We start from the raw sequence: 57671 nt of genomic DNA on the forward strand, positions 1-57671 counted from the left end.
TGCACACTATAGACCTCACGTTTATGTACCTTGGGTGCTGATCTCTTATTAATTATTGGCTTCAGCTACTTGGGTGACATGTATGTTGTGTGTCAGCTATCAGTGAACGCGGCCAACAGCAGAGTGAATCCGCCCAGCTCCTTCACGCCCACTGACCTTTTCGCGATTCCCTTGCCATCTGACCGCCCCGCGGTTTCCTCCAAGAAACCTGCGTGAACCTATCCATCCGGGGGTGGCCAGCCTCAAAACCGCGACATTCTACCTCAGGTAGCCCTTGAGACGAAAACGCATCTTTTCGCGTTTTTTGTGACGGCTGAATCGATTGCGAGCGTGATTTGGCGCAGGGTTGCCTGCGCGATTCAGCGCCAATGACTGATCAGTCACGCCCCCGACCTTGGGCGAGATGCTTGGGCGGCATCAAAATGTCTGCCCACTGTTCAACTGCCGCGTCTGCAAAGGCCTTTTTTAACCCCCCGGCAACCGGTAGCATTGCGCCACTAATCTGCTCCCCCTCTTCAAGGAATGAACTGTGCGCCTCAACGGCCCCTTCGCAGTATTACCCCTGCTGTTCGTCGCCACCTGCGCAGTGGCAAGCGCCGAAAAAGACCGAGTGTTCGTAGAGTCGCGCTGGTATGAACTGGACGACATCAAAGCGTACGTGAAGCACCACTCCCCCAAAGAAGTGAACTGGGTGTTTCCCTCTACACGGCGCTACATGCTTGAAGGCCAGGGCGTACATTCAACGCATTTGCCCGAAGTCGAGTTAAGCGAGCAAAACAAACAGGTCGGCAGCCGCAAAGGGTTTACCCAATACCCCGACAAACCGATGAACCTTAGTGCAGAGCTGGACAAAGCCTGTATGGCTGCCTTCAAGGTCACACTGGTCCATATCGGTGGGCGAAGTGCCCCATTTGGCCCGGTCAACAAAAAACTGCCCTATGAAGTCGTGGGCATCCAGAGCCACGTCATGGCACAAGCCCCGCTCGACACTTACCACAGCCGCAAACGCAAAATCATTGCGCAAAAACCGCCCACCTCCAACGCACTGCTGTGCTCTGTGTACAAAATTCCGAAGAAAAATGGCCGTGCGTATTACGAAACCATGGTGGTGCTGACCGCCAGGGCCGCCTACGGCACGGGCAAGTGGTAACGCATTATTTCCCGTGACCGGGCGTGATGTTTGCGTATGATGGCCGGCTTTCAAGCACCGCCAGCCAACAGGAACCTGCATGCCGCCCAACAAACGTAATCAGTCACAGGTTGAACAGCGCCTGATTAAAGCCCTGACCAAAGCCTGTGAAACCGCCAAAAAGCACATCGAAGGGTTTGTATGGCTGACCCACGCGGCCGATTACGAAACCTTCCCTGCCGGCTTCAAAGTGGTGTGGGTTTTCGACACGCAAGACAACAAAGACTTCGCACTGGCTGATGGCGCCGCCAGCTACATGGTCGACCTGACAGAAAAGGCGCTGAAAAACGCCGATGTCAAAGTGCGCAATGTGGCCACTTACGTGTATTACGACTCAGAAGAAGAATGCCAGCGCACCGACTCGGGTAATTGGCCGCAACGCATGGCGCGCAAGGGCGCCAATCGGAAAAAATAAGCCGTGGCCAAGGACATTGAAAACCCGTGTGTGGCCACGTGCCAGTTGAGCGGCGATGTGTGCGTCAGCTGCGGGCGCAACAAAGCAGACATCAGGGCCTGGCGGCGCATGAAGCGGCCTGAAAAAATGGCCGCGGTACAACGCGCCACCGCGCGCCTGAAAAGCCTGCAAAAAAAGAAAGGTTAAACCGTGTCTGGCGCTTCAAGGCGCCAGATGGCGCGTCGTTCAATCGCTCAAATCAGCGCTGATGCAACGCATTAACGTCACCTTTGCCCGACGTTTCGCGCAGGTACTCTTGCATCGAATCATCCAATGCCTGTAACCAGCGCGTGTGATGCGGCACTGCTGCCGTACCCGTCATGACAGAGCGGTAGGATTTATCGCGATAGCCCATGATGTCCCGCTTCTTGTCAGCCTTCCATGTGAGGAATATCTGATTTACGGCGTCGATATCAAAGGCGGGATAGTCCGTGTGCTCAATCAAGTGCCTGATGTACTCACCTTGAAACTCGTACATCGACGCGGTGGATTGCAGCCCCTCTTCAACCTCACGCCAGCGCGCACTGTCAGCCTGCATCTCGGTTTTTTCAGGCAACGTGATGCGGCCCAGGATGCAGTCGCGCACAAACCAGGCCTGCGCGTCGAACAAGTTGAAGCTGTACCACAAGTCCTGCATGCCCAGGTAAATCAACTGCGGGTTGCGCTCCCAAATCACTCCCTTGTACAGCCCGAGCGGCCACAGACGATTACCTGTTTTCAGCGTCAGTTCATCCGCTAAAAAGCTGAAATGGTGCTGATACCCGGTGCACAGGATGATGGCATCCACCCGCTTGCTGGACCCGTCGGCAAAATACGCGATGTCGCCCTCAACCTTGCGCAGTAACGGGCGCTCCTCCCAACCCTTGGGCCATGTGTAGCCCATAGGCTGCGAACGGTAGGTACTGGTGATGGAGCGGGCACCGTATTTGTAACACTGCGAACCAATGTCTTCAGCCGAGTAACTGCTACCCACGATCAGCAAATCCTTGCCCTTGAATTCAGTGGCTTCGCGAAAGTCGTGGGCATGCAGAATGCGCCCCGAAAAACGCTCAAAACCAGAAAATTCGGGCACCTGAGGCGTTGAAAAATGGCCACTGGCGACAATCACGTAATCGAACGTCTCAGTCGTGCTCAGACCTTGGGCATAGTCATGCGCCGTGAGGCTGAACTGGCGCGAAGCCGGTTCAAAGGTGACGCTTTTGACCACCGTTTTGAAACGAATGAAATCACGCACACCCGCCTTTTTGACGCGCCCTTGAATGTAGTCCCATAGCACTTCGCGAGGTGGATATGAAGAAATTGGGCGCCCAAAATGCTCATCAAAACTGTAATCCGCAAACTCTAAACACTCCTTGGGGCCGTTGGACCACAGGTAGCGGTACATGCTGCCGTGCACCGGCTCGCCATGCTCATCCACCCCGGTGCGCCACGTGTAATTCCACATGCCACCCCAATCGGCCTGTTTTTCAAAACACACCACATGCGGCATGGGTGCGCCTTGCTCATGGGCGGATTGAAAGGCACGCAGCTGCGCTAGTCCGGCAGGGCCGGCCCCAATGATTGCGACACGAATAGACATCGAATTCCCTCAACAGATTGAACACTGAACAACGCAAACCCCTGATGCGAGCCCCGTAAAAATGGCGCTGGCAGGGTAAAAATTCAGGCGATCAAACTGAAGGTGGAGGCACCGCACGGCAGCGTTTGCCTGTTACAAGGGCGTCACGCAACGAAGTAGGTGGCAGGTGAAAACGCGTGGCCAGCGAGTGACAAAAAGTGATCACTAACACAGGCAGCGCCGAATGACGGGAGGGCCTTGTTCCATCGCTGCGTTGCGCAGGATGAAGGCCTGGAGAGTCAAAGATACGTGTGGTCTCATGCATCGGGCTTGGTTAGCCTCTTATTGGGTTATGGATTCCTTTTTAGCTATAACGGATGAAGATAGGGATTACAAGTTTGAAGTACTTTTCGTACATCTGGGGCGCCGATAAAAATGGAATCAGCCTTTGAAGGTTATCTTTTCTAAAAGCCGTGAAATTTGTTCGATTGAGTAGGGTTTAGGCAAAAACTCGAAGCCCTCGTAGCCACTCAGCGCCAGCTCTTCGCTGTAACCGGACGCCAAAATGATCGGCAGATCCGGTCGCCGCTTGCGCAGCTCCTTGGCCATCGCCACACCCGTCATGCCGGGCATCACCACATCAGAAAACACTGCATCAAATGTCATCGCATCAGGCCCGACCATGCGCAAAGCCTCTTCGGCATGGGTGGCCCAAGCCGTCTCGTAACCAAGATCCTGCAAGATCTGGCTCGCGAAATGCCCCACTTCCAGGTTGTCTTCAACAATCAACACCCGGGGTTTGTTTTCAGGATGCATCAACAAGGCAGGTGCGCCCGCCTCATGCTCACTTTCGCTGCGATCCTCTGCATCGGCCTGCGGCAGGTACAGCGTAAAGACCGTGCCTTGGTCGATCACGCTCGTGACGTCAACGTTGCCGCCCGATTGCTTGGCAAACCCGAAGACCTGCGACAAACCCAGCCCGGTGCCCTTGCCCACAGCTTTGGTGGTGAAAAACGGCTCGAAGATTTGGCTCAGCATCCGGCTCGACATGCCGCAGCCGGTGTCTGCCAATGAAATGGCCACGAAACGCTCGTTGGAGCCTGCATGGCCACGGATCGTCGGTAATCCTGCGCGCTCGATGAGACGAAGCGCCAACGTGCCCTGCCCCGCCATGGCATCACGCGCGTTGAGCGCCATGTTGATCAGCGCCGTTTCAAACTGACTGCCGTCCGCGCGGATGTAACACGACCCTTGCGGCAGGTCGACCACCACCTTGATCCGCGCGCCGGTAATGGTGTCCAGCATGTCGCCGATGTTCTGGATACGCTGACCGGCATCAAACACCTGCGGGTTAAGCGGCTGGCGACGGGCAAACGCCAATAGCTGACTGGTCAACTTACTGGCGCGCTCAACCGTGTCAGACACCGCATTCACGTAGCGCACACGGCGCTCATCCGAGAGGTGCGGCATGCGTAGAAAATCCACAGAGGAGCGAATGATCGTCAACAGATTATTGAAGTCGTGAGCCACGCCTCCGGTGAGCTGACCGATCGCTTCAAGCTTTTGCGACTGATGCAGGGCCGCTTCGATCTGGAGCAAACGCGCGCTGCGCTCCTGCACCCGCTCCTCCAGCGTGGTATTGAGCTGCGCCAGCTCAAGCAAACCCTCGCGCACCGAAGCGTCAGCCCTGGCGCGCTCGATATGCGCCCACGAACGCTCCGTCACTTCACGCAACAACGCCAACTCATAGGCTGACCACTGACGGGGTGACCGATCATGAATGGCCATTAAAGCGGTTAAGCGCCCACCCTTGATTAAAGGCAAACAGATCGTCGCTTTCACGCCCAGCGCGGTAAAACTGGCAGCATCTTGCGCCGGAAACTCTTTCACCACGTCATTGATGACCAGCGGTTTGCCCGCCTGCAATTGAGAGGCGGCCTGCTGACCAAAATCAGCCAGACTGTACTGGCCGACGATGGTTGTGGCGCCCTCTGACAGCCAGTTGTCGCGAATAAAGAAAGCATCCTGGTCCGCTTCCATTTCGGCATACGCACAGTGCGTGACGTGTAAATGCTGCGCCAGCATCTGCATGGTCGTGGCCAGGATCTCCTGCGCATCTGTGGCGTTGGCCACCGCATGGCCAATGCCGTCCAGTACAGCCAGACGCTGCGTCATATACACCGTGGCAGTGGTTTCGGTCACCGTATCCAGCATGCCGACGACCGCGCCATGCGGGTCGCGGATCGGGCTGTAACAAAAGGTGAAATACGCCCGCTCAGGCTGTTGGCTGCGCTCAATCATCAGCGGGAAGTTTTCGATATACGTCGCTTCACCGGCAAATGCAGCGTCGGCAATTGCGCTGATTTCACTCCAGGCTTCTTTCCAGACCTCATTGAACGGTCGGCCCAGCGCCTCAGGCTTACTCCCAAGAATGGGCACAAAAGCATCGTTGTAGAGGGTGATTAAATCCTCACCCCACACAATTGACTGCGGAAAATGTGAGGCCAACATCAATGCCACGCTGGTTTTCAACACGTCCGGCCACTCAGCCAGCGGGCCAAGCGGCGTGCTGGCCCAATCATACTGTCTGATTCGCCCAGCCATTGCGCCATCGTGTTGAAGCCAGTCAGTCATAACGCCTTTACCCTGATTACTGCCATTAATCGTTGAATCGCCGACGATGATAAGTCAGGCACAAAAAAACTGCCCGACAAAGCCATCAGGCAAGCTCTCACTCTTTGTCACACATTAGAGACAACACGACCGAGTCTCAGGTTCTACTGCGCGGGCTTGCGGGCTAACATGCCGCGCTGCGACTCATGGCCATCGGCCGTTAGCGATCTGAGTCAACATTGATGAACAGAGGGATTGAACGGTGAAAATTGTATTTGTGCTGCTGCTAAGCGCGCTCTCCATGCTGGCCCAGGCAGCTGACATCGGTGAGACGTTGACGCCCTGGACGCTGAACGACCAATACGATCAGCCCTACACCCTGAACGAGCAAACCCGCATTCTGCTGGTGGCGCGCAACATGGATGGCGCCAAGCTGGTCAAAGCGGCGCTCCAAGACCAACCCAAAGGCTATCTGGAAGCGCGCAATGCGGTGTTTCTGGCCGATGTGCATGGGATGCCTTCGTTGATCGGCAAATGGTTTGCCATTCCAGCCATGCAAAAATACACCTACCGCGTAGTGCTTGACCGTGATGGCAGCATTGCCGCTCAGTACCCCGGCGCAGAAGACCAAGTGCTGTGGCTGCAACTGCAAGGCAACACAGTGGTGTCACAACACACCTTCACCAGCGCCGAGCAATTGCAAAAAGCACTGCAAGACACGCCAGCCCAGTAATCGACTGACTGCCCGGCTCAAAAAAAGCCGCCAATCCCTGTGGATTTGGCGGCGTTTAGGTCGGGCCGTGTTTTAACCTTGCTTGAGTTCAAAACCACGCCCATTCCAGCTGTAACTTTCAACGGTTTCAATGCTCGGGCAGCAACGAGGGTCATCCGGCCCACTGCTCAGTGACGTTACCGAGACACGCTGCACACCACCCGGCGTGATATCAGTCGCAGCGCCTGACACTGCCGAATGCCCTTGATACACCCAGCCCGCACCCGAGTGGTAAAAACCGGCCAGGCTCTGGAAAGAGCCATTGCCGCCACCTTGCCCCTCAATCGTAAACAGCACCACTGCATCCGGCTGGCCGTCGCCATTGAGGTCCATGTAAATCACCTGGCGGCCTTCGGTGTACTCAGCGCCACCGTCCTGAGTGGTGAGCGTAGAGGTCAGCTCCTCGATTGCCATTTGCAGCACATGATCGACCTGACCGGCGACAGGTGCGGCAACGGTGGGCGCAGCGATTGCCGGCGCAGTTGCATCAGCCGTTGGCGCGTACTTGGCCGCACCTTTTTCCGTCAGGCTAAGGCCCTGCTTTTTGCCCTTGGCCACGAACTCGGCCATCAGCGCGCCTTGCATCTCTTTAAGGTCCTGCTCCGAGAGCTCCATCATGCCTTTGCCGCTAAACGGTTGGGCGTCACCCAGAAACCAGCGTGAGAAAAACCCGGGGCGCACCGACTCCAGCTTGTCGATCAATTGCTCGGTTCTTTGCTCAACCAGGTCAGTCCAGAGCGGGCCAGCCTCTTTGCCCAACGACTCGACCAAGGCGTCATCTTGAGCCAGCCATCCGGCTTTGACTTGCTCCAGCAGCATGATGTTGTAGTCGATGGTTTTACTCACACAACTATTCGTGAAGTTGCCCATGCACTCCTGGCGCAAAGCATCACGGGCCATCGAAATCTTGACGTCGCTGTAAACACCGCAGCCTGACAACAGAACGGTCAAACCAACCACACAACCTATGCGTTTCAAGGTGCTCTCCTTAACGCCCAGAAAAGCCTGAGCGACACTCCATTTATTCTGGGCACGGGGCCGCCGCCCGGTTTATCGGCAGGCAGCAGCAAGGCTTGAGAACAGACAATCGAAGAGGCGCCCCACCCGCTCGACAAATCGCGGGCAAAAAAAAAGCCGCTATTGCTAGCGGCTTTTTTTGTATCTGGCTCCACGACCTGGACTCGAACCAGGGACCCAATGATTAACAGTCATTTGCTCTACCAACTGAGCTATCGCGGAATGGCGTCTATCTTACTGATATAAAAAGAGAAGTCAACACTTTGGATGACCTCTCTGTGGATTATTCAGATGACCTGAACAATCGCATCGGTAACGGCTTCAATGTTGCGCTGATTCAACGAAGCCACGCAGATTCGGCCGGTGTCGAGCGCGTAAATACCGAACTCTGCACGCAAGCGCGTCACTTGCTCAACGCTCAGGCCCGAGTACGAGAACATGCCGCGCTGACGCGCTACAAAGCTGAAATCATGCTCAGGGGCTTTTTTGGCCAGCAGCTCGACCATTTGCAGGCGCATGCCACGAATACGCAGGCGCATTTCTGCCAGTTCTTGTTCCCACATCGCGCGCAATTGCGGGCTGTTGAGCACAGCGGCCACAATGCTTGCGCCGTGAGTGGGCGGGTTGGAATAGTTGGTGCGGATTACACGCTTGACCTGAGACAGCACGCGCGCGCTCTCGTCTTTCGATTGCGTGATGATCGACAGTGCTCCCACACGTTCGCCGTACAGCGAGAACGACTTGGAGAACGAGCTGGATACAAAGAAGCTCAAGCCCGATTCGGCAAACAGGCGCACGGCCGAGGCGTCTTCTGCGATGCCATCGCCAAAGCCCTGATATGCCATGTCCAGGAACGGGATCAGCCCTTTGGCCTTTACCACGTCCAGTACGTTCTGCCAGTCGGCCGGGGTCAGGTCAACGCCGGTCGGGTTGTGGCAGCAGGCGTGCAGCACAACGATAGAACCGGCTGGCAACGCGTTCAGGTCTTCAAGCATGCCCGCACGATTTACATCGTGGGTCGCGGCATCGTAATAACGATAGTTGCGGACCGGAAAGCCTGCGGTTTCAAACAGGGCGCGATGGTTTTCCCAGCTTGGATCGCTGATCGCGACCACAGCACCGGGTTGCAGTTGCTTGAGGAAGTCTGCGCCGATTTTCAGTGCGCCAGTGCCGCCAACCGCTTGGGTGGTGATGACACGGCCAGCAGCCAGTAAAGGCGAGTCGGCGCCAAACAGCAGCGTTTGAACAGCCTGGTCGTAAGCCGCAATGCCATCAATGGGCAAATAACCGCGCGAGGCATGCTGGGCAACGCGAATCGTCTCGGCTTCAATAACGGCACGCAGGAGCGGAATTCGTCCCTCTTCGTTGCAGTAAACACCGACCCCCAGATTCACTTTGCTGGTACGGGTATCGGCGTTGAATGCTTCGTTGAGGCCCAGGATAGGATCGCGGGGTGCCATTTCGACAGCGGAGAACAGGCTCATTATTACGGCGGCTCTGAATAAGGAATGGAGGGGGTGACAACGCTCCAGCCGATTGCACTAGAGCGGTGCACAAACGGGGAGCAAGTATAAGCGCGATCACGATTCGGGCAACAGCCGATTCCCGGATTTGCTCAAGTATTTCAGTTTATTTACCGGCCACTGGTCTAATTGCAAACTTGATCCAAATAGCCGTGTCAGACGCACGCCTTGAAACAGTCGGCCACCAGCACCATATTTACCCGTATCCTGTTTTTGCCTGCGGCTTGCGTCGTGTGCAGTCTTTCTCGCGACTCTGAGGTCCATGCCTTTATAGACGCGCAACCAGAGGTCAGATATGTCCGATTTTCAGCTCGTTACCCGCTTTGAGCCGGCAGGCGACCAACCCGAAGCCATTCGCCAATTGATCGAAGGCATCGAGGCCGGTTTGTCGCACCAGACCCTGCTCGGGGTAACCGGGTCGGGCAAGACCTTCAGCATTGCCAATGTGATCGCGCACGTAAATCGTCCCACACTGGTGCTCGCGCCAAACAAAACCCTGGCCGCGCAGCTGTATGGCGAGTTCAAGTCGTTTTTCCCCAATAACGCGGTCGAATACTTCGTCTCTTATTACGACTACTACCAGCCCGAAGCCTATGTGCCCTCCTCCGATACGTTCATCGAGAAGGATGCGTCGATCAACGACCATATTGAGCAGATGCGACTTTCGGCGACCAAAGCGCTGCTGGAGCGCAAAGACGCGATCATCGTCACCACGGTGTCGTGCATCTACGGCTTGGGCAGCCCCGAAACGTATTTGAAGATGGTGTTGCACATCGATCGCGGCGACAAACTCGACCAGCGCGAATTGCTGCGCCGTTTGGCTGACCTGCAATACACCCGCAACGACATGGATTTTGCCCGTGCCACCTTCCGTGTACGCGGCGACGTGATCGACATTTACCCGGCCGAGTCCGACCTGGAAGCCGTGCGCATCGAACTGTTCGACGATGAAGTCGAAAGCATCAGTGCGTTCGACCCGCTGACCGGCGAAGTGATTCGCAAAATGCCACGCTTCACCTTCTACCCCAAGAGCCACTACGTCACACCGCGCGAAACCCTGCTCGATGCGGTTGAAGGCATCAAGGTGGAACTCAAGGAGCGCCTCGATTACCTGCGCGCCAACAACAAACTGGTTGAAGCCCAACGACTGGAGCAGCGCACCCGCTTCGATCTGGAAATGATCATGGAGCTGGGCTACTGCAACGGCATCGAAAACTACTCGCGCTACCTCTCGGGCCGCGACTCGGGTGCCGCACCACCGACCCTGTTTGACTACCTGCCGGCCGACGCACTGCTGGTGATTGATGAATCCCACGTCAGCGTGCCGCAAGTCGGCGCGATGTATAAAGGCGACCGCTCACGCAAGGAAACGTTGGTGGAGTACGGCTTCCGCCTGCCTTCGGCGCTGGATAACCGGCCCATGCGCTTCGACGAATGGGAACGTATCAGCCCGCAGACCATTTTCGTCTCCGCCACCCCCGGTAATTACGAGGCCGAGCACGCAGGGCGCGTGGTTGAACAAGTGGTGCGCCCCACCGGTCTGGTGGACCCGCAAATCGAAATCCGTCCGGCGCTGACCCAGGTCGACGACCTGCTGTCAGAGATCGGTAAACGTGTCGCGCTGGGAGAGCGGGTATTGGTCACCACCTTGACCAAACGCATGTCTGAAGACCTGACCGATTACCTGGCCGACCACGGCGTGCGCGTGCGCTATCTGCACTCCGACATCGACACCGTGGAGCGGGTCGAAATCATCCGCGACTTGCGCCTGGGGGTGTTTGACGTGCTGGTGGGCATCAACTTGCTGCGCGAAGGTCTGGACATGCCAGAAGTGTCACTGGTGGCCATTCTTGACGCTGACAAGGAAGGCTTCTTGCGCTCCGAACGCTCACTGATCCAGACCATTGGCCGAGCCGCACGTAACCTCAATGGCCGGGCGATTTTGTACGCGGACCGCATCACCGGGTCGATGGAACGCGCCATCGGCGAAACCGAACGACGCCGGGAAAAACAGATCGCCTTCAACCTGGCCAATGGCATTACGCCAAAAGGCGTGTTCAAGGACGTGGCCGACATCATGGAAGGCGCCACCGTGCCGGGTTCGCGCAGCAAGAAGCGCAAAGGCATGGCCAAGGCCGCCGAAGAAAACGCCAAGTACGAAAACGAACTGCGTTCACCGAGCGAAATCAGCAAACGCATTCGCCAGCTGGAAGAAAAAATGTACGCACTGGCCCGCGATCTGGAGTTCGAAGCGGCGGCACAGATGCGCGACGAAATTGGCAAACTGCGCGAGCGCTTGTTACAGGTTTAACCCTTGATCTGTAGTCGCTGTCGCAGGCTGCGATACTGTCCATCGCAGCCTGCGGCAGCGACTACAGAGAGTCATTCTCTTCGAACATCACCGCGTACAGCACCCTCGAACGACAAGGAAGCCCATGACTGCCGCCAACACCCAAAAGCCCTTTGTGCCGGGCCGGCTCGAACAGGTATCGACCCGCATTGCCTTCTTTATTGCCGGGTTCGGTCTGGCCGCCTGGGCACCGTTGGTGCCTTATGCCAAAGCCCGTGCCGGGCTGGATGAGGCCACGCTTGGGCTGTTGCTGTTGTGCCTGGGCGCAGGCTCGATTCTGGCGATGCCGATCGCGGGCCTGCTGGCCACGCGGTTTGGCTGTCGCAAAGTCACCATTGGCGGCACGCTGCTGATTTGTCTGGCCTTGCCGCTGCTGGCCACCGCCAGCAGTATTCCCTTATTGATTGCCACACTGTTTATTTTTGGTGCCGGGCTGGGGGTGGTCGATTCCACCGTCAACCTGCAAGCCGTGATCGTCGAGCGCGCCAGTGGGCGCAACATGATGTCGGGCTTTCATGGCCTGTTCAGTGTCGGCGGGATTGCCGGTGCTGCGGGGGTCAGTGCTTTGCTCGCGCTGGGTTTGTCGCCACTGTGGGCGATTGCAGTGGTGATTGTGCTCATCCTCGGCGCGCTGGCCAAAGCCGCCCCGCACCTGCTGCCTTATGGCAGTGAAAGCAGCGGCCCGGCCTTTGCCATCCCCCACGGCGTGGTGCTGTTTATCGGTGCACTGTGCTTTATCGTGTTTTTGGCCGAAGGCGCGATGCTCGACTGGAGCGCGGTGTTTTTAACCACTGAAAAAAGCATGGGCGATGCCTATGCCGGGCTTGGCTACGCGGCGTTTGCCTTGACCATGACTGCCGGACGCTTGTTCGGTGACACGGTGGTCAAGCGCCTGGGGCCGACACGCGTGATTGTGATGGGCGGATTATTCGCCGCGCTGGGGATGGGACTGGCCACGCTGGCACCGGGCTGGGAAGTGGCGCTGCTCGGTTATGCACTGGTCGGGGTGGGATGCTCAAACATTGTGCCGGTGCTGTACTCCGCCGTGGGCAAGCAAACCGTGATGCCCGAGCACATTGCCGTGCCGGCCATCACTACCCTGGGTTACGCAGGCATTCTGGCAGGCCCGGCCGCTATCGGCTTTATCGCGCATGCCAGCAGCTTGAGTGCCGCGTTCCTGTTGATCACCGCCCTGCTGGTGGCCGTGGCCATCAGCGGACGCATTTTGCGGGTTTAACTGCACATTCCCCGTAGGCGCTGACGATCGCTGCCGCGCACGGTTCGTCAGCGCCTGCGCTGCCAGGCACTCGGCGGGTTAAAACCCGACGCTGGCCTGCACGAAGAACGTACGCGGTTCACCCAGATACAGCCCTGAGTTGTTGTCGCTGGAACGGGTGAAGTACTCCTGATTGAACAGGTTTTTGATCCCCGCTCCGACTTTCAGGTTTGACGCTTCTGGCCCGAAGTCATAGCCCACGCGCGTGGTCCACGTTGCATAACCATGAATGTCGCCGTACTGGCCATCTGCGGTCGGCTCAGTGATGTACACCCCGCCCGTTCCCGGTGCGCGCTGTTTGGACTGGGCAAACATGTCCACGTTGTAGGTCCAGCGATTGACCGCGTAACGCAGCCCCAGGTTGACCACCTGGCGCGAATACAACGGCAAGTCACGGCCTTTGAAGTTCAAAATGTCGCCTTCAGAAGTGGCCTTGGTGTAGGTAAAACCTGCATTGGCCGTCAAGCCGTCAAGGCGCGGGTCCAGGCTCGCCAAATCATAGTGAATCGAGGTTTCCAGCCCTTGGTGTTTGGTCGCGCCCAGGTTGGTCCAGCCGATGTCGTTGCTGATGTATTGCAGTTCATCGGCAAAGTCGATGTAGAACAACGTGACTTCACCGCCCCACACGCCATTGTCATAGCGCGTGCCCAACTCATAGGTCTTGGCTTTTTCAGGTCGCAAACCGGCGGCGGTCTGATCGCCGGTGCCGCCCTGCCCCAACTGGAAATACTGCAAGCTGCCAAACGAGGTTTCGTAGTTGGCAAAGAGCTTCCAGGCGTCCGAGAGGTGGTACATCACGCTCAACGCCGGTAACGCTTCGTTGCTGTCGATGCTGCGGTTCTTTTCCTGCACCGGCTTGCCTTTGGCGTCCAGCACCGGGCGGTCGTGCCATTGCGTACTGATGCGCTCAAAGCGAATGCCGGGGGTCACGGTCCAGTTGCCTACATCAATTTTGTCGTCGATGTAGAACGAGTTAGCCTCCGTGCCACCGGTACGGTCCTGATACACATGTCCGTCGCCTTTTGGCCCCACCACGGGCACATTGTTGACCAACTGAAGTTGGCTGGCCTGCTCGTGCATGGCTTCTTTGAGGTAGCGATAACCGACTCCGACCTCCTGCGTAACCGGCCCCAGCGTAAACACATGGGACAGCCGCGGTTCGATGCCGTAGGTGTGATAGTTGCGCGGATACGAGGCCAGCGTTTCAAGGTTGCGCGAGGCAATGTTGCTGCCACGAAAACTGTCGGTGTAATAGGTCAGCACTTCAAACTGGGTCTGATCGTCAATCTGTCGCAGGTACTTGAAGGACACGTCCTTGCGCCGTCCGCTGAAACCGTCATAGTCGCGCACTGACTGATACGGGTCGGCATCAAACTGCTTGCGCGTCAGACCGCCGGGCATGTCAGCGGTCGCATCGTAATAGTGAAAATTGAGACTGAAATCGTCTTGATCGGTCGGGGCCCAGTGGGTTTTGAGCAACACGTCGTCAATGTCGTTGTCATTGTTGCGCGCGCGGTAACCATCGCCCTTGACGCCGGAGTACAACAGCGCGGCACCGATGCCGTTGTCTGCCGTGCCGCCCAAAAAGGCCGTTTCCATGTGCTTCCAACCGCCGCGCTCGGAGGTTTCAAGCGTGGTGCCGACTTCACCCTGGAACGTCTCGGGAATGGCGCGAGTCACAAAGTTGATCACACCACCCACGTTCTGCGGCCCGTAACGCACCGAACCGGCGCCGCGCACCACATCAATGCTGTCCAGATTGCCCGCCGAGATCGGTGCCATCGACAACTGCGGCTGACCGTAGGGCGCGAACGCTGCCGGAATGCCGTCAATCAATACCGTGGAGCGCGGCGACAAGCGCGAGGTGAGGCCGCGCACCCCCACGTTCAAGGAAATATCGCTGCCACCGGTGCCGTTGGAATCTTGCACCTGCACGCCGGGAATGCCTTTGAGCACATCGCGCACATTCATTGCGCCCTGCTCGACCATCGCTTCGCGGCGTACCACGGTGCGCGCACCCGGATGGTTTTGCACCACCGATTCGTTAGCATCGCCCAGCCAGTTACCCACCACTTTTACGTCCAGCGGTGCCAGTTCCAGTGTGCCGCTGCCTACTGATGCGCTGCTCACAGGCGCTTCGCGCAGCGTCACCGCATCGCCGCTCAACTCGTAACTCAGGCCACTGCCTTGCAGCAACTCGCTCAGTGCCTGTTCAGGTGACAAGTTGCCGTTGACCGCCGGTGCGTGTTTGCCAGCCACCAGCTGTGGGCTGAAAAACACTTGCAAGGCGGTCTGTTGTGCCAACTGGCTCAAGGCTGCGCCCAACGGTTGGGCCTGAATGTGAATGGCGCTCGACGCAGACTCATTGGCAAACGCGGCAGGCACCGCTGCACTGACCGCCAGGGCCAGCGCCAAGGGCAGCCACCGCGCTCGGGGGGAGGAAAGTGGAGTACTCAGAGCTGAGTGGAACGAAGAAAATCGTCCACGGAAATTATTGTTTTTCACGTCGAGTCTTGCCCTATTGATCGCATCTTGAGTGCGACTGTTAATGCAAACCAGTCTCAGTTGTTCAAGAAGACGAAGAACTCGAAAAAAACCTGAATCTATCGCGCAATTATTTCCTGACTGCCATCGGCGTGGGTCTGGATAACCACCGGCAGAATTTTGGGCAAGGCGCTGAGCAGCGCATCGGTGTCATCCACTTTGAACACACTCGACAGGCGCAATTGCGCCAGCGCCGGGTTGCTCACACGTAACGGCTTCTGGCGATAGCGCGATACCTGGGCCGCCACTTCTTGCAGGGTGGCATCGTCAAACACCAACTGCCCTTTGCGCCAGGCGGTCAGCGCCTGGGCATTCACCGCATACGCCGCTGCCACCTGCCCTTGCGCCGTGACGTAGGTGCCCAGACCCGCCGTCAAATTGACCTGCGTGTTGGCGTCAGCCCCTTGCACCTGCACATGGCCCGACTCGACGACCACTTGGGTTTGATCACCCTCAAGGCGTACATCAAAGCGCGTACCGGTGACCGTTACTTGCCCCGGCCCGGCCTGCACGACAAAAGGTCGATCGCTGTCGTGGGCCACACTGAACATGGCCTCCCCCTGCTCCAGCTCAACATGGCGCTGGCGACGTTCAAAGTTGACGCGCAAGCGGCTGCGGCTATTGAGCTCAAGGTGTGTGCCATCGGGCAACGTCACGCTGCGCCGCTCGCCAAGGGCGGTCGCGAATTGGGCTTGATACCCCGCCGATGTGTGCTGATAGCCCCATACCCCGGCGCCTGCGGCGATGGCAACCAGGCTGGCCGCCAGCCCGTAACGCAACACCGAACGACGTTTGAGCGGCGTTGCGGGCGGCTCACATAACGCCTGCAAGCGCGCCTTGGGCAATACGTCGGTGGCCGACCATAGGGTCAGCAGCCATTGGTATTCCGCTTCATGGCTGGGGTGCTGCGCCCGCCATGCGGCCAATTCCAGCTGCTGCGCGGCACTCATGGCCTGCCCTTGAGCACGCGCAAACCAGGTGGCGGCGGCGTCACGCACGCTTGCGCTGTCACAGCTACGGTCACGGGTATCCATCATGGAATCCTTACGGGTGCTGGCGGTAAACCGTTCAAGCGTGTCTGGCAACCTGACCTCTTCACGGAGCCTCCACGCGTTCACGCAGATGGCGCAGGGTGCGGATCATATACTTTTCCACCATGTTCTTGCTCAACCCCAGGCGCTCGGCAATCTCGGCCTGGGTCAAGCCTTCAATCTTCTGCCAGACGAAAACCTTGCGGCAATTGAGTGGCAGCTCCAGCAATGCCCGTTCAACCGACTCAGCCAACTGGATAGCGCGCATGTACTGCTCCGGGTCGCCCGCTTCGGACGAACTTGGGGGAACGGCTGCCTGCTCCTTGGCGTCGCGTAGCTCTTCACGGCGAAAACCATCGACCGCGATATTGCGGGCGGTCTGGTGTAAATAGGCACGCGGCTGCTCGACTGCATCCGAGTCGGATTCGAGCACGCGCACGAAGGTGTCATGGGCCAGGTCCTGCGCCTGCTGGCGATTGCGCAGGCGGCGGGTCCAGGTGCCAATCAACTCTTCGTAATGGTCAAAAAAGCCCGTTCGACGGGGCGGTTTATGCGTCATTGCTCTGGGCTATGAAGGCGGGGCGCGAATAGTAATGCTTCCTATTAAAGCCAGCAATCACTGTGACGCCCCGCTAACATCAGTTGTTCAAATCAATGGGTTTTAACGCCTCCCACGACTCGACAGGACCTGGGGCTTGCGCATAACTCCCGCCGCCCAGACATACCGCGATTTTGTTAACCGCGTTGATGGCACTGCTCACCGCTCCCTCGGCCCAGCCACCCGTCCATGAAACATCATCGCCAGCCAACACAAACCCATCAGGATTGCCCTGCGCAACGCCCGTCATAAACTGGGAAAAAATGCGCCGCTGGTATTCATAGTGACCCGGCAGGTTCATCTTGAAAGCACCCAAATGGAAAGGCTGGTCTTCCCAGTTGTATTCGATAAAGGCATTGCTCGTGCTGAAATGCTCACCCAGCTTGATGTCAGGGTAAATATTCTCAAGCAACGTGGTACACAATTGAGCGTGCGACAACGATGCCCTGTCGCCGAGAAACTTCAACGCGTCATCATTCCACGTGTAGGACAAATAGATGCCACTGCCCCTATGCTTGCCGCGGCTATCGCCGTAATCCACAAGGTAAGTGCCACGTGTCAAACGGTCTGACAGCGTGACACTCATCTTGCGCGGGCTTCCCTCGGGGGGTGTTTCGTTCCAGAACGCTGAGGTCGTGGCTGCAAAAATTTTTGCGGATTGCATGTAATGGGTGTTCATGATCGCTTCCCAGGTTTCAGCAGGAAGCAAGGCCAGCTCAGGATTCAAACTCTGCGGGGTATTGGCGTAGCGCATCTTGTCCAGTATCCGCACATGAGGTGTATAGACGACAAAATCAAAGGGGTGCCAGTCCGCTTGCCCGTCAGTTGAGTTGTCTTGAATCAATACCGAAAAACCGCCATCAGCCTCACGCTTTATATCCCGAACCTCTTGGTTGAAGGGGGTTGCCAACACGGCTTTGCTTAGCGATTCAACGCTTTTGTCGTTCGCCCATTCAACGCACGCATCCCCAAGGTCACGCGCGGTGCTTGACCACAGTTTTTGCGGCAGGGTTGAAGAGCCGTCATACATTAACGCGTGATCAGCATCCAGCCCGGTGTAAAGCACGCGCAACAATTCAAGAATGCTATTGGGATAATTGGTATTCCAGCCGCCTGTACCGAAACCGATTTGTCCAAACAAATCAATATCCTGTTTGCTCCACCCAGACTCTTGTAACAAAGCAGCATAAAAACTTACATCATCCCAACTTCTGCCATCCGCTAATTTAAGCAGGCCATTCCACAACTGTTTTATAAGGGCCTGATCAATTGTCCCTTCCGTCATGGCGGCTTCAATTTTTTCGAAGTTAAAAGGTTCTCCTCCCACAAAATTTTCAAAAAACTCAGTTTCAAGCTGCACGTATTCAGCGGGTTTGGGAAAGGCCTCACTCTGATTTTCGTAGTAGTTGGTTGTGCCCTTGAAATCAACCACAGTACTGACGGCTGCATCAGAACCGGGATTTGGAAAAGGCGCCGAATTGAGGTTCATTCCAACTTTGTTGAAATAATGAAACAGGGCCTTTCCGGATGCAGGAAAGCGCATGGCCCCCAGTTCACAGATCACCTGCTTGTCCGGATTTGCAGGATCACCTTGCAGCACTGAATACAAACGCCCGCCAATTCTGTCAGTGGCCTCGACAACAACCGGATGCAGGCCCATTTTCATTAATTCATAGGCTGCGACCATCCCACACACGCCAGCCCCTACAACCAGGACCGTTTTTGTGCCGTGCAACAGCGGATCAATCTGGCATAAAGGCCTGGCTTGAGCCTGCGCATCATCGAGATATTGACCGTAGTGAAATGGGAAATCCGGAATCAAAGCCGTGACATTTTTATTGGCCAGATGCGGGGATTTAAGCGAACGCGAAGGGATCGACGACATGACTGCACTCCATACATTCCATGACATTCCTTTGGCATAAACACTATGCGAGCAGCCAAAACAGCCACCTGAAACAAGTCCAGTCCAAATTAACCCACGCGACAAGTAGAAAACCCCTATATATCGACCAGCGGCAATCCGTCACCATAGACAGGCAAACGTCAAAGTTTAGAAATCCATAAAGTAATTATTTGTCATGTCTTATTCTCATATTTAGACCCATGAATAACACTGCCCCGACATCACGCAACGTCGACGACAGCGGCTGTGTGCGAGCCGCAAAAAGACCTATAACAAAAGATGAGGATGCCCAATGAGCCTTGACAACCCGACTGCCCCTGCGCGCCCAAAAATTGAAGTTCGCTCCATTGATTATGTGCCGCGCAGCGAGCGCCACGGCAAGGTGTGGCATCAAGCGCCATTCTGGTTCACAGGCAATTTCGTGTTGACCACTATGGTCACCGGCTTCACCGGACCTGCGTTGGGCATGGGCGCACTTTATTCAATACTGGCCATTGTATTGGGTGTCGGTTTCGGGACCTTTTTCATGGCCTTGCATGCCAATCAGGGGCCACGCATGGGCCTGCCACAAATGATCCAGTCGCGAGCGCAATTCGGTCTGCGTGGCGCTATCGTCCCCTTCGCAGCGGTTGTGTTTGTTTACATTGGCTTCAATGTGTTCAACGTTATCCTTGCCACCGATGCCATCAATACCGTACTGCCCGGCGTGCGCGCCCCTTGGTATCTGTTACTGATTCTGGTCGCCGTGCTGCTGGCGATCATCGGGCATGATCTTTTGCACACCGTGCAACGCTGGCTGACATACGTGATGATTTCAGTGTTCGGGGTGCTGACTGTCAGTGCATTGATGACATTGCAAATGGATGCAGCCTTGGCAAACGCCCATTTTTCATGGAGCGCATTTCTGATCCAGCTCTCTGCCGCAGCCGGTTACCAAATCAGTTATGCCGTGTATGTGTCCGATTACTCGCGCTATCTGCCCCATGACACCCCGACGGGCAAGGTGGTGTTCTGGACCTATCTGGGTGCCGCAGGCTCTGCACTATGGCTGATGTCGCTGGGTGCATTTCTCGCCTCTGCCCTGCCGGTCCCGGATGCCATTGGCAGCGTGCGCGAAGTCGGCAACCACTTCTACCCCGGCCTTGGCACCTTTACGATCCTGATAGCAGTACCGTCACTGATCGGCATTATGGCCATCAACTGTTATGGCGCCATGCTCACCAGCCTCAGTGCCATCGACGGATTTCGCAAGGTCAGGCCGAGCCTCAAAGTGCGCGTCGCGGGCATTCTGATCATTTCTACTGCCGTGTTTCTGATAACCCTGTCGATTCCGTCGAGTTACCTCAGTAGCTTCAACACCTTCGTATTGCTGATGCTGTATTTGCTCGTACCCTGGACAGCCGTTAACTTGGTCGATTTTTATGGTGTGCGCAAAGGCCGATACGCCATCAGTGAAATATTCAATCCGTCGGGTATCTACGGCCTGTGGAATAAAGCCGGCCTGGTGGCCTACTGCACGGCACTGATCGCAATGGTTCCCTTCATGTCACTCGACTTTTACCAAGGGCCTGCTGTTCAGGCGCTGGGTGGGGCTGACGTGGCTTTTTTCATCGGCTTACTGGTCGCCAGCACGGTCTACTGGAGCATGACCCGCACGCTGGACTCAACACTGGAAACACCCTTTATCGACCACAGCGACTGCCTGCTTGAGGAGCAAATGAAATGACCCCACACACCGTGGTCGCATGCTGTCAATTGGCACCTAGAGTGGGTGATGTTGCACATAATCGTGAAATTTCCTTGCAGGCCATACACAACGCAGCCCGCCAAGGGGCACAGGTCATCGTCTTGCCAGAGTTGATGCAAAGCGGCTATGTATTCACCGATCACGCACACGCGCTGAACCTTGCAAAAACAGCCACCGGCGCGACGGTATCGGCCTGGTGCGAGGCTGCCAGGGCGCTGGACATTGTCATCGTGGCCGGTTTTTGCGAGCGATTGGATAGCACCCGGGTGAGTAACAGCGCGGCACTCATTGACGTAAGCGGCGTACAGGCGATCTATCGCAAAGCGCACCTGTGGGACCAGGAAAAACACATCTTCACGCCAGGTAATGAGCCGCCTCCCGTGGTACAGACCCGTTTTGGGCTGATTGGCATGATGATCTGTTTTGATCTGGAGTTTCCGGAGTGGGTTCGCTTGCCAGCGTTGGCGGGAGCCGAACTGCTTTGTGCGCCCGTCAACTGGCCAGCCAGCCCGCGCCCCGTCTCAGAGCGGCCTTGCGAAGTGGTCAGGGTTCAGGCCAACGCAGCTGTCAACCGGATGTTTATCGCGGCCTGCGACCGTACGGGCACAGAACGTAATGTGGACTGGGTGGGCGGATCGGTGATCGTGGATGCCGACGGTTATCCATTGGCCGGACCACTGGAAACACCGTCAAACGGACCAGCAATGATTCTGGCCACCCTTGACTTGAAGCAAGCCCGCCATAAACGCATCAGTGCGTTGAACCATGTTCATGCGGATCGCCGCACTGATCTGTATGACAGCGCTCGGCGGGCCTGAGCGCTAAGGTTTTCTCTAAGCGTAAACCTGCACTACAGGTCCACCTTGGCCACCAGGCGCCGCTCGACATGATTGCCCCGCGCAAAGCCGAACCGGCGGGCGGTGAGCAGCCCGACCATGCCCATCAACGCACAAAACACCACGCACACCCACGGGCTCCACGGCATCAGCGCGATCAGCAGCAGCGGTGTGGTGCTGGCCCACAGCGCATAAGCGATGTTGTAGGTAAACGAAATCCCCGAAACCCGGATCGGTGCCGGGAACAGCCCCACCATCACCGACGGCACCACGCCGACAATGCCGCAGGTTAAGCCGGCAAAAGCGTACGCCAGCCCCGGCAGCGCCCACTGCCCGACCAGGCTGGCGTAAAGCAGGCCAATGCCCAGCGGCAGCAACAGGCTGTACAGCACAATACTGCGCCACACGCCTATGCGGTCGACGATCAGCCCGGCCAACACGCAGCCCAGGTTCAAGAACACAATACCCAGGCTGCTCAGGGCGAACGTGTGGCTGGCGTCCATCCCGAACCGCTGCTGCATCACGGTGGGAGTAATCACCACAAACACCACCACGGCACTGGTCAACACACAGGTCAGCAACGCGGCCGGCAGCAAAGCACTGCGATGATCGCGCAGCACGGTACGCAACGGGAACTCGGCCCGGCCCTCTGTGCGCTCGCGCAACGCCAAAAACACAGGGGTTTCGCTCAGCCAGCGGCGCAGCCACACACCTATCACACCAAACACGCCGCCCAGCAAAAACGGATAACGCCATGCGTAATCGAGGATTTGCTCCGGGGTAAACAACTGCGCCAACACCGTGGCAGTCAACGCACCCAGCAAGTAACCAAAGGTTAATCCGGCCTGCAAAAAGCCCAGTGCATACCCGCGACGCCCCGCCGGTGCGTGCTCGGCCACAAACACCCAGGCGCTGGGCACCTCGCCACCGACTGCTGCACCTTGCAGGATGCGCAGGGCCAACAGAATCAAGGGCGCGAAGTAGCCGATGTCTTCGTAGGTGGGCATGATCCCGATCAGCAAACACGGGAGCGCCATCATTAAAATACTCAGGCTGAAGACTCGCTTGCGGCCCAAATGGTCAGCAAAGTGCGCCATCAAAATCCCGCCCAGCGGCCGCGCCAGATAACCGGTGACGAAGATGCCAAAGCTTTGCAACAAGCGCAGCCACTCAGGCATGTCCGGCGGGAAAAACAACTGACTGAGGGTCAGGGCGAAAAACACGAAAATGATGAAATCGTAGATTTCCAACGCCCCGCCCAAAGCCGCCAATCCCAAGGTTCGGTAGTCAGAACGGGAAAAGCGCACCCCGCAGGGTTGAGTATCAGCAGGCATAAATACGCTCAATATTAAAAGGACACGCCTCAGCAGACGCAGCGATCAGGGGCGCGAGCATAGCAAATCTGCGCCCCCGCGCTTCAGTCCCTCAACCTGTGATGCAGTTGCTTGCTGCATCAGCGCCGTGCATTGACCGATCCAGCCTCCCAGCCGCCACCCAGCGCGGCATACACGTCAACCAGCGACAACGACACTGCAACCGTGCTGTCCACCCACGCAGCTTCGTTGGCCAGCAGTGCGTTTTGCACCGTCATGACGTTCAGGAAATCCACGGTGCCCTGCGCGTATTGCTGGTGCACGCTGTCGAGCGCGCGCTGGCTGTGGCGCACCGCTTGCGCAAGGCTGTCACGACGCCGCTGGCTGGCCTGATACGCCACCAGCGCATCGTCCACTTCGTGCCAGGCCCGCAGCACGGTTTGCTGATAGCCGATGCCCGCTTCCTGTTGTCGCCCTTCTTGCAACTGCAAAGCGCCTTTTAAGCGTCCGCCTTCAAAGAGCGGCACGCTCAGGCCAGGCCCAAACGCAAAGCTGCGCGCCCCCCAACTGCCCAGGTCCGACAGCTGCATGGCCTGCAATCCGAGGCTGCCAGACAACGTGATGCGCGGATAAAAGTCCGCCTTGGCCACGCCGATGGCAGCGGTCGCTGCGTGCAATTGTGCCTCGGCACGGCGTATGTCCGGGCGCCGCTGCGCCAGTTCGCTGGGTAACCCGATGGGCACTGGCGCTTGATAAGACGGCACCTGCGCCGGTGTCGCCAATTGCGCCTGCAAGGCACGCGGCTCCCTGCCCAGCAACAGGCTCAGGGCGTTGATCAATTGCGCGCTGCTTTGCTGCAAGGGCGCCAGCCGTGCCTGCATTTCAGCGACTTGCGCGGCCGCTTCAGACACTTGCAGGTCGGTGGCCACGCCTTCCTGCACTTGCAACTGCGTCAACGCCAGCGTGCGCCGGGCAATGTTCAGGTTCTGCTCCACCACCGCTAGCGCCTGCTGGGTGCCGCGCAACTGGATGTAATGCTGTGCCGTCTGTTGAATGACCAACAGCTGCACGCCGTGTCGATCTTCCTCGGCCATGCGTACCGACGCATCGGCGGCCTCCACCGAACGTTTGACCCGGCCCCACAGGTCAGCTTCCCAACTGAAACCCAGCCCGCCCTTCCACAGGTTGAAGGCCTGCTTGCCGCTGCGTCCCGAGGGGTCATTCAAACCGTGCCGGCTGTTGCGGCTGCGACTGTAGTCCAGCCCTGCGTCGACAGCGGGCAACGTGTCGGCGGTGATCTGACGCCGCAGTGCCAGGCTTTGCTCCAGTCGGCTGGCCGCCCGTTGCAGGTCGAAGTTGTTACGTTGCGCCTCGCCGACCAGGGCCGAGAGCTGCGCATCACCAAAGCGCTGCCACCACTGTGTATCGACCGGTGTTTCCACCGCTGCGCTGTGGCCGGGTTCACTCGGGGTGGCTGCCCAGTGCGGGGCAAGCGGTGGATTCGGGGTTTTAAAGTCCGGCCCCAGCACGCATCCACTCAGGTTTAACGCGCAGTAACCGACCACTGCGCAGGCCCATGCAGTGTGTTTCATCGCGCGCTCACCTGTTGCGGCTGGTCCGACGCCGTATCGATAGCCGCGTCCACCGACATGCCCAAGCGCAGTTGATAAGCCAGGGGCTGGTCGTGATCCAGACTGATCTTGACCGGCACCCGCTGCGCCACTTTGGTGAAGTTACCGGTGGCGTTGTCCGGCGCGATGGCGGCGAACGTCACGCCCGTGGCAGGCGCAATGCTGTCCACGGTGCCGTACAGGGTTTCGCCGGGGAAGGTGTCGACGTGGATCGTGACCCGCTGACCAGGGCGCATATGGGTCAATTGATGTTCAAGGAAATTGGCCACTACATAAGCCTGCGCCAACGGCACCACCGCCATCACTGTGTCGCCGGGTTTGACATAGGCCCCCAGCCGCAAGCTACGGCGCCCGACGATGCCGTCAAACGGCGCCAACAACCGGGTGTGCGACAAATCCAGCTCGGCGCGGGCCAACAAGGCTTGGGCGTGCTGCACCGACGCTTGAGCGGCCGTGTGTTGCGCCACCAGCACACGGGTTTGCTGACGCGCAGCTTCCAGCGCGGCCTTGTGCTGAGCCAGCAAGGCGCGAGCGGTTTGCGAGCGGTTTTTGGCCTGCTGCGAGTTTTGCAACGTACCCGCGCCCTGCCCGGCCAGGTGCTCATAGCGCTGTAACTCATGGGCGGCGAACTCCACCTGCGCAAGGTCGGCGTCCACCGTGGCACTGGCCTGCTCGATCAGGGAACGCTGGCGTTCCATCATGGCCAATGCATTGGCCTGCTGCGCCTGCGCCGTGGCCACGCCGGCAGTGGCTGCTTGCACTTGCGTTTCATAGTCTTGGGGGTCGATACGGGCCAGTAACTGGCCCGCCTTGACCGCCTGGTTGTCCTGCACCAGCACCTCGTCAATGAAACCTGCCACTTTGGGCGCGACCAAGGTGAAGTCAGCGCTGACAAAGGCGTCATTGGTGCTTTGCACCGGCGAGGCCGCGAACACCAGACGCCACAGTCCATACAGCACCAGGACGCTCAACAGGCCCAGTGCGGCTATCAGCCAGGGCTTGCGCCCGTGCGTTGTACTCATGTCATTGCTCCACTACAGATTCAGCTCGGCGCCCGTGGCGGGTAAATCCGCGTCGGGCCAAAAGGGATTAATACGATCAACAACACAGCCAAACCGGCCATGCACAGGTACAAGTCCGAGGAGCTCAGCACCATCGCCTGTTGATGGATGCGGTGCGCCAAATCCGCATCGCCACTCACCAGCGGTGAGTTGCCCGCACGGTCCACCAGCATCGTCGAATGGAAATGCTCGCGATTTAGCGTCACCACTTGCAGCACGCTGCCCGCCGCCATTGCCGAAAAGCCTTTGACTGTGTTGAACCAGGCCGAGGCAAAGGGTCCCTCAGCGGGGTGCAAGCTGCCCGTGGCCAGCATCAGCAACGGAATCACGGCCATTGGTTGAGCGATGATTTGAATCGCTTGCAGCACATAAAAGTTTTCCCGGCTCCAGACCGAGGTCACCTGCGACCCCAAGCCACACGCCAGCGCCAGCAAGGCCAGCCCAACCGCCAACACCCAGCGGCAATCGACTCGCCGCAGGTTGCACAAGGCGACGACCAAAGGCAGCGCAATCAACTGCGGCAAAGCCACCAACAGCATCATCGGAGCGGTTTGCAGTGGCCGATAACCCTGAATTTGCGCCAGGTAAGCCGAGGGGATCTTGATCAACGCCAGCAACACAAACAGCACCCCACCCAACGTGATCAGGGCATGTGTCAGGTTGCGATTCTTGAGCAATTGCAATTTGAAGAACGGCAGCGGATGCGACCACTCGTTGATAAAAAACAGCACCAGCAGCGCCAGGCCTGCGACGATAAAAATGCGGATCATCGACGACTCAAACCAGTTCAGGCGCTGACCCAGTTCCAGCCCCAGAACCAACATGATCAGCCCCGGCAACCCCAGCAACAGCCCGCGCCAGTCAAACTGCTTGAAACGTTCCAGACGCAACGGGTCTTGCGGCAGGCCCCAGGCCACGCACCCCATCGCTAAAAGACTCAGCGGAATAATTTGCCAGAACGCCCACTGCCATCCGGCATATTCCACCCACCACGCCGACAGCGGCGTGCCGAAGCTGGGGCCAAAGGTGGCGGTCAGTGCGTAACTGCCCAGCCCATAAAGCCGAATTCCCGGGGGCAAAAAACGCAACGCCACGGACATCAACATGGGCGGCAGTGCGCCCCCGGCAAAGCCTTGCAAGGTGCGCAGCAGCATCAATACATCGACATTGGGGGCGAACGGGCACAACAGACCCAGCAATAAAAATGCACCGATGGCGCAGAGGGTGAAACGGCGCAGTGAAAATGTCGCCGCGCACCACGGGGCAAAGGCCATCGCACTGATCGAGGTGGCTGAATACACCGCCAGCAGCCACGTACTTTCGTCATAGCCGATGCCCATCGCACCACGAATGTCCGGCATCGCGACCTTGGTCACATTCTCGTTAAAGCCTGCGACCAGCACCGCCAGCAACACGCCTACCAGCCCGGTAAAAATCCGCAACCCAAAGGCTGCACTGCCAGCGGGCGCTGGTGCGGGCGTGGTGATCGCCTGCGCACCGACCGTCAACGCAGTCACTGCCCCACTCTCGGCGCGAGATCACGCCCACAGCTATAACGCCCACACATCGCTGACTCCGTCGCCTTACAAGATGACGAAAAGTTTAATCAGCGCTGATAGCTATAAAAATTGATATATCGACAACTGTGGATTGCACCAAACGCAATCGACTGGCGGCGCTTAAACCGACGCGTTGTCGCAGAGGGTTTTTAAGGTGCGTCGCAACCAGCGATGCGCATGGTCGTTATCGAGGCGCGGGTGCCAGGCCTGGCAGATTTCAACCGGTTGCAACGCAATTGGCAGTTCAAATGCCTTGAGCTTCAAACCCAACGGTTCAAGGGTCCTGAGCAACAGTTGCGGCATCAACGGCAAAATCAGGTCCGAGTCGGCCAACGCAAAAATCGCCGAGTAGAACGTGGGCGTGGTAAAGAGCACCCGGCGCTCCAGGTCCAGTTCAGCCAGCACTGCATCAATCGGCCCACGGGCACGACCCCGGCGCGACACGCTGATATGGTCGAAGCCCGCGAACCGTTGCGGGGTCATGGCCTGCTGAAAAATCGGATGTCCTTCACGGGCAAGCCCTACAAAGGGGCAACTAAACAGCTGCTGCACCTTGATATCGGCACTGAAGTGATGGGTGGCACTGATCGCCAGATCAATACGTCCCTCGTTCAGCGCCTCATCATCCGTAAAGCCTTCGGGCACCACGCGCAGTGCAGCATTGGGCATCTCCAGCGCCATTTGCTGACGCAAGGCCCCGCCGTAAATGCCGAAAAACACATCATTGGCGCGAATGCTGAACGTGCGGTCCAGTTGGCTCAGATCACTGTCCTGACTTTGGGTAAAAACGCCGTGCGCCAGCTCCACCACCCCGCGCACTTGCTCACGCAACTCTAGGGCGCGCGGCGTGGGCACCAGCCCACGACCGGAGCGCACCAGAATCGGGTCATTGAGCGCTTCGCGGATACGCGTCAACGTACGGCTCATGGCCGGAGCGCTGAGGTTCATGCGCCGGGCAGCGCCCACCACCGAGCCTTCTTCAAGCAGGACGTTGAGGGCAACCAATAGATTCATGTCAGGTATATGCATGGGGCCGAAGGGTAGCGTTTAACCCTTCAGGTGAACAGTTCAAAGGTCTTGAACCGACCTGAGTCTTTCGATACCCGGCTCAGCGAAGCAGGCGCTTTCAAAACAGAGAATCAAAAACGCACCATTGTTGCGCGCAGGGTAAAACTGTTTCACACCTGCTTAGCTAGCTAACTAAGTGGCTGATTGATACATTCGCCTCCGTCAGGTCAGTCCTGACGCTCTCTTTGGTTGAGATTTTTGGCCATTACCGGATCCCCATGAAGGTAATGGCCTTTTTTATTGCGCCATCGCATCCCCCCTCTTTGAATTCAACGCCTGCATCCGCCTGTTCCTGACGCCATCAGGGACACCTCGATTTCGTCCGGCAAATCGTGGCGGGATGTGGAGGACAGTGCGCCCTTGAACTACGCTGCCACACCTGTTTACAGCAGCGATGGGGGCCACCATGCAACTGGGCAAGAAGATCTCGACCCTGGAACAGTTGGCCTATCGCTATTACCGCTGGATTCATGCGACACGCATCAGCCTGTCCTTTCTGATTACCTTTGCCGCCATCCGCTATTTCAAGCTCGATGATGCTTCGTGGGCTCTGATTACCATGCTGATCGTGATGGGCCCGCTGCCGTATTGGGGCAACGTGTTCGCGCGCGCAGTGCAGCGTACCGGTGGCACGGTGATTGGCGCGCTCTCGGGCCTGGTGGCGTTGTACCTGGAAATGCATTCATTTCCCGCCATGTTGCTGTGGTGTGGGGCCGTAATGTTTGCGTGCGGCTACCTGACACTGGGCAAGCATCCGTACATGGCATTGCTGATTGGCGCGACACTTGCCGTGGTCAGTTGTTCAGCCCCCAACGACATGCAGGCCGCTGTTTTGCGCAGCGCCTACGTGCTGGCAGGCTCCCTGCTAGCGCTTGCGTACACCCGTATTTATCCGCAAAGGGCCTATACCGATTGGCGCATCAAGTTCAGTCAAAGCATGGGCACGCTCAATAGCCTGTACGAGGCCTACTTTTCACCGCGTGTGCCAGAGCGCCCCGACCTCGATGAGCAACTTAAAGAAGAGCTGGACACGGTGGTCAAACTACGCAGTTATACCGGCGCGGCCAGTAACGAGAGCCACTTGAAGCCTGAGGTATTCAACGCACTGCAAAACCTTCACCGCACCGTATTAGCCACGCTGAGTCTGATGATTGAGGCGTACTGGTCCTCTCGCGACCATCATTTATTAATCAAGAATGAACCCGTCTTAAGTGATCTCAATCGGTTGATTCCACTGGCCCTTCAATCCTTGCAAAACAAGTTAGTCATGGGCATTCCTAACAATGAGATCAGCCATGAACTGCGTAAAAGCAGCCATGCCTTACGTGAACTTGCACTTAAGAGTATTGAGGGCAAAGAGATTGAAACGCCCTTTTATGCTTATGTCTGGTTAAGCCTTGAAATGCTCAGACAGTTGACGGCATTGAATGATCAACTGCACACCGCGCTGTTCCACCCGAGCCATAAACACGTGTTCAAAAAAAACCCACAACAGCCAGACAGCTAGTAATCCAACAGGCCCTGCAACAACGATTCCTGTACACCCAAAGAATCGAAATCCGATATGAATCAGGTCTTTTTCTTAGGATTGTTCCTACTATAAAAGACGATTTAGAGCACTGAAGATGAATAATTGGGCGGCTCATACGGTTCGAAATCGTTCAACAAGACCGCCCACCCCCACCAAGCCGGATTAAATAATTCACATAACATATTGTTTTTATTTATTTTCAGGTGAGAGATCAGTTTCACGCCTTTCGTCAAGCCTTGCCCGGCACACTTCACCCACACTGATCGCGACACTCGCCGCCTGGAATTTATCGTCTACGCTCTGATCGCGCCCGTTTAACATGGCATAAACCAAAAGAGTCACAGGGCACATCAATGCCCGTCTATCGCTAAACATGCACAGCGCCGCGTGAGTGTAAGGCCGTAAGTTTCAAACTCACACGGGCGATGAAACGTAAACTTTAAGTGCACTGTTACCAGGAGGGCCTATGCAGCTCACCCCGAGAGAAATCGATAAGTTAATGATTTACACCTTGTCGGACGTGGCACTTCGACGCAAGGCGCGCGGCTTGAAGTTGAACTTCCCTGAAGCAGTTTCAATTATTACCGTTACCGCCCTGGAAGGTGCCCGCGATGGCAAGTCGGTTGAAGATGTCATGACCGAAGCCAGCAAAGTATTAACTAAAGATGACGTCATGGAAGGCGTGAGTGACCTCATTCCAAACGTTCAGGTAGAAGCGATTTTTACCGATGGCAGTCGCCTGGTCACGGTGCACGACCCGATCAAATAACGGCGCGCAGTCCAGCCGGTTAACGCCAAACACACCCGTTTGAGGACTCCGTCATGAGCAGTAAAAAAACCGCCTCACCGCATCAGGACACGCACCCCGACCACAAAATCCCCCACGCCAAAAACCCCGGTGGCGTCTCCAAAGGCAGCGAAGACAACGTGCCGTTGGGCGGCTGCATTTACGCCAGCGCGCCCATTACGTTTAACGAGGACCGCCCGGTCACCCAAGTCAAAGTGCGTAATACCGGTGATCGCCCGATTCAAGTGGGTTCGCATTTTCACTTTTTCGAAGTCAATCGCGCCCTTGAATTCGACCGCGCGGCAGCGTTCGGCAAGCGTTTGAACATCACCGCCACCACGGCCATCCGGTTTGAGCCGGGCGACGAAATTGAAGTGCCGCTGATCCCTTACGGCGGTAAACAAACCCTGTACGGCTTCAACAACCTGGTGGATGGCTGGGCGCCCGACAGCACGGTCAGCGGTCATGAGCGCCCGGAAAAATTGCAGGCGATTCAGCGCGCAGCCGATCGCGGCTTCAAGTTTTCCAAGCCTGCCAATTAAGCGCGCATTTCATATTCTGCCTCGCACCGTTGCACCCTCGACGCGCGCGACGCATGAGAAAGGAGCCCCTGATGCCAACTATTTCACGCAAAGAATACGCCGGGCTGTTTGGCCCGACCACGGGCGACAAAATCCGCCTGGGTGATACCAACCTGTTCGTTGAAATCGAAAAAGACTTGCGCGGCTACGGCGAAGAGTCCGTGTACGGGGGCGGCAAGTCCCTGCGTGACGGAATGGGCGCCAATAACCATTTGACCCGCGACAACGGGGTGCTCGACCTGGTGATTACCAACGTCACCATCATCGACGCGATTCAGGGCGTGATCAAAGCCGACGTCGGGATCCGCGACGGCAAGATCTGCGGGATTGGGAAAAGCGGCAACCCGGGGATCATGAACGGTGTCACCGATAACATGGTGGTGGGTGTGAGCACCGATGCCATCTCGGGTGAACACCTGATCCTGACGGCGGCCGGGATCGACACCCACATTCACTTGATCTCACCACAGCAGGCCTATCACGGCCTGTCCAACGGCATCACCACCTTCTTTGGCGGGGGCATTGGCCCAACCGATGGCACCAACGGCACCACGGTGACCGCAGGCCCCTGGAACATTCGCCAGATGCTGCGCTCGCTCGAAGGCTTACCCATCAACGTTGGCATGCTGGGCAAGGGCAACTCGTTCTCGCGTGACCCGCTGGCCGAACAAATCATCGCCGGTGTGGCCGGGCTTAAGGTTCACGAGGACTGGGGCGCCACCTCCAACGCCCTGCGCCACGCCCTGCGCACCGCTGATGAGATGGACATTCAAGTGTCGGTGCACACCGACAGCCTCAACGAATGCGGGTACGTCGAAGACACCATCGATGCCTTCGAGGGGCGCACCATTCACACCTTCCACACCGAAGGCGCAGGCGGTGGTCACGCCCCCGACATCATCAAGGTGGCCAGCCAACTCAACGTGCTGCCCAGCTCCACCAACCCGACCCTGCCCTACGGCGTCAACAGTCAGGCCGAGTTGTTCGACATGATCATGGTCTGTCACAACCTCAACCCGAACGTGCCCGCTGACGTGTCGTTCGCTGAAAGCCGGGTACGCCCGGAAACCATTGCGGCCGAGAACGTGCTGCAAGACATGGGCGTGATTTCGATGTTTTCCAGCGACTCCCAGGCGATGGGCCGGGTCGGTGAAAACTGGCTACGGGTGATGCAAACCGCACACGCCATGAAAGTGTCACGCGGCAAGTTGCCGGAAGACAGCGCCAACAACGACAACTTCCGCGTGCTGCGCTACGTGGCCAAAATAACCATCAACCCGGCGATTACCCAAGGCGTCAGCCATGTGCTCGGCTCGGTCGAGGTGGGTAAGATGGCCGACCTGGTGCTGTGGGACCCGCGCTTCTTCGGTGCCAAACCAAAAATGGTCATCAAGGGCGGGATGATCAACTGGGCCGCGATGGGGGATCCAAACGCCTCCCTGCCGACGCCGCAACCGGTGTACTACCGACCGATGTTCGGCGCGTTCGGCAAATCCCTGCAAGACACTTGCGTGACCTTCGTTTCGCAAGCGGCATTGGAAGACGGGGTCAAAGAAAAAGCCGGGCTGGAGCGCCAGGTCATGGCTGTGCGCAACTGCCGCACCATTTCCAAGAAGGATCTGGTGCGCAACGACCAGACGCCAAAAATCGAGGTCAACCCGGAGACCTTCGAGGTCAAGGTCGATGGCGTTCATGCCACGTGCAAACCGATTGATGTGGCCACCATGAACCAGCGTTATTTCTTCGGTTAAAGCAGACGTCCCGGTCCCGTGCATGCGTGCGCCACGGCCGGGGATCAAGGAAGGAGTTTGCAACATGATTTTAATTGAACACATTCTGGGCAACCCCAAGAAAGACCCCGCCTGGCAACACACCCTCGAAGGCGCCCATATCGACTTGTTGGTACTGGACCCGCGTGAAGCGCAAAAAAGCCGCTGCCGCCGCACCAGTCTAGGTGGGCGTGATTTGGGCATTTCATTGGAGCGCAACGTGGTCTTGGCCGACGGCGACGTGCTGTTGTGGGATGAAGCCAGCCGCACCGCGGTGGTCGTGCAACTGAACCTGCGCGATGTGATGGTGATTGACCTCAAGGAACTGAAAAAACAGCCCATGGATGTGCTGATCAAAACCAGCTTCGAACTCGGTCACGCCTTGGGCAACCAGCACTGGAAAGCCGTGACCAAAAACAATGAGGTCTACATCCCGCTCACCGTCGAAACCAAAATGATGGACTCGGTGATGCGCACCCATGGTTTTGAGCACCTGCCCTACGCGTTTGTCGGCGGGGCCGAGATTCTGCCCAACCTCACCCCATCCGAAGCACGCTTGCTGTTCGGCGGCGCCGAAGAAACCGACACCCACGTCCATGTCGCCAGCCCCCAGGACAAACTGGACGCAGCCGCGGTGAAGATTCAAGGCCTGCACAGCCATGGCGACGGCATCCGCCATCGTCACAGCCACGAGCACGGCCACGCGCACCACGACCATAAGCATTAAGCACCGCAAAAGGCGTGACCATGAAGGCAGCAGATCTGATCCGCATCATGCAGTTTGGCGACTCGGTATTACCGGTCGGTGCGTTCACCTTCTCCAATGGGGTGGAGTCCGCCGTGCACACGGGCATCGTGCACGATGTAGCGACGCTTAAAGGTTTCGTGCACACAGCGTTGAAACAGGCTGCCAGTTGCGATGGCATAGGGGTGGTGGCCGCGCATCGCGCCGCTGTGGCGGACGATCGCGAAGGTATTTTGCGTGCGGATTGGGCGGTGCATAACCGCAAATTGAATGAAGAAAGCCGCCTGATGGCAACGCGCATGGGCAAAAAACTCGCCGAAATGTCGATCCATGTGGTCGAGACACCGCTGGTGCGCTGGTGGCTGGAGCAAATCAAGGCCGGCAACGCCGCAGGCACCTACCCCGTGACCCAGGCCGTGGTGATGTCGACCCAAGGCATCGGCGCGCGCGAGGTGGTGGTGATGCATCAATACGGGGTGGCGATGACCATTCTCAGCGCCGCAATGCGGTTGATGCGGGTCACCCACCTGGACACCCAACACATCCTGTTTGAACTCAACCACGACATCGAAGCCTTCTGCGACATCGCGCAAACAGGCGATATCGAGCAAATGTCGTCGTATGTACCGATTGTCGACGTGCTCGCTGCCGTTCACGTCAAAGCCCACGTGCGGCTGTTTATGAACTGAACCCGATGCGCCCCGTCTGGCACCTGCCTGCGCGGTATCGGTTTGCATCTTGGTTTTTAGGAGCAAGTGCTGTGAAAAAGATTACCCGTATTGGTATTGGCGGCCCGGTCGGCTCAGGTAAAACCGCCATCATTGAAGTCATCACCCCAATCCTGATCAACCGCGGTTACAAGCCGCTGATCATCACCAACGACATCGTGACCACCGAAGACGCCAAACAGGTCAAACGCACACTCAAGGGCATCCTGGACGAAGACAAAATCCTCGGCGTTGAAACCGGGGCCTGCCCCCACACTGCCGTGCGTGAAGACCCGAGCATGAACATCGCGGCTGTCGAAGAGATGGAAGAGAAATTCCCCGACAGCGACCTGATCATGATTGAAAGCGGTGGCGACAACCTGACGCTCACGTTCAGCCCGGCACTGGCCGACTTCTACATCTATGTGATCGATGTGGCCGAAGGTGAAAAAATCCCGCGCAAAAACGGCCCTGGACTGGTGCAAGCCGACATTTTGATCATCAACAAAATCGACCTCGCGCCATACGTAGGCGCCAGCCTCGATGTGATGGAAAGCGACACCAAAGTGGTACGCGGCAACCGCCCCTATATCCTGACGAACTGCAAGACCGGCCAGGGCATTGAAGAGTTGGTGGACATGATCGAACACATGTTTCTGTTCGCCCAAAAACCTTCCACCCAAGAGGTCAATGCATGAGTTCACAGAGCCTGAACATCGTGAACACCCCTTCACGGCTTCGCGCTCACGCATTAGGCAATGACGCGCCGGAGCTGGCGGAGTATCAGAACGAACCGCCACAGATGAACAGCGGCGCCGTCGGTAAAAGCGGGTACTTGCGCCTGGGGTTTGAGCGGCGTGGGGATCGCAGCATTTTGGCCGACGTTGAACGACGTGTACCGTCGCTGGTGCAGCGGGCCTTGTACTGGGACGAAGAAATGCCCGGCCTGCCCTGCGTCACCATGATCTCGACCTCGGGCTGCGTGCTGCAAGGCGACCGTCTGGCCACCGACATCAATGTGGGGGTGGGCGCATGCGCACATGTCACCACCCAGTCGGCGACCAAAGTGCATTCGATGAATGCCAACTATGCCTCGCAAATCCAGCACTTTCAGATCGAGGAAGACGGCTATCTGGAGTTCATGCCGGACCCGCTGATTCCGCACCGCAACGCGCGATTTATCACCGACACGCGGATCAACATTCACCCCACGGCCACCGCGATTTATTGCGAAATCCTGATGTCGGGGCGCAAGTACCACCATGTCGATGAGCGCTTCGGCTTTGATGTGTACTCTTCGCGGGTCAGTGCCCAAACCCTCGAAGGCCGGGAGCTGTTTGTCGAGAAGTACATCCTGGAGCCGAAGAAGGAAAGCCTGGACGCCATTGGTGTGATGCAGACCTTCGATGTGTTCGCCAACGTGGTGCTGCTGACGCCCAAAGAACACCACGAGCGGATTGTCGCGCGGGTGCCTGCGCTGTTCGACATCAAGGCCGGGCTGGCCAGCGGCGTGACGCGCTTGCCGAATAACTGCGGGCTGATTTTCAAAGTGCTGGGCAATGACAGCGGCGAGGTCAAAGCGCAGATCCGTGAGTTCTGGAAAATCGCCCGCGAAGAAATTCTGGGCGTCACGTTGCCAGCGCAATTCCTTTGGCGTTAAACAGCCGGTTTGGCGGATTCAGCTTTCAATAGCCCGCAGCCTGTTGCCAGCGTCTGCCAGGAGTCTTTAATGGGGAGGAAGTTCGATGGATGTTGCCAATGCACCCGCACCCAAATGGACACAATGGGCAAACAGCAATCGTCTGATTGAAATCATCGATGTCAGCCTGCGCGGCTGTGCTCAGGTCATGTTCCAGAACAACCCGCTGACCGGCGTACTGTTTTTCACCGCGATCTTCGTCGGCGCTTACAGCGAGGGCATTCCGGCCGTGGCCTGGGGCTGTGTGCTGGGTACGGTTGTCGCCACCTTGGCCGGCGCTCACCTCAAGGACCGGGCTTCATGGAAAGCCGGGCTGTACGGCTACAACGGTTGCCTGGTGGGCGCGGCCCTGCCGACGTTTCTGCACGCAAGCCCGATCCTGTGGCTGTGCATCCTCTTGGGCAGCGTGGTGTCGGTGATTGTCATGATTTGCATCGCCGACATCCTTAAAACCTGGAAAGTGGCCGCCCTGACTGCACCCTTTGTGCTGGTGACCTGGACCCTCCTGCTGGCCAGCTATGCCTTTGGCGGCCTGCACAATAGCGCGCTGCCCTCGCCCAACCTGCCCCATAACCTGATCGCCTACAACAATGACCTGTTCGATGGCATTCACCTGTTCGACGGCCTGTTGAACGGCATCTCTGAAGTGTTTTTGATCAGCTCGCTGATCGCCAGCGCGTTGTTTATCGCCGGGCTGGCGGTGTCATCGTTGTGGGCCGCGGTGTTTGCCGTGTGCGGCTCGCTGCTGGCGGTGCTCACCGCCACGGTGCTGCAGGCCGAACACGCCAATATCAACAATGGCATGTATGCCTTTAGTGCCGTGCTGACGGCCATTGCGCTGGGTTCGACGTTTAATAAACCCAGCTGGCGTGTGCTGATCTACACCCTGATCGGCGTAATTTTCACTGTATTTGTACAGGGTGCTTTGAATACGCTACTGACGCCGGTGGGCATACCGACCTTGACCATGCCGTTTGTCTTGGCGTCGTGGCTGTTTCTGGTGCCCAACAAGGACGTCATGCCTGCCCACCGCCAATAGCGATCTACCCCTTAGCGGAGCCTTTACATGACAGCGATAGCCCAACCCCTGGTCCAAACGCCACCTTCGAAGACCACGCGCAACGCGATCTATTTGCTGATCGGCCTGATTGCTGCCAACGCGCTGGCCTGGCTCTGGGCCTTCAGTGAGTTTGGTACCAACCCGGTATTGATGGGCACGGCTTTGCTGGCCTACAGCTTTGGTTTACGCCATGCGGTGGACGCGGACCACATCGCCGCCATCGACAACGTCACCCGTAAACTCATGCAGCAAGGTAAAACCCCGATAGCCGTGGGCACCTACTTTTCCCTTGGCCATTCCACCATTGTCGTGCTGGCCTCGTTTGCCATTGCGGCCACCGCCATGGCGTTCAAGGACGATATGGCCTGGTTCCATGAAACCGGCGGGCTGATCGGTACCCTGGTGTCGTCGTTATTCCTGCTGTTGTTTGGCGTGCTCAACCTGGTGATTTTGCGCTCGGTGTACAAAAAATTTAAACAGGTCAAAGCCGGTAAAACCTTTGCCCCTGAAGAGCTGGACGGGATAGTCAGCAACAGCGGCGGTTTGATGGCGCGCCTGTTTCGCCGAGTGTTCAACCTGGTCAACAAAAGCTGGCACATGTACCCGGTGGGGTTTCTGTTCGGGCTGGGATTCGATACCGCGACCGAAATCGGGCTGCTGGGCATCAGCGCCACCAGCGCCTCCCACGGCATCAGCCTGTGGTCAATCATGGTGTTCCCGGTGCTGTTCGCCGTGGGCATGGCCTTGATCGACTCACTGGATAACTTCGTGATGATTGGCGCCTACGGCTGGGCGTTTTCAAAGCCGGTGCGCAAGCTGTACTACAACATCACCATCACGGCGGCGTCGGTGGTGGTCGCGTTATTTATCGGCGGTGTTGAAGCGCTCGGGCTGATTGCCGACAAACTTGAATTGAGCGGCGGCATCTGGACCCCGATCAATGCAATCAGCGATCACTTCGGTGAAATTGGTTACTGGATCATCGGCATGTTCGTGTTGTGCTGGCTGATCTCAGCCTTGAATTACTACCTGCGCGGTTATGACCACTTAGGAGCCAATGCCTGATGAACAGGTTCAGCAAAGGGATGTGCCCGTTATTGCCTGATCGACACTCCACCCACTCTTTCACTGAGGCGTCGTAGGAACCATGACTTTAAAAGAGGACATAAAAGCCAGACTTTCCTTTGCCCATGTGGTCGCCTTGCTGGTGGCCATCAATGGCTTTCTTTTATTTTTGCCGGTGTTGCAACGCGGGGTCGCGCACTCCAACGCGGCCCTGGGCACCTTCGACACCTGGAAGGAGGCCTTGAGCTTTTTGGCCTTACTGGAAATACCCGGTTTCGTGGTCGGGCTGGTGTTGTTGTTGATGTCCATCGGTTTGGTGATCAAGTCACGCATCAGTTGGTTTTTTGCCCTGTTGTTGCTGGTGTCCACCGTCTGCGTCGACGTGTTCATCGTAAAAAAACCCACCTGGATAACCGTCTACTCGCTCTTCACCATTGCGGTGCAGGTGTATTACTGGCGCCGCTTTGACCATTACAGCCTGGCCACCGGCAGCTTCTTTGCCGTGGTCAGTGTGGCGTCATTGATCGTCTACAGCATGCTCGGCACGCTCTACATGGGCGACCAGTTTGCACCCCAGGTGAGCGATCTGCCGACCGCGTTCTATTTCGCCATTGTGGTGATGTCGACCGTGGGCTTTGGCGACATCGTGCCGCACACCACCGATGCACGCATGTTCACCCTGACCGTGATCATTCTGGGCATCACCATCTTCGCGATCTCAGTGGCCTCGATTGCCGGCCCGCTGATCAGCAACAACATCCAACGCATCGTTAAAGGCAGGATTACCCACATGGCACGTAAAAATCACTACATCCTGGTGGGCGCCAACTCGCTGGCGCAAAACGTCTACAAGAGCCTGACTGATCGTGGAGAGCATGTGACAGTGGTGTGCGCACCTGGCACCCAGCACGACTTGCCGGATAAAGCAGACATTATCGAGGGCGATACCTCGGCGGCTTCCACCTTGAGATTGGCCGGCGCGGGTGAAGCCAAATACATCGTCACGTTGTGCGACAGTGACGCAGAAAACGTATTCGTGGTGCTGGCGGCCAAAGAAGTGGCAGGCGATAACACGCAAACCATCGCGCTGGTCAACGAAAGCCAAAACATGAACAAGGTCAAGCGCGTCAACCCGACCATGGTGCTTTCACTGCCGCAACTGGCCAGCGAACTGCTGGTGCGCACCCTGCAAGGCGACACGATCAATAACGACCTGATCACCGAGATGTTCTTCGGTAAACGCACCTCGCTGGGCTAAGCCTTGCGCGTTCAACTCGCACGCAAGCGCTTGCGTGCGGGTATGACGTGTCACTGCGGGGGTCGGTTGCACGCGGCGCTGGCCGCTTGGCACCGGCGATCAAACCCAGCTCTACCGCAACAAACCCTGTCACCAGGCTGGCCACCAGATAACACACAGACACAAACACCCCCGCCGGGTCGTTCATCATTTGCACCGCGCCAAACACAAAGCTTGAGAACGTCGACAACCCGCCCATGATCCCGGTGCCAACCATGACATGGACGTACTGATTGATACGGTTGCTCTTGAACAACGACGTGGCCACCGCCCAGGCCGACCCAAAAAACGTCCAGTGCCGTCATGGAAATTCCTCTGGCGGGTGTGGGTAAACGTCAGGAACTTTAGTTCATGCAGCGCAGGCGGGCAGCTGCTGGGCGTCGGTTAGCGCGGGATTTGCCAGGCTGGCCCCGGCAAAAAGGAGTACCCTGCCGCCCTGCTCAGAATCCACCGCACACGGAACCCCCATGTACCCCAACGCTGACCGCTACAACCCTGACACCGAGTACGCTAACAAACTGGTCGATCGCATCGGCCAAACCCCCGCCTGGATTGCCTCGCGCATCGGAGTGACGGAAAAGCGCATGCGCTACATCCTCGCCGGTTCACGCACGATCAAAAACGACACCACCGAGATTTTCATGACCTATGCAGAGCAGTTCTGCATGGAGTGCCTGGCCGTTGAAGCCAAGGCCGCCAAAGACCGCGCCAAGTCCAAAGCCCTGGCTGATGCAGCCGACAAGGCTTAAAACAGTCCCAGTTGCCCGCCGACCAGCGCACTGAAGTCGTCATCGACGAACACCAGAATCGCATCCGCCACGGGCTGTAGCTGACGCGTCAGGTAGTGGTCGTAATCCACCGCAGCGGTCAGGTTTTCCAGTGGCTGTGGCCCGGCCACGGTAATCAGGTAGCGGATGCTGCCACCACGCTGATATTGGCGTGGCCGCCCGTGCCGGTCGTTGTAGTCATCGGCCAGGCGCGCCGCCCGCACGTGGGGCGGCACGTTGCGCTCGTAATCACTGAGCGGGCGGCGCAGGCGTTTGCGGTAGATCAGTAATTCGTCATGTTCGCCCGCCAGCGTGCTGCGCACAAAATCGCGCACGTAGTCCTGATACGGCTGACGCTTGAAGATGCGCTCGTACAGCGCCTGCTGAAACTGCTGCGCCAACGGCGACCAGTCGCTGCGCACGGTTTCAAGGCCCTTGTAGACCATCTCCAGTTGACCGTCAGGGCGTTCAACCATCCCGGCGTAGCGCTTTTTACTGCCCTCTTCGGCCCCGCGAATGGTCGGCATCAGGAAGCGTCGGTAGTGGGTTTCAAATTGCAGTTCCAGCGCGCTGCTCAGGCCATATTGCGCCTGAACATGGGCCTGCCACCATTGATTGACGTCGCTGACCAATTCACGGCCGATACGGCTGGCGTCGGCTTCGCTGTGTTCACTGCGCAGCCAGACGAAGGTGGAGTCGGTGTCGCCGTAAATCACGCTGTAACCCTTGGCTTCGATCAACGCACGGGTCTTGAGCATGATCTCGTGACCGCGCAAGGTGATCGACGAAGCCAGCCGGGTGTCGAAGAAACGACAGCCACTGGACCCCAACACGCCGTAAAACGCGTTCATGATGATTTTTAGCGCTTGGGACAGTGGCGCATTCTTTTCACGCTTGGCCACTTCGCGGCCGTTGGCCACGCGCTCGATGATCGCGGGCAGACAATGCCGGGTGCGGGAGAACCGTGCGCCGCGAAAGCCCGGCACCGACGCTTCATCGCGCGGGTCGCGCAGGCCCTCGACCAAACCCAGCGGGTCAATCAGAAATGTGCGGATGATTGACGGATACAGGCTCTTGTAATCGAGCACCAGCACCGACTCGTATAAACCCGGTTGGGACTCCATCACAAAACCGCCGGGGCTGGCCTTGGGCGGGTTGTCGCCCAAATTGGGCGCGACAAAGCCCTGGCGGTGCATCAATGGCATGTACAAATGGTAAAACGCGGCCACCGAACCGCCACTGCGGTCCGCTTCCAGCCCCGTCACTGAGGCGCGCTCCAGCAGAAACGTGAGCAGTTCGGTGTGTTCGAAAATACGCGTGACCAGTTCACAGTCTTTAAGGTTGTAACGCGCCAGCGCAGGTTTGTCCTCGAGGAACATGCGATTGATCTCGTCCATGCGCTGATACGGCGTACTGATGTCCTTGCCTTCACCGAGCAGGGTTTGAGCGACGTTTTCCAGGCTGAACGAGGGAAATGACCACGTTGCCGAACGCAACGACTCAATGCCGTCGATGATCAGACGGCCCGCCGCACTGGCGAAGAAATGGTTGTTGCGCGAGCCGTGCTCACGCCATTGCATTTCGCTGGCGCCACGCCCCAGCAACAGCGGGATGCCCAGACGTCGCGCGTGCTCATGCAACACCCGCATATCAAACTGGATGACGTTCCAGCCGATGATTGCGTCCGGGTCGTGCAGGGCCATCCACTGGTTCAAACGCTGCAACAGCTCACCACGACTGGCGCAGAACTCAAGGTCGAAATCGACAGCGCTGTCGGTCTCGGTGGCCTTGCCCAGCATGTACACCTGTCGTTGGCCGCAGCCTTCAAGGGCAATCGAGTACAGGTCGCCTTGCTCGCTGGTCTCAATGTCCAGCGACACCAGTTTCAAACGCGGCCGGTAGTCGGGGTGGGGTTTGATTTGCGCATTGAGCAGCAGGCCATCAGCCTGCACCTGGCCGCTGAAACTCACCGGGGCTGTGATAAAGCGCTCCATCAGGTAGCGTTCCGGGGGGCGAATGTCAGCCTCATACACATCCAGCCCGGCACGCCGCAGCCGCTGGGCGATGTCGATCAATTGCCCGTGCTGCTGGCAATAAAGCCCCACCACCGGGCGCGATTGAAAGTCGCACAAGGCCAACCCGCGAAACTCAACGTTGCGTTCATCCTGCAACAACGCCTCAGCCTGCTCGCGCTGCTGGGCCGGGATGAACGCAGTCGAGGTCTGATACGCCAGGCGCACCTGTTGCGGCCCCTCATCGGTGGCCAACCAAAATTCGACTTCGATGCCCGACGGCGTATCGCGCCAATGGCGGGTCAGCACAAAACCCTGACGCAGGCTCACGGGGTCAACCTCAGCGCCAACGTTGCGCCGTTAAAGGCATGTAGCCAACGCGGCCAAACGGCGCAAAGCCACGCTGTCATCGGGTTTGGCGGCGTAGTAGCTGGCGTTGGTGCCCGTGCCTTGGGGTTGCAGGTCAGCAAACGACTCGGCGCCACGGGTATACACCGTCATACGGCCGTTGTTGGCGTTGTCCATGTAGCCACTGGCATCCACGCCGTAAACCGCTTCGTCTTGCCACGCAAATTGAACACACTGAGCCACCAGCGGTGTCGGTTTGTCGGACATCAGCAGGCGAACCGGCTTTTGGTTGCGGGCCTCGTTCATCGCAGATGAAACACAACCGGCCAGCAGGGCCAGGCTCACAGCGCCAATCAGCATTCGCATCACGTATCCCCTCAAAATGGCAAGCACGATAGCACGCTGATAGCGCGGTTTCATTTTCCCTGCGCACGCGCACCGCCCGTCGTTAAACAGTGATGCAGCGCACGACAGGCTGTCGCCCAATGCCTTGGACCGGGCAGTGGCGATGCAGGGTTGTGGCCAAGTGGGCAAAGCCTGCGAGCAATTGGAAGAACAGCTCAAGCGCCAACCTTTCAACCGTGAGGCGCGGCTGTCGCTGATCCAGTTCTATCCAGAGAACGGTGAGGAGCCCAAAGCGCAGGCGGTGCTGCAAGCGTGGAAGGCTATCAATCCTGAAGATGTGGCGCTCAAGCACTGAGCTGGTGCCGGGTAAGCCTGTGTTTGACGGCACAACGGCCCTCACGCGATGACCGGATCCACGACTGCGCAATTTTGGATCCAATAAAAATCGCACGCAAAAAAAAGCCCAAGTAGCTGATGGAAACTTGGGCCTTAAAAATGCATAAACCGTGGTAGGTGAACGCGGGGCGATCTTACCTCAGCGTTACAACTCGTAACAAGATATTTTGCATGAATATTTTCAATTTATTACTGATCTAAGTCATTAAATAACCACATATTTTTCATTAGATTAGGCTCATAAGCCCATTCCACTTGGCCATAAGCTGAATCTTTTCAGCAGGTTATGCAGTCGGATCCAATTTGCAGGCTTATTTCACCTTTGGCCTTGACTCATCGAGGCTGCGCTTGAAGCGGCGATTTATCCCGAATGTGCATCGCAGATGGCCTAACCGCCCACGGATTAGATAAGCTCTGACCCCACGTTCAGCCCCTGTTGTGTGAGCCGTGCAATGAGAACCGATATGACAAGCCATTTTGAGCAACACAATGCCTCTGAAACCCAATGCAGGCCTGATGAGCGCAGTCACCTGTCCACCTCCCGATCAACGGCGGTGAAGGCATGATCGAAGTGACTGAAGTATCGATAGCCCAACTGCGCGCCGCGCTTGAGTCGGGACAAACTACTGCCGTAGCGCTGGTCGAGGCGTACCTGGCGCGCATCGAAGCCTATGACGGCCCACACACCGCCACCGCACTGAATGCGGTCGTGGTACGCAACCCGCAAGCGCTCGAAGAAGCGCAGGCAGCGGATGCCCGTCGCGCCGAAGGTAAAACCCTGGGGCCGCTGGACGGTATCCCCTACACCGCCAAAGACAGCTATCTGGTCAAAGGGCTGACCGCAGCGTCTGGCAGCCCGGCCTTCAAGGACCTGATTGCTTATCGCGACGCCTTCACCATCGAGCGCCTGCGTGCTGCCGGTGCCATCTGCCTGGGCAAAACCAATATGCCGCCCATGGCCAATGGCGGTATGCAGCGCGGTGTTTATGGCCGCGCCGAAAGCCCCTACAACGCACATTATTTGACCGCACCGTTTGCCAGTGGCTCCTCCAACGGCGCAGGCACAGCCACCGCCGCCAGCTTCGCAGCCTTTGGCTTGGCTGAAGAAACCTGGTCCAGCGGTCGCGGCCCGGCATCGAACAATGGTTTGTGTGCCTACACCCCCTCGCGCGGTGTGATTTCAGTGCGTGGCAACTGGCCTTTAACCCCGACAATGGACGTGGTGGTGCCCTTCGCCAGAACCATGGCTGACCTGCTTGAAGTGCTCGACATTGTGGTCGCCGATGACCCGGATACCCGTGGCGACCTGTGGCGTCTGCAACCCTGGGTGCCAATCCCGCGTGCATCTTCTGTGCGCCCTGCTTCGTATGCGCAACTGGCAGCAAGCCCGCAATCGCTTGCCGGCAAGCGCTTCGGCGTGCCCCGCATGTACATCAACGCAGACCCTGAGGCAGGCACCGCAGAGAAGCCAGGCATTGGCGGCCCCACCGGGCAAAAAATCATCACCCGCGATTCTGTGATTGCTCTATGGGAGCAGGCACGCAAGGCGCTCGAATCGGCCGGGGCACAAGTGATTGAAGTGGACTTCCCGCTGGTGTCCAACTGTGAGGGCGACCGCCCCGGCGCACCGACGGTTTTCAATCGCGGGCTGGTATCAAAAGCCTTTATGCATGACGAATTGTGGGAGCTGTCGGCCTGGGCTTTCGATGACTTCTTGCGTGCCAATGGCGACCCAAAACTGAATCGGCTGGCCGATGTCGACGGGCCGAAGATTTTCCCGCACGACCCAGGCACCCTGCCCAACCGCGAAGACGATCTGGCCGCCGGCATGGACGAATACGTGAAAATGGCCCAGCGCGGGATCACGCCGTGGGACCAGATCACGACGCTGCCCGATGGTTTACGCGGACTGGAACAGACACGCAAAATCGACCTCGAAGACTGGATGGATCACCTGCAACTTGATGCGGTGATCTTCCCCACCGTGGCCGACGTCGGGCCGGCCGATGCGGACGTCAACCCGCAATCTGCCGACATTGCCTGGAGCAATGGGGTATGGGTGGCTAACGGCAACCTGGCCATCCGCCACTTGGGCGTTCCGACGGTGACCGTCCCCATGGGCGTGATGCAGGATATCGGGATGCCGGTCGGGCTGACATTTGCCGGGCGCGCCTACGATGATTCGTCATTGCTGGGCTTGGCCAGCGCGTTTGAGGCCACGGGCTCAAAGCGCATGATCCCGCCTCGCACCCCGCCACTGAGCAGCACCCAGGCATAACCACCACGGGATTGGCGTGCGTGCACGCCAATCTTTACGGATTAAGGCTTCAAGCGCGCGATAAAACTTGGCCATGACAGCGCTAACAGAGCGTGCTGAACAAGAACATAGATAGAGGAGGAGATAAAACAGACAACGAAATCACCCGACGCAGAGGCGCTGGTGGCTCGAAGAAATAAGCTTGGAGAAAATGGCAGGGGCGGCTGGATTTGAACCAACGCATGGCAGGATCAAAACCTGCTGCCTTACCGCTTGGCGACGCCCCTGTATCTGTTGCGACGAGTGCTTGGCACTCTATTCCTGGTTGTTCTGCGCAGGTGGCATATATGCCCTCTGCAGCAGGCCATGTGATGACCTGTCCCGGAATGCGCGCAAATTTACCAACATTTGTTACATCTGGGAACCCCCCAACGCACAAATTTATTAAAAAACAGCTACTTAGTGCAAAAAACCTGGCATATCCGCGTTTAGAGGACTTGTAAAGACGTGTACGCGCACTGCAAGAGAGGCGATCACGATACGGCGTTGCCTTGAGCCATCACGCCCAGGCAACGCCTGAACACGCTAGTTCTGGGGTACAACCCGGGCATCACTGCCCGCCCCCTCGATGTAAACGCTCATACCGGGCTTAAGTACGGGGTTGATCGGCTGAGTCACCGACACCAATACGCCGCTTTTCATGCGCACAATAATTTGCTGCGCCTGCTGAGGTTGGTCGTAGCGCGTTCTCTGTGTGTAATTACCCCCCGCCGCTCCCGCCAGCGCACCGGCGACCATCGCAACATCGCGCCCTGTGCCATGACCGATCAGGCTGCCGATACCCGCGCCCGCAAGCCCGCCCAGAATCGCGCCTACGCCACTGTCATGGTTGGTCTGCACTTGCGTGAGCTCAATTTGTTCTATCACCCCGGTACGTATTTCGAACTCACCCGGCCCGGCGTTATTAGCGCCTACCGCTACGCAGGCACTCAGTACCAAGGCGGCCACTACCATCGTCAACGTTGAAAATGCGCTATTCATCACCGAACTCCGTGTTTAGGGCATGAGTTTATTCAAGGTGAAAAAGAGCGTAGCACAGGGTTTTTCAAGCGTTAGCCACTCACTCCAGCCACACAGCTGCAGTCACAACGCAGAGACTCAAACCACGACTTAAGGGATGAGGTGAGGTACGGCTAAACAAGTGAAATACGGGCTACAAGGTGCACATGAGCCTATAGATGCCGTAATGAGTTTCTAGTCCTTCTGCCCCTCCAGCACTTTAATGCGTGCCCACAGCCGCTCTATCTCTAATGCTTGGGCTTCTAGCATTTCTATCGCGATGGCTTGTGCTTCCACCAAATGCGGAACGTACTGCTCATACCCCATTGACCAGACATCAAGCCCGCCGGTATCTGCGTGATGGCTTACACCCGTGAACGTGATGCCTATCTTTTTGGCAAGCGCGCTAACCTTCTGCGCGGGAAAACCAGCATGTAGGGATTTTCCGGCTTTAGACCCATCGGGTTTACCGCTCGTATACTGCGCCCGCAGGTCGTATCTGTATTGAATCGCCATGCCTTTGTGAGCACGAATAAACTCATATGATTTTTTTAGCGGCTTCACATCCGTCGCATCACGCTCATCCGCGCGAATTTGAAGAGCCGCGAACGCGTACGGGACCGTACCGAACGCGCCCAACTGAACCTGGTTGTCCCCGGTCGCAGCAGTGCTCGACCCCAGCAGGGTGCAACCGTTGAAAGCGTTTGGAGAAAACCCTGCCAGGGCACCTAAAAAAGTGTTGTTGATCCCGGTACTGCCTGCACCCGCTTGAGTGCCGACAGACGTAACGTATTGGGCACTGGCCTCAGAAAGAGCGCCAATGGCCACTGATTTAGGGCCTGATGCAACCGCGGACTCGCCAATGGCCACCGTTCTGTCACCACTTGCCGCGCTAGAAGCGCCAACAGCCACGCAAGGCGTGGCACCTGCCGCACTAGAAGATGAACCAATGGCCACCGAAAATGGCGACGAAAGACTCAAGGAGCCACTTCGCGCCTGGAAACCAATGGCGATGGCGTTGTCACCTGCGGCCAAGGACTCTCGCCCCACGGCCGTTGTATTGGCATAGGTGGCATAGGCAGCCCCATTGCCGTAACCGGCATATGCCCCCACATAAGTGTTACCCGACCCGGACAAGGCCATCATTCCAGCGTTGGAGCCATGGGCGGTGTTGAAGTTACCCAGCAGCAGGTTTCGCAATGAGTACCAGCCAAACGCACAGTTATCTGTACCGGTTGTATTTAGACCTAGCGACCAAAATCCCGTCGCTGTGTTGGCCGAGCCTGTGGTGTTATTGGTTAGGGATTTATAGCCGATAGCTGTCAGCTCTCGGCCTTTAGTATTGAGTTTTGCAGCCGAGTACCCTAACGCAATGTTGTTTGATGTTTCGTTGAATTCAAGTGCGTAGGTCCCTATCGCGGTGTTCTGGTCACCGAACTGATTGGTTGCCAGAGCTTTGGCACCAATCGCAAGGTTATGCGCAGGGGTTTGAGGTAATCCATCGTATTTAAGACTGGCAAGTGTGTATCTATCCCCAAATGCAATGTCGTTTCGACCATAAGCGCAGGCCTTGAAACCAATCGGATTTTTTGGCCCGTTCTCTGTACCCGCTCCCGCCAGGGCAAACATCGTCTCCGCCACAGGCACAAGGGATAACGAATACACCTGACCGCCCCAGGAGGTATCACTCTCTATAGACACCGTTGTAAACGCGGTCCCACTCGTCGCATAGATGAAACTGTAAGTATTGGGGTCGATGTCGCGGTTATTTTCAACCCCTGCTGTTTTGATGGGCGCTGTTGAAAACAAGTAGCCCGACGGCTGATCAGACATTATCGGCGCGCCATCGAACTTGATATTCAAGCAACCTGCAACTTCGGTCTGAAGTACAACTGTCACCATGTAAAGCGAGAAGTCCGAGCCGGCTGGGGACGCGGTCGTTGTCATGTTTCCCAGTGATCCAGAAGCGTGATAGCCCGAGGCATCAAAATTCACTTTGCTGAACACAGCAAGTTCGGGCAGCACGTTGTCACCGTTAAGCGAATAGTCACGCGTGTTTTGAACAACCCCACCGAGGGCAAAGCAATTGTTTTCACCCACACGCTTTAGTACATCCGCCACCGTCTCAGCGTTATGCCCCAACAATAGCGAACCCTGGGAGCCCGACAGATGCTGGACTTTCGCAACCTCGTCATTTGGGCCTACATAAATAATGTTGTCTGCTGTATCCGTGAGATCTTCAGCGCTAACGCCACGTTCAGCTATAAGCCTATCAACAAAGTGCTTTGTGGCTGCGTCCTGCGGATCAACAGGATCTTTGACCGAGGCAATACGCCGATTTTGCGCATCGAAACAGTCACGCCCAAACGGTCGAGTCAGGACCTGACTGAAGAGTGCATAGGCTTTACGCACCAACAGGATCAATCTGTCGAACACGCCTGCGTTCGCCTTGGACAATGACGCTCCCCGCTTGCCTGACATGGCCTGCTGATAAACCTGCCTGTCCCGAAATACAATCAATTGCCCAGGGCCAGCCAGAATCTCTCGGGTCTGTATGCTCGCCCCGTCATTATTGCCAGCGCCGATGAGCGTGTAGTGCATTCCCATTAACAGTTTTGAGCTGACACCCTCAGGACTGATATAGATAACCACCAGATCCTTGCCATCCAGAAACTTGAAATAAAACGGGAAGCTATTAACTGTCCCGTTGGTCACAAACTCTGCACTGCAATCTATCGTGCCGACACTCACCGTCGTAACTCCTTTTAATACAGGCGAGATCAAGCCTGCCAATTGTTTATGTCTTTAGCGTAGCGCCTAGTTATCGAGCAAGGGGGCAGTATCCGGCAAACGGTCTGGCGCTATCTCCCCTGGTTCCCGCCAGTAGCCTTAACCTGGCTCGCGCTGGACACGGCACTGCATCAGGCTGAGATAGCCGGGCGAGAAGTATTCCTGTGCTTGGTGAAAAACAGGAGGCCCATAACAACTCTGGCGTATCTACTATTCGCGCCGGGGATGCGAGCTTTACTCAAGCGGATCAAACTCGCGCCAACGCGCGAGGCGTCTTCTTTCTCAACAGTAAGCTGAACAACGCTTCAACATCACCCAGCAGTGGCTGAGCCTCCACCTTACGTGGCTGTGGAGAATAGAAAGTCACGACATAGGGACAGGCCGCAGCCTTTGAGCTTTGCTGCCACACCAAAGTGTAAGCCAGGCACACCGCCCAGCTCGCCATCAAACATATTTGGGGGCGCGCCCGACTGCTGACAATCTCGTTGAGTTGAGTTTTTACACCCTGAGGCGTGGTGCTAGCGAACAACGAAGCCCTGCATCCGGCTTACCCTAATCGTTTTCCTGAGCCAAGACGGGTCAAAAGTGCTTGAAGGGCATAGAAACCGGGAAGGATTTGAACTGCCAGAAACTGCGCATACTCTCGCTGCTCCTGCGTGCTGTTGCTGTGCGTGAAAAGCGTATACACGACCATCTGCAAGCATCACCAGTCAATCGCCCCAAGGGCTGGGTAACTAATCGAAGCGGCAAACACAGCATCGTAGGCTGTCACGCGGGAGGGGGGGAAACAGACAAATTTGAGGCGTAAATCGCGGAGATGTCCCGCAAAAGTCACGCACATGAAAAAGCCCAACTCGCAAAAGTTGGGCTAAGTCATTGAATAATATGGTCGGGACGGAGTGATTCGAACACTCGACCCCTAGCACCCCATGCTAGTGCGCTACCGGACTGCGCTACGCCCCGACTAGGCGTTAGAACGACTTGCTATAACAAACGCGGTTGAATATACCTCATGCTTTCAGAATGCGAAAGCATTTGATCACGCATTATTTACGGAGAATCAGCAAAACATCCTCCAGCTCGGAGATTGTTTGACGTATCAATTGCTTGTACTGCGTTGTGTCATCTTTGGCCTCATCACCCGAAAGACGCAAACGCGCCCCGCCAATAGTGAAGCCTTGGTCATAAAGCAAGGCGCGTATCTGCCGGATCATCAGCACATCCTGTCGCTGATAATACCGGCGGTTACCGCGGCGCTTTACGGGGTTGAGCTGAGGAAACTCTTGCTCCCAATACCTCAGAACATGCGGCTTAACCGCACATAGCTCACTTACTTCGCCTATGGCGAAGTAGCGTTTGCCTGGTATTGGCGGGAGCTCGTCGTTATGACTTGGTTCCAGCATAAGCCTCTACTCGGGCCTTCAACTTCTGCCCTGGACGAAAGGTGACCACACGGCGTGCCGTGATCGGGATTTCCTCTCCCGTTTTCGGATTGCGGCCAGGCCGCTGTCGCTTGTCACGCAGATCAAAGTTGCCAAAACCTGACAGTTTGACCTGTTCATTGTCTTCAAGAGCGTGCCTGATTTCTTCGAAAAACAACTCAACCAACTCTTTGGCTTCGCGTTTATTCAGGCCTAGCTCTTCATAAAGACGTTCCGCCATCTCAGCTTTCGTCAGAGCCCCCATACGTCACTTCCTTAACGTGGCGTTCAACCTTTGTTCGAGCGAGGTGAGGATATTTTGCGTAGTAGTATTCACCTCATCGTCATTAAGAGTGCGCGATGGATGCTGCCAGGTCAAGCCAACTGCAAGGCTTTTTCTATTTGGATCAATACCTTTACCTTGATAAACGTCAAAAAGCCTTAGGTCCGTCAGCCACTCTCCTGCATTTTCACGAATGACTTTCAGGACATCGCTGGCCGCTACGTTGCAATCAGCAATCAACGCCAAGTCCCGACGCACTTCGGGAAAGCGCGAGAGTTCTTGGAATTTAGGCATTTTACCCAAGGCAACTTCCGCCAATACCATCTCAAAGACGAATACCGGTCGATCTAGGCCCAGCTTTTTTGACAGCTCAGGGTGGATTGCGCCTACATACCCCACCTCTCGACCATCGCGCTCGATACGAGCGGTTTGACCCGGGTGCAGCGCCGGATGCTTGCCTGACACAAAAGTGAAAGCGTCCAGAGCACCTGCGAATCCAAGAACAGCCTCGACGTCTGCCTTAACATCGAAAAAATCCACAGCATCACGACCCTGCGCCCAGCCTTCTGGCAAGCGCGAGCCACAGACTACGCCTGCCAACATTGGCTCTTGCTTCAGGCCTTCCAACTGCCCCACGAAACGCAGTCCACTTTCGAACAAACGAACACGATCTTGTTGACGGTTGAGGTTGTGCTGCAGCGATTTGATCAAGCCTGGCCACAAGGACGCACGCATCGCCGCCATGTCGTTAGAAATCGGGTTAGCCAGCAGCAAGGGTTCAACACCCGGACTGAATAGCTCGAACTGCTTAGGATCGATGAAGCTATAGGTGATGGCTTCTTGATAACCGCGTGCGACTAACAGGCGACGAAGCTCTGGCAGGTCGCTGCGTGCTTCAGCTTTGGCTTGTGGCGCCAAGCGAGCTTGCGGGTAGCGAACCGGCAGGCGGTTGTAGCCGTACAATCGCGCGAGTTCTTCAATCAAGTCGACTTCAAGGCTGATGTCAAAGCGGTGACTAGGCACTTCTACGCGCCACTGCCCTGCGGTTTCTGCTGTGACGGTCAGGCCCAGTGCGCGCAGCAAGCGCTCAACCTCAATCGGGTCCATCTCCATGCCCAGCATCTGACTGATACGCGCGGCCCGCAGAGTTATAGGGGCAATCGACGGCAAATACTGTTCGTTGACGGCTTCGATGATCGGACCCGCTTCACCGCCCGTGATGTCTAGCAGCAAGCCAGTGGCTCGCTCCATAGCCTCACGCGCAAGCTTCCAGTCCACCCCGCGCTCATAACGGTGCGAAGCATCCGTGTGCAGACCATATGAACGGGCTTTACCTGCTACTACGATCTGATCGAAGAAAGCACTTTCAAGGAAGATGTTTCGTGTTGTTGAGGTTACACCGCTGTGCTCGCCACCCATGACACCTGCTATGGCTAACGCACGCTGATGGTCAGCAATTACAAGCGTGTCGCTACGCAAGGTAACTTCCTGACCATCAAGGAGTACCAGTTTCTCTCCTTCCTCAGCCATACGCACTCGGATACCGCCATGGATCTGAGCGAGATCAAACGCATGAAGCGGCTGCCCCAGCTCAAGCATCACATAGTTGGTAATATCCACGGCCGCGTCGATACTACGTACGTCGGCGCGACGCAAACGCTCAACCATCCACAAGGGTGTAGGTCGTGATAAATCCACGTTACGAATGATACGGCCCAGGTAGCGCGGACATGCTGACGGGGCAAGCACGTCTACCGGGAGGACTTCGTCGTGTACGGCAGCAACAGGTGCTACAACTGGACGCGTCACTTGGGCAGCATATAAGGCGCCCACTTCACGGGCCAGACCTGCCAACGAGAGGCAGTCACCACGGTTCGGGGTCAGATCGACTTCAATGCTGGCATCTTCAAGCTGCAGGTAGGCACGAATATCCTCACCCACCGGCGCATCGGCTGGAAGCTCCATCAGCCCGTCATTGCCTTCACCGACTTGCAGCTCAGCTTGCGAGCACAGCATGCCGTTTGACTCAACGCCGCGTAGCTTGGCCTTCTTTATTTTGAAGTCGCCCGGCAGTTCGGCACCCAACATGGCAAACGGTATTTTCAGACCCGGACGCACATTCGGCGCTCCGCAAACGACCTGAAAAGTTTCGGCGCCATTACTGACCTGACAAATGCGCAGCTTGTCGGCATCGGGGTGCTGCTCAGTACTCAGCACCTCACCCACCACAACACCACTGAAAACACCGGCAGCCGGGGTAACGCTATCAACCTCAAGACCCGCCATCGACAGACGAGCAACCAGCTCATCGCGACCTACCTGCGGATTAACCCAACCACGCAGCCATTGTTCACTGAATTTCATTCTGCTCTCCTAAGAATCCGTTACGACTAGCGAAATTGCGCAAGAAACCGCAAGTCGTTATCGAAGAACAGACGCAAGTCGTTCACGCCGTAACGCAGCATGGCCAAACGCTCTACCCCCATACCAAAGGCAAAGCCCGAGAACTCTTCCGGGTCAATCCCGGACATACGCAGCACGTTCGGGTGAACCATGCCGCAGCCCATAACCTCAAGCCAGCCGGTCTGCTTGCAAACGCGGCAACCTTTACCGCTGCACATCACGCATTCCATATCAACTTCGGCCGATGGCTCTGTGAACGGGAAGTACGAAGGACGGAAACGGACAGCCAGTTCTTTTTCGAAAAATACCCGCAAGAACTCTTCGATAGTGCCTTTGAGGTCAGCAAAATTAATGTCGCGATCGACCAACAAGCCCTCAACCTGGTGGAACATTGGCGAGTGAGTGATATCGGAGTCGCTGCGATAAACACGGCCTGGGCAGACGATGCGAATCGGGGGCTGCTTGGATTCCATGGTGCGGACCTGTACCGGTGAGGTATGGGTGCGCAACAGCATGTTCGCATTGAAATAAAAGGTGTCATGCATCGACCGGGCCGGGTGATGGCCAGGGATGTTGAGCGCCTCAAAATTATGGTAATCGTCCTCAACTTCCGGGCCTTCGGCGATGCCGTAGCCAATATGAGTGAAAAACTGCTCAATGCGCTCCAGAGTCCGGGTGACCGGATGGAGACCGCCTGAGGTCTGGCCGCGGCCAGGCAGGGTCACATCAATGGATTCGGCAGACAGTTTGGCGGCCAGTTCAGCCTCTTCAAACAGTGCCTTACGCGCATTGAGAACCTCTGTTACACGCTCCTTGGCAACGTTGATCAGGGCGCCGACTTGCGGACGCTCCTCTGCAGGCAAATTCCCCAGGGTCTTCATCACCTGAGTCAACTCACCTTTCTTGCCAAGGTACAGAACCCGGATTTGCTCCAGGGCATTGATGTCTTCCGCGCTTTGCACAGCCTCTAGTGCTTGGGCGACCAGCGCATCCAGGTTTTCCATGTACAGACTCCAGATACAAAATAGGGGAAGAGCTTAAAGGCTCTTCCCCTATTTATGACGTTTAGTATCCGAGCTCACACAGGTAGGCCCGGATGACTGTCGGGGGTACTTAAGCCAGAGTGGCTTTAGCTTTCTCGACAATCGCAGCAAACGCCGCTTTTTCGTTCACTGCCAGATCAGCCAGAACCTTACGGTCGATCTCGATGGACGCTTTTTTCAGGCCGGCGATGAAACGGCTGTAAGACAGACCGTTGATACGTGCACCAGCGTTGATACGAGCGATCCACAGAGCGCGGAACTGACGTTTTTTCTGACGACGGTCACGGTAGGCGTATTGGCCTGCCTTGATTACCGCTTGCTTGGCAACACGGAATACGCGTGAGCGTGCGCCGTAGTAGCCTTTAGCCAGTTTCAGAATTTTTTTGTGACGTTTACGGGCGACAACGCCACGCTTTACACGAGCCATGAGTTACTTCCTCTATTCTTGACCGAAATTAGCAAAGGCGCAGCATGCGCTTCACTTTTGCCACGTCAGACGGATGCAGCAAGCTGCTACCGCGCAGTTGACGCTTACGCTTAGTCGACATTTTGGTCAGGATGTGGCTCTTGAAAGCGTGCTTGTGCTTGATGCCGTTAGCAGTTTTCAGAAACCGCTTAGCAGCACCACTTTTAGTTTTCATCTTTGGCATGTTCGGTACTCCGCATTCAGTTGATAAACATAATCAGAAGGCCTGCCGTGCCCAATTGATTACTTCTTCTTTTTCGGGGCGATGACCATGATCAGCTGGCGTCCTTCCATCTTAGGATGCTGTTCGACGGTACCGTATTCCGCGAGGTCAGCTTCAACCCGCTTCAACAGTTCCATACCCAGCTCCTGGTGGGCCATCTCACGGCCGCGGAATCGTAACGATACCTTGGCCCTGTCCCCATCACTCAGGAAACGTACCAGGTTGCGCAGTTTTACCTGGTAATCCCCTTCCTCCGTCCCTGGACGAAACTTGATTTCTTTAACCTGGATCTGTTTCTGGTTTTTCTTTGCAGCGGCAACCTGCTTCTTCTTTTCGAAGATCGATTTGCCGTAGTCCATCAGTTTACAAACTGGGGGTACTGCATCAGCGGAAATTTCCACCAAATCCAGTTTGGCCTCTTCAGCTTTAAGAAGCGCGTCTTCAATTGACACAATCCCAAGCTGCTCGCCTTCAGCCCCAATTAACCGAACCTCGCGTGCCGAGATATTCTCGTTGATCGGGGCTTTCGGTGCAGCTCGTTTATCTTGTCTCATTTCACGCTTAATAATAATTACTCCGAATCATGGCGACCACGCCGGGAAACCGCTTGTGCGAGGAATTCAGCGAATTGCGCGACGGGCATAGAGCCCAGGTCAGCACCTTCACGTGTACGCACAGCGACAGTCTGCATCTCGACTTCCCGATCTCCGATAACCAAGAGATAAGGAACCTTGAGCAAAGTATGCTCGCGGATTTTAAAGCCGATCTTTTCATTTCTCAAGTCAGACTTGGCACGAAATCCGCTCTGATTGAGAGTTTTTTCAACTTCAGCAGCAAATTCTGCCTGTTTATCAGTGATATTCATGATCACTGCCTGAGTTGGCGCTAGCCACGCAGGGAACGCACCTTCGTAATGCTCGATCAGAATACCGACGAAACGCTCGAACGAACCGAGGATCGCGCGATGCAGCATGACAGGGTGCTTGCGGCTATTGTCTTCAGACACATATTCTGCGCCAAGACGGATAGGCAGGTTGAAATCGAGCTGTAAGGTACCACACTGCCAGACACGACCCAGACAATCTTTCAAAGAAAATTCAATCTTGGGTCCGTAGAAAGCACCCTCACCCGGCTGCAAATCATACGCCAGGCCAGCACTATCAAGGGCTGAAGCCAATGCGCTCTCAGCGCGATCCCACAACTCATCTGAACCCACGCGCTTTTCCGGGCGAGTCGAAAGTTTCAGCTCGATGTCTTTGAAGCCGAAATCTGCGTAAACATCCAGCGTTAGCTTGATGAACGCTGCGGACTCCGCCTGCATTTGCTCTTCCGTGCAGAAAATATGCGCATCGTCTTGCGTAAAAGCCCGAACCCGCATGATGCCGTGCAAGGCGCCCGACGGCTCGTTACGGTGGCAAGCACCAAATTCAGCCAAACGCAGCGGCAACTCACGGTAGCTTTTCAGGCCCTGATTGAAAACTTGCACATGGCACGGACAGTTCATCGGTTTGATCGCGTAATCGCGGTTTTCCGACTCAGTGGTGAACATGTTTTCAGCATAGTTAGCCCAGTGACCGGACTTTTCCCACAAGCTGCGATCCACAACCTGAGGCGTCTTGATCTCCAGGTAGCCGTTATCACGCTGCACTTTGCGCATGTATTGCTCAAGCACTTGATACAGCGTCCAGCCATTCGGGTGCCAGAACACCATGCCCGGCGCTTCTTCTTGTGTATGGAACAGACCCAGGCGCTTGCCGATTTTACGGTGATCGCGCTTCTCAGCCTCTTCGATACGCTGGATGTAGGCTGCCAGCTGCTTTTTATCCGCCCATGCGGTGCCGTAAATACGCTGCAACTGCTCATTCTTGGCATCGCCGCGCCAGTAAGCGCCTGACAATTTAGTCAGCTTGAAGGATTTGAGGAAGCGCGTATTAGGCACGTGAGGCCCACGACACATATCGACGTATTCTTCGTGAAAGTACAGACCCATCGCCTGCTCATCGGGCATGTCCTCGATCAGGCGAAGTTTGTAGTCTTCACCGCGCTCAGAGAACAGCTCGATAACTTCTGCGCGAGGCGTGACCTTTTTGATCACGTCGTAGTCTTTCTCGATCAGCTGCTGCATACGCTGCTCGATAGCAGCCATGTCATCCGGGGTGAAGGGACGATCATAGAAAATATCGTAGTAAAAGCCTTCCTGAATGACAGGACCAATGACCATTTTGGCCGTTGGGTACAGCTGCTTCACTGCATGGCCTACCAAGTGGGCGCAAGAGTGACGAATGATCTCCAGCCCCTCTTCATCTTTAGGCGTGATGATTTGCAGAGTGGCGTCATTTTCAATCAGATCGCACGCATCAACCAGTTTGCCGTTGACCTTGCCGGCCACGGTGGCTTTTGCCAGACCTGCGCCAATCGATGCTGCAACATCGGCAACAGAGACTGCATGATCGAACGAACGTTGACTGCCGTCGGGAAGAGTAATAGTTGGCATGGCGCCTCCTCTCCTAGTGGTGACCCCTACCAAAGGTCACGTGGGTTGGGATGAGCCAGTACGCGATTCGGCGGTGT

At 56.9% G+C, this 57671-nt stretch carries 47 protein-coding genes, 3 tRNA genes and 1 pseudogene; 22 read left to right on the plus strand and 29 right to left on the minus strand.

Features of this window, described 5'->3' with window-relative positions:
• Positions 1-529: 529 nt before the first annotated feature.
• The 3 genes from AP059_RS08560 to AP059_RS08570 all read left to right on the plus strand — a co-directional run bounded on the left by AP059_RS08560 (position 530) and on the right by AP059_RS08570 (position 1790).
• Positions 530-1150, plus strand: coding sequence for a hypothetical protein (locus AP059_RS08560; RefSeq protein WP_059762842.1), 621 nt, complete (start codon positions 530-532; stop codon positions 1148-1150).
• Between the two features lie 79 nt (positions 1151-1229).
• Positions 1230-1604: a hypothetical protein gene (locus AP059_RS08565; RefSeq protein ID WP_048399365.1), complete on the plus strand. Its 375-nt coding sequence runs from the start codon at positions 1230-1232 to the stop codon at positions 1602-1604.
• 3 nt (positions 1605-1607) lie between these two features.
• Complete coding sequence (locus AP059_RS08570; RefSeq protein WP_048365358.1) at positions 1608-1790, plus strand: DUF1289 domain-containing protein; 183 nt, start codon at positions 1608-1610, stop codon at positions 1788-1790.
• Between the two features lie 52 nt (positions 1791-1842).
• Here AP059_RS08570 and AP059_RS08575 read toward each other — a convergent pair whose 3' ends face one another.
• Positions 1843-3222, minus strand: a complete 1380-nt coding sequence (locus AP059_RS08575; protein WP_059762843.1) for an NAD(P)-binding domain-containing protein — start codon at positions 3220-3222, stop codon at positions 1843-1845.
• Positions 3223-3642: 420 nt separating this feature from the next.
• A complete protein-coding gene (locus AP059_RS08580) occupies positions 3643-5835 on the minus strand; it encodes a response regulator (RefSeq protein ID WP_059762844.1) in 2193 nt (730 codons plus the stop codon).
• A gap of 241 nt (positions 5836-6076) precedes the next feature.
• On the opposite strand from AP059_RS08580, the gene AP059_RS08585 reads away from it, so the two are divergent.
• A complete protein-coding gene (locus AP059_RS08585) occupies positions 6077-6547 on the plus strand; it encodes a hypothetical protein (protein ID WP_059762845.1) in 471 nt (156 codons plus the stop codon).
• Between the two features lie 72 nt (positions 6548-6619).
• Here AP059_RS08585 and AP059_RS08590 read toward each other — a convergent pair whose 3' ends face one another.
• The 3 genes from AP059_RS08590 to AP059_RS08600 form a co-directional block, all read right to left on the minus strand.
• Positions 6620-7564, minus strand: coding sequence for a hypothetical protein (locus AP059_RS08590; protein WP_059762846.1), 945 nt, complete (start codon positions 7562-7564; stop codon positions 6620-6622).
• Positions 7565-7749: 185 nt separating this feature from the next.
• Positions 7750-7825 (minus strand) — tRNA-Asn (locus AP059_RS08595).
• Positions 7826-7890: 65 nt separating this feature from the next.
• The gene (locus tag AP059_RS08600) at positions 7891-9087 is read right to left on the minus strand and encodes an amino acid aminotransferase (protein ID WP_059762847.1); all 1197 of its coding nucleotides are present in this window, start codon (positions 9085-9087) and stop codon (positions 7891-7893) included.
• Positions 9088-9421: 334 nt separating this feature from the next.
• Here AP059_RS08600 and uvrB point away from each other — a divergent pair, with 334 nt between their 5' ends.
• Positions 9422-11437, plus strand: coding sequence for an excinuclease ABC subunit UvrB (gene uvrB / locus AP059_RS08605; RefSeq protein WP_059762848.1), 2016 nt, complete (start codon positions 9422-9424; stop codon positions 11435-11437).
• A gap of 124 nt (positions 11438-11561) precedes the next feature.
• On the plus strand, positions 11562-12713 hold the full coding sequence (locus tag AP059_RS08610; RefSeq protein WP_059762849.1) for an MFS transporter: 1152 nt from the start codon (positions 11562-11564) through the stop codon (positions 12711-12713).
• Positions 12714-12791: 78 nt separating this feature from the next.
• Here the strand turns inward: AP059_RS08610 and AP059_RS08615 are convergent, their stop codons facing one another.
• The 4 genes from AP059_RS08615 to AP059_RS08630 form a co-directional block, all read right to left on the minus strand.
• Complete coding sequence (locus AP059_RS08615) at positions 12792-15209, minus strand: TonB-dependent siderophore receptor (RefSeq protein ID WP_059762908.1); 2418 nt, start codon at positions 15207-15209, stop codon at positions 12792-12794.
• Between the two features lie 146 nt (positions 15210-15355).
• A complete protein-coding gene (locus tag AP059_RS08620) occupies positions 15356-16333 on the minus strand; it encodes a FecR family protein (RefSeq protein ID WP_059762850.1) in 978 nt (325 codons plus the stop codon).
• A gap of 58 nt (positions 16334-16391) precedes the next feature.
• Positions 16392-16886: a sigma-70 family RNA polymerase sigma factor gene (locus tag AP059_RS08625; RefSeq protein ID WP_059762851.1), complete on the minus strand. Its 495-nt coding sequence runs from the start codon at positions 16884-16886 to the stop codon at positions 16392-16394.
• 79 nt (positions 16887-16965) lie between these two features.
• Complete coding sequence (locus tag AP059_RS08630; RefSeq protein WP_059762852.1) at positions 16966-18810, minus strand: flavin monoamine oxidase family protein; 1845 nt, start codon at positions 18808-18810, stop codon at positions 16966-16968.
• Between the two features lie 313 nt (positions 18811-19123).
• Between AP059_RS08630 and AP059_RS08635 the strand changes: the two genes are divergently transcribed.
• Both AP059_RS08635 and AP059_RS08640 read left to right on the plus strand, forming a co-directional pair.
• Positions 19124-20557: a purine-cytosine permease family protein gene (locus AP059_RS08635; protein WP_059762853.1), complete on the plus strand. Its 1434-nt coding sequence runs from the start codon at positions 19124-19126 to the stop codon at positions 20555-20557.
• Positions 20554-21396, plus strand: coding sequence for a nitrilase family protein (locus AP059_RS08640; protein ID WP_059762854.1), 843 nt, complete (start codon positions 20554-20556; stop codon positions 21394-21396). Before AP059_RS08635 ends, AP059_RS08640 begins: the two co-directional genes overlap by 4 nt.
• 32 nt (positions 21397-21428) lie before the next feature.
• Here AP059_RS08640 and AP059_RS08645 read toward each other — a convergent pair whose 3' ends face one another.
• From AP059_RS08645 to AP059_RS08665, 5 genes are all read right to left on the minus strand, one after another.
• Positions 21429-22748, minus strand: a complete 1320-nt coding sequence (locus AP059_RS08645) for an MFS transporter (RefSeq protein ID WP_059762855.1) — start codon at positions 22746-22748, stop codon at positions 21429-21431.
• A gap of 119 nt (positions 22749-22867) precedes the next feature.
• On the minus strand, positions 22868-24319 hold the full coding sequence (locus AP059_RS08650; protein ID WP_059762856.1) for an efflux transporter outer membrane subunit: 1452 nt from the start codon (positions 24317-24319) through the stop codon (positions 22868-22870).
• Complete coding sequence (locus AP059_RS08655; protein ID WP_059762857.1) at positions 24316-25380, minus strand: HlyD family secretion protein; 1065 nt, start codon at positions 25378-25380, stop codon at positions 24316-24318. Before AP059_RS08655 ends, AP059_RS08650 begins: the two co-directional genes overlap by 4 nt.
• Positions 25381-25400: 20 nt before the next feature.
• Positions 25401-26927: an MFS transporter gene (locus AP059_RS08660; protein WP_371260627.1), complete on the minus strand. Its 1527-nt coding sequence runs from the start codon at positions 26925-26927 to the stop codon at positions 25401-25403.
• Positions 26928-27098: 171 nt separating this feature from the next.
• Positions 27099-28007, minus strand: a complete 909-nt coding sequence (locus tag AP059_RS08665; RefSeq protein WP_059762859.1) for a LysR family transcriptional regulator — start codon at positions 28005-28007, stop codon at positions 27099-27101.
• Between the two features lie 445 nt (positions 28008-28452).
• Between AP059_RS08665 and AP059_RS08670 the strand changes: the two genes are divergently transcribed.
• From AP059_RS08670 to kch, 11 genes and pseudogenes are all read left to right on the plus strand, one after another.
• The gene (locus tag AP059_RS08670) at positions 28453-29553 is read left to right on the plus strand and encodes an FUSC family protein (RefSeq protein ID WP_059762909.1); all 1101 of its coding nucleotides are present in this window, start codon (positions 28453-28455) and stop codon (positions 29551-29553) included.
• A gap of 490 nt (positions 29554-30043) precedes the next feature.
• Positions 30044-30346 carry an urease subunit gamma gene (locus AP059_RS08675; RefSeq protein WP_059762860.1) on the plus strand — a complete coding sequence of 101 codons (303 nt, stop codon included), beginning with the start codon at positions 30044-30046 and terminating at the stop codon, positions 30344-30346.
• 53 nt (positions 30347-30399) lie between these two features.
• A pseudogene (locus AP059_RS23030) lies at positions 30400-30801 on the plus strand (urease subunit beta); the annotation flags it as partial.
• A gap of 176 nt (positions 30802-30977) precedes the next feature.
• Positions 30978-32696: an urease subunit alpha gene (locus AP059_RS08685; RefSeq protein WP_059762861.1), complete on the plus strand. Its 1719-nt coding sequence runs from the start codon at positions 30978-30980 to the stop codon at positions 32694-32696.
• Positions 32697-32760: 64 nt separating this feature from the next.
• A complete protein-coding gene (gene ureE / locus AP059_RS08690; RefSeq protein ID WP_059762862.1) occupies positions 32761-33441 on the plus strand; it encodes a hypothetical protein in 681 nt (226 codons plus the stop codon).
• A 20-nt stretch (positions 33442-33461) separates the two neighbouring features.
• Positions 33462-34148, plus strand: a complete 687-nt coding sequence (locus AP059_RS08695; RefSeq protein ID WP_059762863.1) for an urease accessory protein UreF — start codon at positions 33462-33464, stop codon at positions 34146-34148.
• A 71-nt stretch (positions 34149-34219) separates the two neighbouring features.
• Positions 34220-34864, plus strand: a complete 645-nt coding sequence (gene ureG / locus AP059_RS08700) for an urease accessory protein UreG (protein WP_059762864.1) — start codon at positions 34220-34222, stop codon at positions 34862-34864.
• Positions 34861-35826 carry an urease accessory protein UreD gene (locus AP059_RS08705; protein ID WP_059762865.1) on the plus strand — a complete coding sequence of 322 codons (966 nt, stop codon included), beginning with the start codon at positions 34861-34863 and terminating at the stop codon, positions 35824-35826. The genes ureG and AP059_RS08705 overlap by 4 nt, the downstream gene beginning before the upstream one ends.
• A gap of 85 nt (positions 35827-35911) precedes the next feature.
• The gene (gene yut, locus AP059_RS08710) at positions 35912-36904 is read left to right on the plus strand and encodes an urea transporter (RefSeq protein ID WP_059762866.1); all 993 of its coding nucleotides are present in this window, start codon (positions 35912-35914) and stop codon (positions 36902-36904) included.
• Positions 36905-36931: 27 nt separating this feature from the next.
• Positions 36932-37990 (plus strand): HoxN/HupN/NixA family nickel/cobalt transporter, encoded by a 1059-nt coding sequence (locus AP059_RS08715; RefSeq protein ID WP_059762867.1) that lies wholly within the window; start codon positions 36932-36934, stop codon positions 37988-37990.
• A gap of 82 nt (positions 37991-38072) precedes the next feature.
• The gene (gene kch, locus AP059_RS08720; RefSeq protein ID WP_059762868.1) at positions 38073-39248 is read left to right on the plus strand and encodes a voltage-gated potassium channel protein; all 1176 of its coding nucleotides are present in this window, start codon (positions 38073-38075) and stop codon (positions 39246-39248) included.
• On the opposite strand, the gene AP059_RS21980 is transcribed toward kch, so the two are convergent.
• The gene (locus AP059_RS21980; RefSeq protein WP_120752329.1) at positions 39208-39555 is read right to left on the minus strand and encodes a CrcB family protein; all 348 of its coding nucleotides are present in this window, start codon (positions 39553-39555) and stop codon (positions 39208-39210) included. The genes kch and AP059_RS21980 overlap by 41 nt on opposite strands.
• Before the next feature lie 199 nt (positions 39556-39754).
• Here AP059_RS21980 and AP059_RS08725 point away from each other — a divergent pair, with 199 nt between their 5' ends.
• Entirely contained in the window at positions 39755-40036 is a 282-nt protein-coding gene (locus AP059_RS08725) for a hypothetical protein (RefSeq protein ID WP_048365689.1), read from the plus strand.
• Here AP059_RS08725 and AP059_RS08730 read toward each other — a convergent pair.
• Both AP059_RS08730 and AP059_RS08735 read right to left on the minus strand, forming a co-directional pair.
• Entirely contained in the window at positions 40033-42396 is a 2364-nt protein-coding gene (locus AP059_RS08730) for a DNA polymerase II (protein WP_059762869.1), read from the minus strand. The genes AP059_RS08725 and AP059_RS08730 overlap by 4 nt on opposite strands.
• Positions 42397-42426: 30 nt before the next feature.
• Positions 42427-42780 carry a hypothetical protein gene (locus tag AP059_RS08735; RefSeq protein ID WP_059762911.1) on the minus strand — a complete coding sequence of 118 codons (354 nt, stop codon included), beginning with the start codon at positions 42778-42780 and terminating at the stop codon, positions 42427-42429.
• A 136-nt stretch (positions 42781-42916) separates the two neighbouring features.
• Here AP059_RS08735 and AP059_RS08740 point away from each other — a divergent pair, with 136 nt between their 5' ends.
• Both AP059_RS08740 and AP059_RS08745 read left to right on the plus strand, forming a co-directional pair.
• Positions 42917-43114, plus strand: coding sequence for a tetratricopeptide repeat protein (locus tag AP059_RS08740; protein WP_177332367.1), 198 nt, complete (start codon positions 42917-42919; stop codon positions 43112-43114).
• 603 nt (positions 43115-43717) lie between these two features.
• Complete coding sequence (locus tag AP059_RS08745; protein WP_059762871.1) at positions 43718-45433, plus strand: amidase; 1716 nt, start codon at positions 43718-43720, stop codon at positions 45431-45433.
• A 191-nt stretch (positions 45434-45624) separates the two neighbouring features.
• On the opposite strand, the gene AP059_RS08750 is transcribed toward AP059_RS08745, so the two are convergent.
• From AP059_RS08750 to thrS, 12 genes are all read right to left on the minus strand, one after another.
• A tRNA-Gln gene (locus AP059_RS08750) sits at positions 45625-45699 on the minus strand.
• Positions 45700-45997: 298 nt separating this feature from the next.
• Positions 45998-46453 carry a glycine zipper 2TM domain-containing protein gene (locus AP059_RS08755; protein ID WP_059762872.1) on the minus strand — a complete coding sequence of 152 codons (456 nt, stop codon included), beginning with the start codon at positions 46451-46453 and terminating at the stop codon, positions 45998-46000.
• 213 nt (positions 46454-46666) lie between these two features.
• On the minus strand, positions 46667-49222 hold the full coding sequence (locus tag AP059_RS08760) for a hypothetical protein (protein WP_059762873.1): 2556 nt from the start codon (positions 49220-49222) through the stop codon (positions 46667-46669).
• Between the two features lie 925 nt (positions 49223-50147).
• Positions 50148-50224 (minus strand) — tRNA-Pro (locus AP059_RS08765).
• Between the two features lie 83 nt (positions 50225-50307).
• A complete protein-coding gene (locus AP059_RS08770; protein ID WP_047275136.1) occupies positions 50308-50664 on the minus strand; it encodes a MerR family transcriptional regulator in 357 nt (118 codons plus the stop codon).
• On the minus strand, positions 50645-50947 hold the full coding sequence (gene ihfA / locus AP059_RS08775; RefSeq protein WP_002553164.1) for an integration host factor subunit alpha: 303 nt from the start codon (positions 50945-50947) through the stop codon (positions 50645-50647). The genes AP059_RS08770 and ihfA overlap by 20 nt, the downstream gene beginning before the upstream one ends.
• A gap of 3 nt (positions 50948-50950) precedes the next feature.
• Positions 50951-53329: a phenylalanine--tRNA ligase subunit beta gene (gene pheT / locus AP059_RS08780; RefSeq protein ID WP_059762874.1), complete on the minus strand. Its 2379-nt coding sequence runs from the start codon at positions 53327-53329 to the stop codon at positions 50951-50953.
• A 26-nt stretch (positions 53330-53355) separates the two neighbouring features.
• A complete protein-coding gene (pheS, locus tag AP059_RS08785; RefSeq protein WP_048365677.1) occupies positions 53356-54372 on the minus strand; it encodes a phenylalanine--tRNA ligase subunit alpha in 1017 nt (338 codons plus the stop codon).
• A gap of 109 nt (positions 54373-54481) precedes the next feature.
• Entirely contained in the window at positions 54482-54838 is a 357-nt protein-coding gene (gene rplT, locus AP059_RS08790) for a 50S ribosomal protein L20 (RefSeq protein WP_047275143.1), read from the minus strand.
• Between the two features lie 28 nt (positions 54839-54866).
• Positions 54867-55061 (minus strand): 50S ribosomal protein L35, encoded by a 195-nt coding sequence (gene rpmI, locus AP059_RS08795; RefSeq protein ID WP_003442181.1) that lies wholly within the window; start codon positions 55059-55061, stop codon positions 54867-54869.
• A 59-nt stretch (positions 55062-55120) separates the two neighbouring features.
• The gene (infC, locus tag AP059_RS08800; RefSeq protein ID WP_169916631.1) at positions 55121-55672 is read right to left on the minus strand and encodes a translation initiation factor IF-3; all 552 of its coding nucleotides are present in this window, start codon (positions 55670-55672) and stop codon (positions 55121-55123) included.
• Complete coding sequence (gene thrS / locus AP059_RS08805; protein WP_059762875.1) at positions 55672-57594, minus strand: threonine--tRNA ligase; 1923 nt, start codon at positions 57592-57594, stop codon at positions 55672-55674. The genes infC and thrS overlap by 1 nt, the downstream gene beginning before the upstream one ends.
• Positions 57595-57671 lie beyond the last annotated feature (77 nt).

It is taken from the genome of Pseudomonas sp. TAA207, assembly GCF_001529285.1.
In the GTDB taxonomy this organism is placed as follows: Bacteria; Pseudomonadota; Gammaproteobacteria; order Pseudomonadales; family Pseudomonadaceae; genus Aquipseudomonas; species Aquipseudomonas weihenstephanensis.

Excerpts from the sequence above, each read along its gene's own strand:
- AP059_RS08565 (WP_048399365.1), top strand. The coding sequence starts at position 1,230 with ATGCCGCCCAACAAACGTAATCAGTCACAGGTTGAACAGCGCCTGATT.
- AP059_RS08575 (WP_059762843.1), bottom strand. The coding sequence starts at position 3,222 with ATGTCTATTCGTGTCGCAATCATTGGGGCCGGCCCTGCCGGACTAGCG.
- AP059_RS08580 (WP_059762844.1), bottom strand. The coding sequence starts at position 5,835 with ATGACTGACTGGCTTCAACACGATGGCGCAATGGCTGGGCGAATCAGA.
- AP059_RS08600 (WP_059762847.1), bottom strand. The coding sequence starts at position 9,087 with ATGAGCCTGTTCTCCGCTGTCGAAATGGCACCCCGCGATCCTATCCTG.
- uvrB (WP_059762848.1), top strand. The coding sequence starts at position 9,422 with ATGTCCGATTTTCAGCTCGTTACCCGCTTTGAGCCGGCAGGCGACCAA.
- AP059_RS08610 (WP_059762849.1), top strand. The coding sequence starts at position 11,562 with ATGACTGCCGCCAACACCCAAAAGCCCTTTGTGCCGGGCCGGCTCGAA.
- AP059_RS08620 (WP_059762850.1), bottom strand. The coding sequence starts at position 16,333 with ATGATGGATACCCGTGACCGTAGCTGTGACAGCGCAAGCGTGCGTGAC.
- AP059_RS08625 (WP_059762851.1), bottom strand. The coding sequence starts at position 16,886 with ATGACGCATAAACCGCCCCGTCGAACGGGCTTTTTTGACCATTACGAA.
- AP059_RS08630 (WP_059762852.1), bottom strand. The coding sequence starts at position 18,810 with ATGTCGTCGATCCCTTCGCGTTCGCTTAAATCCCCGCATCTGGCCAAT.
- AP059_RS08635 (WP_059762853.1), top strand. The coding sequence starts at position 19,124 with ATGAGCCTTGACAACCCGACTGCCCCTGCGCGCCCAAAAATTGAAGTT.
- AP059_RS08640 (WP_059762854.1), top strand. The coding sequence starts at position 20,554 with ATGACCCCACACACCGTGGTCGCATGCTGTCAATTGGCACCTAGAGTG.
- AP059_RS08645 (WP_059762855.1), bottom strand. The coding sequence starts at position 22,748 with ATGCCTGCTGATACTCAACCCTGCGGGGTGCGCTTTTCCCGTTCTGAC.
- AP059_RS08650 (WP_059762856.1), bottom strand. The coding sequence starts at position 24,319 with ATGAAACACACTGCATGGGCCTGCGCAGTGGTCGGTTACTGCGCGTTA.
- AP059_RS08655 (WP_059762857.1), bottom strand. The coding sequence starts at position 25,380 with ATGAGTACAACGCACGGGCGCAAGCCCTGGCTGATAGCCGCACTGGGC.
- AP059_RS08665 (WP_059762859.1), bottom strand. The coding sequence starts at position 28,007 with ATGCATATACCTGACATGAATCTATTGGTTGCCCTCAACGTCCTGCTT.
- AP059_RS08670 (WP_059762909.1), top strand. The coding sequence starts at position 28,453 with ATGCAACTGGGCAAGAAGATCTCGACCCTGGAACAGTTGGCCTATCGC.
- AP059_RS08675 (WP_059762860.1), top strand. The coding sequence starts at position 30,044 with ATGCAGCTCACCCCGAGAGAAATCGATAAGTTAATGATTTACACCTTG.
- AP059_RS08685 (WP_059762861.1), top strand. The coding sequence starts at position 30,978 with ATGCCAACTATTTCACGCAAAGAATACGCCGGGCTGTTTGGCCCGACC.
- ureE (WP_059762862.1), top strand. The coding sequence starts at position 32,761 with ATGATTTTAATTGAACACATTCTGGGCAACCCCAAGAAAGACCCCGCC.
- AP059_RS08695 (WP_059762863.1), top strand. The coding sequence starts at position 33,462 with ATGAAGGCAGCAGATCTGATCCGCATCATGCAGTTTGGCGACTCGGTA.
- AP059_RS08705 (WP_059762865.1), top strand. The coding sequence starts at position 34,861 with ATGAGTTCACAGAGCCTGAACATCGTGAACACCCCTTCACGGCTTCGC.
- yut (WP_059762866.1), top strand. The coding sequence starts at position 35,912 with ATGGATGTTGCCAATGCACCCGCACCCAAATGGACACAATGGGCAAAC.
- AP059_RS08715 (WP_059762867.1), top strand. The coding sequence starts at position 36,932 with ATGACAGCGATAGCCCAACCCCTGGTCCAAACGCCACCTTCGAAGACC.
- kch (WP_059762868.1), top strand. The coding sequence starts at position 38,073 with ATGACTTTAAAAGAGGACATAAAAGCCAGACTTTCCTTTGCCCATGTG.
- AP059_RS08725 (WP_048365689.1), top strand. The coding sequence starts at position 39,755 with ATGTACCCCAACGCTGACCGCTACAACCCTGACACCGAGTACGCTAAC.
- AP059_RS08735 (WP_059762911.1), bottom strand. The coding sequence starts at position 42,780 with ATGCGAATGCTGATTGGCGCTGTGAGCCTGGCCCTGCTGGCCGGTTGT.
- AP059_RS08745 (WP_059762871.1), top strand. The coding sequence starts at position 43,718 with ATGATCGAAGTGACTGAAGTATCGATAGCCCAACTGCGCGCCGCGCTT.
- AP059_RS08755 (WP_059762872.1), bottom strand. The coding sequence starts at position 46,453 with ATGAATAGCGCATTTTCAACGTTGACGATGGTAGTGGCCGCCTTGGTA.
- AP059_RS08770 (WP_047275136.1), bottom strand. The coding sequence starts at position 50,664 with ATGCTGGAACCAAGTCATAACGACGAGCTCCCGCCAATACCAGGCAAA.
- ihfA (WP_002553164.1), bottom strand. The coding sequence starts at position 50,947 with ATGGGGGCTCTGACGAAAGCTGAGATGGCGGAACGTCTTTATGAAGAG.
- pheT (WP_059762874.1), bottom strand. The coding sequence starts at position 53,329 with ATGAAATTCAGTGAACAATGGCTGCGTGGTTGGGTTAATCCGCAGGTA.
- pheS (WP_048365677.1), bottom strand. The coding sequence starts at position 54,372 with ATGGAAAACCTGGATGCGCTGGTCGCCCAAGCACTAGAGGCTGTGCAA.
- rplT (WP_047275143.1), bottom strand. The coding sequence starts at position 54,838 with ATGGCTCGTGTAAAGCGTGGCGTTGTCGCCCGTAAACGTCACAAAAAA.
- rpmI (WP_003442181.1), bottom strand. The coding sequence starts at position 55,061 with ATGCCAAAGATGAAAACTAAAAGTGGTGCTGCTAAGCGGTTTCTGAAA.
- thrS (WP_059762875.1), bottom strand. The coding sequence starts at position 57,594 with ATGCCAACTATTACTCTTCCCGACGGCAGTCAACGTTCGTTCGATCAT.